The sequence below is a fragment of the Klebsiella sp. CN_Kp075 genome (genome assembly GCF_040065055.2).
GTDB lineage: Bacteria > Pseudomonadota > Gammaproteobacteria > Enterobacterales > Enterobacteriaceae > Klebsiella > Klebsiella aerogenes.
Genome location: NZ_CM198050.1, coordinates 2,705,560 through 2,760,894, shown reverse-complemented (window position 1 = coordinate 2,760,894; position 55,335 = coordinate 2,705,560). Strand labels below are relative to the sequence as shown.

58 protein-coding genes (1 of these 58 only partly in view) are annotated in these 55,335 nt (G+C 55.8%); 25 read left to right on the top strand and 33 right to left on the bottom strand.

Features of this window, described 5'->3' with window-relative positions; genetic code table 11:
• The first annotated feature begins 78 nt into the window (after positions 1–78).
• Positions 79–1,182: a cobalamin-independent methionine synthase II family protein gene (locus ABLV78_RS13220; protein WP_015366738.1), complete on the top strand. Its 1,104-nt coding sequence runs from the start codon at positions 79–81 to the stop codon at positions 1,180–1,182.
• 29 nt (positions 1,183–1,211) lie between these two features.
• On the opposite strand, the gene relB is transcribed toward ABLV78_RS13220, so the two are convergent.
• Both relB and ydeE read right to left on the bottom strand, forming a co-directional pair.
• Entirely contained in the window at positions 1,212–1,682 is a 471-nt protein-coding gene (relB, locus tag ABLV78_RS13215; protein ID WP_047048101.1) for a type II toxin-antitoxin system RelB family anti-toxin, read from the bottom strand.
• A 116-nt stretch (positions 1,683–1,798) separates the two neighbouring features.
• Positions 1,799–2,983 carry an efflux MFS transporter YdeE gene (gene ydeE, locus ABLV78_RS13210; RefSeq protein WP_047048104.1) on the bottom strand — a complete coding sequence of 395 codons (1,185 nt, stop codon included), beginning with the start codon at positions 2,981–2,983 and terminating at the stop codon, positions 1,799–1,801.
• 193 nt (positions 2,984–3,176) lie between these two features.
• Here ydeE and eamA point away from each other — a divergent pair, with 193 nt between their 5' ends.
• On the top strand, positions 3,177–4,073 hold the full coding sequence (gene eamA / locus ABLV78_RS13205) for an O-acetylserine/cysteine exporter (protein ID WP_045394567.1): 897 nt from the start codon (positions 3,177–3,179) through the stop codon (positions 4,071–4,073).
• Positions 4,074–4,147: 74 nt separating this feature from the next.
• On the opposite strand, the gene marB is transcribed toward eamA, so the two are convergent.
• The 3 genes from marB to marR are packed head-to-tail and all read right to left on the bottom strand — an operon-like array spanning position 4,148 to position 5,220.
• Positions 4,148–4,354 (bottom strand): multiple antibiotic resistance protein MarB, encoded by a 207-nt coding sequence (gene marB / locus ABLV78_RS13200; RefSeq protein WP_047048107.1) that lies wholly within the window; start codon positions 4,352–4,354, stop codon positions 4,148–4,150.
• A gap of 30 nt (positions 4,355–4,384) precedes the next feature.
• Entirely contained in the window at positions 4,385–4,768 is a 384-nt protein-coding gene (gene marA, locus ABLV78_RS13195) for an MDR efflux pump AcrAB transcriptional activator MarA (protein WP_015366733.1), read from the bottom strand.
• A 17-nt stretch (positions 4,769–4,785) separates the two neighbouring features.
• The gene (marR, locus tag ABLV78_RS13190) at positions 4,786–5,220 is read right to left on the bottom strand and encodes a multiple antibiotic resistance transcriptional regulator MarR (protein ID WP_045394564.1); all 435 of its coding nucleotides are present in this window, start codon (positions 5,218–5,220) and stop codon (positions 4,786–4,788) included.
• A 262-nt stretch (positions 5,221–5,482) separates the two neighbouring features.
• On the opposite strand from marR, the gene ABLV78_RS13185 reads away from it, so the two are divergent.
• Positions 5,483–6,151 carry a MarC family NAAT transporter gene (locus ABLV78_RS13185; protein ID WP_047048110.1) on the top strand — a complete coding sequence of 223 codons (669 nt, stop codon included), beginning with the start codon at positions 5,483–5,485 and terminating at the stop codon, positions 6,149–6,151.
• A gap of 54 nt (positions 6,152–6,205) precedes the next feature.
• Here ABLV78_RS13185 and ABLV78_RS13180 read toward each other — a convergent pair whose 3' ends face one another.
• Positions 6,206–7,408: a sugar transporter gene (locus ABLV78_RS13180; protein ID WP_047048113.1), complete on the bottom strand. Its 1,203-nt coding sequence runs from the start codon at positions 7,406–7,408 to the stop codon at positions 6,206–6,208.
• Between the two features lie 194 nt (positions 7,409–7,602).
• On the opposite strand from ABLV78_RS13180, the gene ABLV78_RS13175 reads away from it, so the two are divergent.
• Complete coding sequence (locus tag ABLV78_RS13175; protein ID WP_047048115.1) at positions 7,603–8,400, top strand: PhzF family protein; 798 nt, start codon at positions 7,603–7,605, stop codon at positions 8,398–8,400.
• Positions 8,401–8,442: 42 nt separating this feature from the next.
• Here the strand turns inward: ABLV78_RS13175 and ABLV78_RS13170 are convergent, their stop codons facing one another.
• The 6 genes from ABLV78_RS13170 to ABLV78_RS13145 form a co-directional block, all read right to left on the bottom strand.
• Positions 8,443–9,120, bottom strand: a complete 678-nt coding sequence (locus ABLV78_RS13170) for an SDR family NAD(P)-dependent oxidoreductase (RefSeq protein WP_047048117.1) — start codon at positions 9,118–9,120, stop codon at positions 8,443–8,445.
• Entirely contained in the window at positions 9,117–9,590 is a 474-nt protein-coding gene (locus ABLV78_RS13165) for a NanQ anomerase/TabA/YiaL family protein (RefSeq protein ID WP_047048120.1), read from the bottom strand. Before ABLV78_RS13165 ends, ABLV78_RS13170 begins: the two co-directional genes overlap by 4 nt.
• On the bottom strand, positions 9,587–10,753 hold the full coding sequence (locus tag ABLV78_RS13160) for a sialidase family protein (protein WP_047048123.1): 1,167 nt from the start codon (positions 10,751–10,753) through the stop codon (positions 9,587–9,589). The genes ABLV78_RS13165 and ABLV78_RS13160 overlap by 4 nt, the downstream gene beginning before the upstream one ends.
• A gap of 2 nt (positions 10,754–10,755) precedes the next feature.
• The gene (locus ABLV78_RS13155; protein WP_047048126.1) at positions 10,756–12,168 is read right to left on the bottom strand and encodes a sodium:solute symporter family protein; all 1,413 of its coding nucleotides are present in this window, start codon (positions 12,166–12,168) and stop codon (positions 10,756–10,758) included.
• 73 nt (positions 12,169–12,241) lie between these two features.
• Entirely contained in the window at positions 12,242–13,126 is an 885-nt protein-coding gene (locus tag ABLV78_RS13150; protein WP_047048128.1) for a dihydrodipicolinate synthase family protein, read from the bottom strand.
• Positions 13,127–14,293, bottom strand: coding sequence for an iron-containing alcohol dehydrogenase (locus tag ABLV78_RS13145; RefSeq protein WP_047048131.1), 1,167 nt, complete (start codon positions 14,291–14,293; stop codon positions 13,127–13,129).
• 175 nt (positions 14,294–14,468) lie between these two features.
• On the opposite strand from ABLV78_RS13145, the gene dtnK reads away from it, so the two are divergent.
• The 3 genes from dtnK to ABLV78_RS13130 are packed head-to-tail and all read left to right on the top strand — an operon-like array spanning position 14,469 to position 17,446.
• The gene (dtnK, locus tag ABLV78_RS13140; RefSeq protein ID WP_047048136.1) at positions 14,469–15,704 is read left to right on the top strand and encodes a D-threonate kinase; all 1,236 of its coding nucleotides are present in this window, start codon (positions 14,469–14,471) and stop codon (positions 15,702–15,704) included.
• Positions 15,697–16,683, top strand: a complete 987-nt coding sequence (locus ABLV78_RS13135) for a D-threonate 4-phosphate dehydrogenase (RefSeq protein WP_047048139.1) — start codon at positions 15,697–15,699, stop codon at positions 16,681–16,683. Before dtnK ends, ABLV78_RS13135 begins: the two co-directional genes overlap by 8 nt.
• A 1-nt stretch (position 16,684) precedes the next feature.
• Entirely contained in the window at positions 16,685–17,446 is a 762-nt protein-coding gene (locus tag ABLV78_RS13130; protein ID WP_047048141.1) for a DeoR/GlpR family DNA-binding transcription regulator, read from the top strand.
• A gap of 9 nt (positions 17,447–17,455) precedes the next feature.
• On the opposite strand, the gene ptrR is transcribed toward ABLV78_RS13130, so the two are convergent.
• Positions 17,456–18,334, bottom strand: a complete 879-nt coding sequence (gene ptrR, locus ABLV78_RS13125) for a putrescine utilization regulator PtrR (RefSeq protein WP_047048144.1) — start codon at positions 18,332–18,334, stop codon at positions 17,456–17,458.
• A 105-nt stretch (positions 18,335–18,439) separates the two neighbouring features.
• Here ptrR and sad point away from each other — a divergent pair, with 105 nt between their 5' ends.
• The 7 genes from sad to ABLV78_RS13090 all read left to right on the top strand — a co-directional run bounded on the left by sad (position 18,440) and on the right by ABLV78_RS13090 (position 25,570).
• Positions 18,440–19,825: a succinate-semialdehyde dehydrogenase gene (gene sad / locus ABLV78_RS13120; RefSeq protein ID WP_047048148.1), complete on the top strand. Its 1,386-nt coding sequence runs from the start codon at positions 18,440–18,442 to the stop codon at positions 19,823–19,825.
• 80 nt (positions 19,826–19,905) lie between these two features.
• Positions 19,906–20,832 (top strand): glutaminase B, encoded by a 927-nt coding sequence (gene glsB / locus ABLV78_RS13115; protein WP_015366717.1) that lies wholly within the window; start codon positions 19,906–19,908, stop codon positions 20,830–20,832.
• The gene (locus ABLV78_RS13110; RefSeq protein ID WP_047048151.1) at positions 20,832–21,200 is read left to right on the top strand and encodes a DUF4186 domain-containing protein; all 369 of its coding nucleotides are present in this window, start codon (positions 20,832–20,834) and stop codon (positions 21,198–21,200) included. The genes glsB and ABLV78_RS13110 overlap by 1 nt, the downstream gene beginning before the upstream one ends.
• Before the next feature lie 115 nt (positions 21,201–21,315).
• Positions 21,316–22,737, top strand: a complete 1,422-nt coding sequence (locus ABLV78_RS13105) for a GGDEF domain-containing protein (RefSeq protein WP_045394513.1) — start codon at positions 21,316–21,318, stop codon at positions 22,735–22,737.
• Between the two features lie 81 nt (positions 22,738–22,818).
• Positions 22,819–23,358, top strand: coding sequence for a GNAT family N-acetyltransferase (locus ABLV78_RS13100; RefSeq protein ID WP_047048155.1), 540 nt, complete (start codon positions 22,819–22,821; stop codon positions 23,356–23,358).
• A 103-nt stretch (positions 23,359–23,461) separates the two neighbouring features.
• Positions 23,462–24,913, top strand: coding sequence for a tagaturonate reductase (locus tag ABLV78_RS13095; protein WP_348865357.1), 1,452 nt, complete (start codon positions 23,462–23,464; stop codon positions 24,911–24,913).
• Positions 24,914–25,129: 216 nt separating this feature from the next.
• The gene (locus tag ABLV78_RS13090; RefSeq protein ID WP_047048162.1) at positions 25,130–25,570 is read left to right on the top strand and encodes a GNAT family N-acetyltransferase; all 441 of its coding nucleotides are present in this window, start codon (positions 25,130–25,132) and stop codon (positions 25,568–25,570) included.
• Between the two features lie 159 nt (positions 25,571–25,729).
• On the opposite strand, the gene denD is transcribed toward ABLV78_RS13090, so the two are convergent.
• The 5 genes from denD to otnK form a co-directional block, all read right to left on the bottom strand.
• Positions 25,730–26,713, bottom strand: coding sequence for a D-erythronate dehydrogenase (gene denD, locus ABLV78_RS13085; protein WP_047048165.1), 984 nt, complete (start codon positions 26,711–26,713; stop codon positions 25,730–25,732).
• 19 nt (positions 26,714–26,732) lie between these two features.
• On the bottom strand, positions 26,733–28,049 hold the full coding sequence (locus tag ABLV78_RS13080) for an MFS transporter (RefSeq protein ID WP_045394499.1): 1,317 nt from the start codon (positions 28,047–28,049) through the stop codon (positions 26,733–26,735).
• A gap of 63 nt (positions 28,050–28,112) precedes the next feature.
• Complete coding sequence (otnI, locus tag ABLV78_RS13075) at positions 28,113–28,892, bottom strand: 2-oxo-tetronate isomerase (RefSeq protein WP_047048168.1); 780 nt, start codon at positions 28,890–28,892, stop codon at positions 28,113–28,115.
• The gene (gene otnC / locus ABLV78_RS13070; protein ID WP_045394494.1) at positions 28,892–29,521 is read right to left on the bottom strand and encodes a 3-oxo-tetronate 4-phosphate decarboxylase; all 630 of its coding nucleotides are present in this window, start codon (positions 29,519–29,521) and stop codon (positions 28,892–28,894) included. Before otnC ends, otnI begins: the two co-directional genes overlap by 1 nt.
• Positions 29,518–30,786 (bottom strand): 3-oxo-tetronate kinase, encoded by a 1,269-nt coding sequence (gene otnK, locus ABLV78_RS13065; protein ID WP_047048170.1) that lies wholly within the window; start codon positions 30,784–30,786, stop codon positions 29,518–29,520. The genes otnC and otnK overlap by 4 nt, the downstream gene beginning before the upstream one ends.
• 221 nt (positions 30,787–31,007) lie before the next feature.
• Here otnK and ABLV78_RS13060 point away from each other — a divergent pair, with 221 nt between their 5' ends.
• Positions 31,008–31,781: a DeoR/GlpR family DNA-binding transcription regulator gene (locus ABLV78_RS13060; RefSeq protein ID WP_045394489.1), complete on the top strand. Its 774-nt coding sequence runs from the start codon at positions 31,008–31,010 to the stop codon at positions 31,779–31,781.
• On the opposite strand, the gene tam is transcribed toward ABLV78_RS13060, so the two are convergent.
• A complete protein-coding gene (gene tam / locus ABLV78_RS13055) occupies positions 31,747–32,535 on the bottom strand; it encodes a trans-aconitate 2-methyltransferase (RefSeq protein ID WP_047048173.1) in 789 nt (262 codons plus the stop codon). The genes ABLV78_RS13060 and tam overlap by 35 nt on opposite strands.
• A 178-nt stretch (positions 32,536–32,713) precedes the next feature.
• Between tam and ABLV78_RS13050 the strand changes: the two genes are divergently transcribed.
• Positions 32,714–33,514 carry an MBL fold metallo-hydrolase gene (locus ABLV78_RS13050; RefSeq protein ID WP_047048174.1) on the top strand — a complete coding sequence of 267 codons (801 nt, stop codon included), beginning with the start codon at positions 32,714–32,716 and terminating at the stop codon, positions 33,512–33,514.
• 6 nt (positions 33,515–33,520) lie between these two features.
• Here the strand turns inward: ABLV78_RS13050 and ABLV78_RS13045 are convergent, their stop codons facing one another.
• From ABLV78_RS13045 to ABLV78_RS13030, 4 genes are all read right to left on the bottom strand, one after another.
• Positions 33,521–33,811 carry a hypothetical protein gene (locus ABLV78_RS13045; protein ID WP_015366702.1) on the bottom strand — a complete coding sequence of 97 codons (291 nt, stop codon included), beginning with the start codon at positions 33,809–33,811 and terminating at the stop codon, positions 33,521–33,523.
• A 247-nt stretch (positions 33,812–34,058) separates the two neighbouring features.
• Positions 34,059–36,509 carry a Tle1 family T6SS lipase effector gene (locus ABLV78_RS13040; protein WP_047048177.1) on the bottom strand — a complete coding sequence of 817 codons (2,451 nt, stop codon included), beginning with the start codon at positions 36,507–36,509 and terminating at the stop codon, positions 34,059–34,061.
• A complete protein-coding gene (tli1a, locus tag ABLV78_RS13035) occupies positions 36,497–37,069 on the bottom strand; it encodes a Tli1a family immunity protein (RefSeq protein WP_047048182.1) in 573 nt (190 codons plus the stop codon). Before tli1a ends, ABLV78_RS13040 begins: the two co-directional genes overlap by 13 nt.
• Before the next feature lie 121 nt (positions 37,070–37,190).
• On the bottom strand, positions 37,191–38,360 hold the full coding sequence (locus tag ABLV78_RS13030; RefSeq protein ID WP_047048186.1) for an MFS transporter: 1,170 nt from the start codon (positions 38,358–38,360) through the stop codon (positions 37,191–37,193).
• A 250-nt stretch (positions 38,361–38,610) separates the two neighbouring features.
• Between ABLV78_RS13030 and ABLV78_RS13025 the strand changes: the two genes are divergently transcribed.
• Positions 38,611–38,784, top strand: a complete 174-nt coding sequence (locus ABLV78_RS13025) for a hypothetical protein (RefSeq protein WP_162184068.1) — start codon at positions 38,611–38,613, stop codon at positions 38,782–38,784.
• A 51-nt stretch (positions 38,785–38,835) separates the two neighbouring features.
• Here the strand turns inward: ABLV78_RS13025 and ABLV78_RS13020 are convergent, their stop codons facing one another.
• Complete coding sequence (locus ABLV78_RS13020; RefSeq protein ID WP_047048189.1) at positions 38,836–39,714, bottom strand: DMT family transporter; 879 nt, start codon at positions 39,712–39,714, stop codon at positions 38,836–38,838.
• Positions 39,715–39,812: 98 nt separating this feature from the next.
• Here ABLV78_RS13020 and ABLV78_RS13015 point away from each other — a divergent pair, with 98 nt between their 5' ends.
• Both ABLV78_RS13015 and ABLV78_RS13010 read left to right on the top strand, forming a co-directional pair.
• The gene (locus ABLV78_RS13015; protein ID WP_047048193.1) at positions 39,813–41,141 is read left to right on the top strand and encodes an aminotransferase-like domain-containing protein; all 1,329 of its coding nucleotides are present in this window, start codon (positions 39,813–39,815) and stop codon (positions 41,139–41,141) included.
• Positions 41,142–41,321: 180 nt separating this feature from the next.
• Entirely contained in the window at positions 41,322–42,488 is a 1,167-nt protein-coding gene (locus ABLV78_RS13010; protein WP_047048196.1) for a YbfB/YjiJ family MFS transporter, read from the top strand.
• On the opposite strand, the gene ABLV78_RS13005 is transcribed toward ABLV78_RS13010, so the two are convergent.
• Positions 42,420–43,307 (bottom strand): LysR family transcriptional regulator, encoded by an 888-nt coding sequence (locus ABLV78_RS13005; protein WP_047048199.1) that lies wholly within the window; start codon positions 43,305–43,307, stop codon positions 42,420–42,422. The genes ABLV78_RS13010 and ABLV78_RS13005 overlap by 69 nt on opposite strands.
• 91 nt (positions 43,308–43,398) lie before the next feature.
• Here ABLV78_RS13005 and ABLV78_RS13000 point away from each other — a divergent pair, with 91 nt between their 5' ends.
• Positions 43,399–44,454 (top strand): NAD(P)H-dependent flavin oxidoreductase, encoded by a 1,056-nt coding sequence (locus tag ABLV78_RS13000; protein ID WP_047048203.1) that lies wholly within the window; start codon positions 43,399–43,401, stop codon positions 44,452–44,454.
• Positions 44,455–44,475: 21 nt separating this feature from the next.
• Here the strand turns inward: ABLV78_RS13000 and ABLV78_RS12995 are convergent, their stop codons facing one another.
• From ABLV78_RS12995 to ABLV78_RS12980, 4 genes are read right to left on the bottom strand one after another with little or no spacing between them, the layout of a single operon-like run.
• On the bottom strand, positions 44,476–45,135 hold the full coding sequence (locus ABLV78_RS12995) for a methionine ABC transporter permease (protein ID WP_161798788.1): 660 nt from the start codon (positions 45,133–45,135) through the stop codon (positions 44,476–44,478).
• Positions 45,132–45,923, bottom strand: coding sequence for a methionine ABC transporter ATP-binding protein (locus ABLV78_RS12990; RefSeq protein WP_072251602.1), 792 nt, complete (start codon positions 45,921–45,923; stop codon positions 45,132–45,134). Before ABLV78_RS12990 ends, ABLV78_RS12995 begins: the two co-directional genes overlap by 4 nt.
• Complete coding sequence (locus tag ABLV78_RS12985) at positions 45,920–46,726, bottom strand: MetQ/NlpA family ABC transporter substrate-binding protein (RefSeq protein WP_047048206.1); 807 nt, start codon at positions 46,724–46,726, stop codon at positions 45,920–45,922. The genes ABLV78_RS12990 and ABLV78_RS12985 overlap by 4 nt, the downstream gene beginning before the upstream one ends.
• Before the next feature lie 18 nt (positions 46,727–46,744).
• Positions 46,745–47,773 (bottom strand): isopenicillin N synthase family dioxygenase, encoded by a 1,029-nt coding sequence (locus tag ABLV78_RS12980; RefSeq protein ID WP_047048210.1) that lies wholly within the window; start codon positions 47,771–47,773, stop codon positions 46,745–46,747.
• A gap of 296 nt (positions 47,774–48,069) precedes the next feature.
• Here ABLV78_RS12980 and ABLV78_RS12975 point away from each other — a divergent pair, with 296 nt between their 5' ends.
• Positions 48,070–48,345, top strand: a complete 276-nt coding sequence (locus ABLV78_RS12975) for a VF530 family protein (protein WP_047048980.1) — start codon at positions 48,070–48,072, stop codon at positions 48,343–48,345.
• Positions 48,346–48,351: 6 nt separating this feature from the next.
• On the opposite strand, the gene ABLV78_RS12970 is transcribed toward ABLV78_RS12975, so the two are convergent.
• Positions 48,352–49,311: an AraC family transcriptional regulator gene (locus tag ABLV78_RS12970; RefSeq protein WP_047048213.1), complete on the bottom strand. Its 960-nt coding sequence runs from the start codon at positions 49,309–49,311 to the stop codon at positions 48,352–48,354.
• 105 nt (positions 49,312–49,416) lie between these two features.
• Between ABLV78_RS12970 and ABLV78_RS12965 the strand changes: the two genes are divergently transcribed.
• Entirely contained in the window at positions 49,417–50,616 is a 1,200-nt protein-coding gene (locus ABLV78_RS12965) for an MFS transporter (protein WP_047048216.1), read from the top strand.
• A 193-nt stretch (positions 50,617–50,809) separates the two neighbouring features.
• On the opposite strand, the gene ABLV78_RS12960 is transcribed toward ABLV78_RS12965, so the two are convergent.
• Positions 50,810–51,058, bottom strand: coding sequence for a hypothetical protein (locus ABLV78_RS12960; RefSeq protein ID WP_015366686.1), 249 nt, complete (start codon positions 51,056–51,058; stop codon positions 50,810–50,812).
• A gap of 275 nt (positions 51,059–51,333) precedes the next feature.
• Positions 51,334–52,317 (bottom strand): zinc-binding dehydrogenase, encoded by a 984-nt coding sequence (locus tag ABLV78_RS12955; RefSeq protein ID WP_052668029.1) that lies wholly within the window; start codon positions 52,315–52,317, stop codon positions 51,334–51,336.
• 174 nt (positions 52,318–52,491) lie between these two features.
• Here ABLV78_RS12955 and ABLV78_RS12950 point away from each other — a divergent pair, with 174 nt between their 5' ends.
• Positions 52,492–53,406 (top strand): TIGR03571 family LLM class oxidoreductase, encoded by a 915-nt coding sequence (locus ABLV78_RS12950; RefSeq protein WP_047048220.1) that lies wholly within the window; start codon positions 52,492–52,494, stop codon positions 53,404–53,406.
• On the opposite strand, the gene ABLV78_RS12945 is transcribed toward ABLV78_RS12950, so the two are convergent.
• Positions 53,403–54,287, bottom strand: coding sequence for an SDR family oxidoreductase (locus tag ABLV78_RS12945; protein WP_015366683.1), 885 nt, complete (start codon positions 54,285–54,287; stop codon positions 53,403–53,405). The genes ABLV78_RS12950 and ABLV78_RS12945 overlap by 4 nt on opposite strands.
• Before the next feature lie 460 nt (positions 54,288–54,747).
• On the opposite strand from ABLV78_RS12945, the gene ABLV78_RS12940 reads away from it, so the two are divergent.
• Together ABLV78_RS12940 and ABLV78_RS12935 are read left to right on the top strand one after the other, a co-directional pair.
• The gene (locus ABLV78_RS12940) at positions 54,748–54,933 is read left to right on the top strand and encodes a con-10 family general stress protein (RefSeq protein WP_047048223.1); all 186 of its coding nucleotides are present in this window, start codon (positions 54,748–54,750) and stop codon (positions 54,931–54,933) included.
• An 88-nt stretch (positions 54,934–55,021) separates the two neighbouring features.
• On the top strand, positions 55,022–55,335 hold the 5' portion of the coding sequence (locus ABLV78_RS12935; protein WP_047048227.1) for a YciE/YciF ferroxidase family protein. 187 nt of this gene lie beyond the right edge of the window; only the first 314 of its 501 coding nucleotides appear in the window; the start codon lies at positions 55,022–55,024; the stop codon falls past the right edge of the window.

The following is a 55,335-nucleotide window of genomic DNA, read 5'->3' as shown; positions in this document are numbered from 1 at the left end:
TAGACATCCAGAAGTCTAAAAATTCAAATAATGAATTATCACGGCAGGCAACTACCTGCCTGCCGTTAAGGAGAGAACATGCAACGTCACCAGGCCCCGTTTCGCGCAGATATCGTCGGCAGTTTTTTACGTCCTAACGCCATTAAGCAGGCGCGCCTGCAGTTAGCGGAGGGCAATATTGATGCCGGCCATCTGCGTGAAATAGAGAATGAAGCCATCCGCCAATTGGTTCAGCAGCAGTGCGATTGCGGCCTGCACGTGGTGACTGACGGTGAATTTCGGCGCGCATGGTGGCATTTCGACTTCTTCGATGGTCTGGAAGGCGTTGAACGTTACGATTCAGAGAAAGGTATTCAGTTCAACGGCGTACAGACCAAAGCGCACGGCGTGCGCGTGACCGGTAAACTGGGCTTCGGCAACCATCCAATGCTGGAAGATTTCCGCTTTTTGAAAAGCGTCAGCGGCAATGCGCAGCCGAAAATGACCATCCCCAGCCCCAGCGTGCTGCACTTCCGCGGCGGGCGTAAAGATATCGATAGCACGGTATACCCGGACCTGGCTGAATACTTCGACGATCTAGCAACCACCTGGCGTGATGCGATCCGCGCTTTCTATGACGCTGGCTGCCGTTATCTGCAGCTTGATGATACCGTCTGGGCCTATTTATGTTCAGACGAACAACGCCAGCAGGTACGCGAGCGCGGTGACGATCCGGACGAACTGGCGCGTACCTATGCCCGGGTACTGAATAAAGCCCTTGAAGGGAAGCCGCAGGATCTCACCGTCGGCTTGCACGTCTGTCGCGGTAACTTCCGCTCGACCTGGATTTCAGAAGGCGGCTACGAGCCCGTGGCGGAAATTCTCTTCGGCGGTGTCAACATTGACGCGTTTTTCCTTGAATACGACAACGATCGTTCCGGCGATTTTGCCCCGCTGCGCTTTATTCGTCCAGGCCATCAGCAGGTGGTGCTTGGGCTGATCACCACCAAGAACGGCGAACTGGAAAATCCGGAAGGCGTGAAGGCGCGACTGCAGGAGGCGGCGCAGTATGTACCGCTGGAGCAGATTTGCCTGAGCCCGCAGTGCGGCTTTGCCTCCACAGAAGAGGGCAATTCGCTAAGCGAAGCCCAGCAGTGGGATAAAGTGCGGCTGGTCACTGGGATCGCCGCCCAGGTCTGGTAACGAGATAGCCCGCATTAAGCGGGCTTTTTCTATTTACGCAGCAGGCGCTGCAGTCGCGCCTGCCGCCACTGGCGGATCCACCCGGCAAAGACAAACAGACGTAATCCCCGCAGCAGCAATAACGCGCCCCAGATGATTGCCACCCACACTGACCAGTAGACGTCCGGTTGGGTGAAATGATTAATCACCAGCAACAAAACGCAAACCGTGACCGCCACGCTCAGCGAGCGAAAAAAACGGCTCTCCTGATGCAGGCGGCTTTTCGCTTCTTCGATACGTAAATCGAGCGATGCTTCGTGACCGACGGGAGCATCGTCGCTGAGCTCGGCCACATTTATCTCAAACACCGCCGCCAGAGCGCTCAGGGTTTCTAACCCCGGGCGATCGCCGTTTTCGATCCGCTGGATAGTGCGAACGCTGACGCCAGCCAGTTCGGCAAGTTGTTCCTGGGACCAGGCGCGCTGCAGACGTAATTGCTTTACTCGGGTACTGCTGTTCATGGTGTTAATCTCCGGATGGGAACCTGAGACCAGTGTGATTTTTTAACCTGCCGGGCGCCACGACGGGCACCCGACAGAGAGGCGACAGCAACCCGACAGCCGCATGACGCCTGGGTTTACGCCTGTACGGTTTGCCAGGGACGCACATTCATGCCGCGGAAAATCATCAGCCAGGCGGCGACGATCGCCAGCATTAAGATGAAGAATAGCGACCAGTGCGGCAGATGGGTGAGGATTATCCCGGTCAGCATCGGGTTGAACGCCGCGCCTAACCAGCCTAACGACTGGGCGGAAAAATAGCTGGCTTTCATACCGGGTGGGGCAATCTGATCGATCAACATATATTCGCCCGGCGCATAAATAACTTCGCCAAGGGTAAAGATAGCGGCGGAAATGCCCCACATCACCAGATTATTACCGGAGAGGATAAAACCGCCGAGACCCAACACATAGCACAGGGTGCCGAAGGTCATCAGCGGGCGGATGTTTCGCGCCGAAAGCCGTCGCCCGACGGCGTATTGCAACGCGACCACCACCGCGGCGTTGACCGGCAGCACTACCGCGACCACTTTTTCCGCGAAGTCGCTGGTGCCTGCGGCGAGTACATACTGCGAAATACAGGAGGCAAATGAGCCGCCGACAAACGATGCCAGTAAGCCGGAAAAAGTAAACCACAGCAAGGCACGATCGCGCAAAAGCACCGACGGCGTCCACTGCGGCGCGGTACCTTCCACGCTAACGGCAGAGGTACGTTCGACGAAGATCTGGATAAACACCAGCGGGAAGGCGGCACACAGCGCGGCCAGCCAGAAAGGCAGGTTAATGCTCTGCATCACCAGCAGGGTGCCAATTGGCGGCCCAACGGTCCAGCCGATATTGAGGAAGGTATAGTTGAGCGAAAAGATGCGCGCCTTTTTCTCCGGCGTCAGCACATCGGCAAACCAGGCTTTCAGCACGGTAGAAAAAACCGAATAAGCGCAGTTGATCAATGAGAAAAAGAAGACCACCAGCGCCACGCTATTGACCGCGGGGATGGCGATAAAGCCAGCGATAAACGCCACGATGGCGATCAGCATATAGCGTTTTTTGTCGAACTTATCGGCAAGAATACCGAAGCCCATGCTGAAGATAACGCCGACGACCAGCGCGACGGAGAGCGCATAGCCGATGACGTCGACTTCCAGCTGAAAACGGCGGGTGAGATAAATCGTCATAAAAGGAAGCGTTGCGCCGCGGCCGATGGTTAACAGCAACGACGACGCCAGTAGCGCTACCGTTGAGCGCCTGATGGTGGTTGTCATTTTTTCCTTGCCCGATGTTGTGTTTTATTTTTGTTGTGCCCGATCACAAATAGCATGCTAACTGAGCCTTGTATAGCGGGCTCTATGTCGGAAAGTGCCTTCAGCACCTGCTAAAAATAATGATCTGTTCGAGCGGCGGGAATTTGGTTACTTTGACCTTGGTCATCGTTGACCAGAATGACAGAGGCATCGTATGACGCGCAGAGATGGACTGCTGGCAATGCTGGTAGTGGTGGTGTGGGGGCTCAATTTTGTGGTGATTAAGCTCGGGTTGCACAATATGCCGCCGCTGATGCTGGCGGGGTTACGTTTTTTACTGGTGGCGTTTCCGGCGCTACTGTTCGTTGCGCGGCCCAAAATACCGCTGCGCCTGCTGCTGGGCTACGGCCTGACCATCAGTTTCGGCCAGTTCGCCTTTTTATTCTGCGCGATTAACCTCGGTATGCCAGCCGGTTTGGCATCTCTGGTACTGCAGGCTCAGGCCTTTTTCACTATCGTGCTGGGCGCTTTTGTCTTTGGCGAGCGGTTACAGGGAAAGCAGGTCGCCGGTATCGCGCTGGCGATTTTTGGCGTATTGGTACTGGTTGAGGCCAGCCTCGGCGGCCAGCACGTGCCGCTGGTCGGCTTTATGCTGACTCTGGCGGCGGCGTTCAGCTGGGCCTGCGGCAACATTTTCAATAAGAAGATTATGTCTCAGCAACACAAGCCGCCGATTATGTCGCTGGTGGTGTGGAGCGCGTTGATTCCGGTGTTACCGTTCATGCTGGCGTCTGGCATTATTGATGGCCCACAGGCGATGGCGGCAAGCCTGGTTAATATCGACGCCACGACCGTGCTATCGCTGATGTATCTGGCGTTTGTCGCCACCATCGTTGGTTACGGTATCTGGGGGGCGCTGCTTGGGCGTTATGAAACCTGGCGGGTGGCGCCGCTGTCGCTGTTGGTGCCGGTAGTCGGGATGGCGAGCGCGGCTCTGCTGCTTGGCGAACGGCTCAATGGCCTACAGCTGTTGGGGGCGGCGCTGATTATGGGCGGGCTCTATATTAACGTGTTCGGTCTGCGGCTTGCGCGCCGCGGCGCAGCGCGGTAATGACCGTCCCGACGAAGCCGGGATAAAAAAGCCCCGCTTCAGCGGGGCTTGAGTCATTGCAGAATGGGCGGGCGTTAGTTGTAATACGGTACGCCCAGCTCATCCGATTTATCATTGCCGGCAGCCATGTGATTAAAATCAAACGGCGAGTCGTTATGTTCGGAAGGGATAATCATCGCGTCCCGGTTATTGTGGCGAACCGGAGTGGTGGTTTGCTCCGCATAACTCTGGCTTGCAGCCAGCGCCATTAGCATGATGGCGGCGGTAGCGAATAATTTCATGATTTCCTCAATACGTCTTTATGCAGGCGATTAACAACAATAATTATTTAGCGGCATCAGGTAGCGGGATTCACCCGGAACGTTGGTGATGCGATATTTATGCGGCGGCACATCGAAATAGTTTTTAAACGTCCGCGTCAGCGTCTGCTGCGATTCAAAACCGTAGCGCTCGGCCAGATACAAAATCGGCTCATTGCTCTGCTTGAGTTTTTGCGCGATTTCCGTCAGCTTGCGGCTGCGGATGTACTGGCCCAGCGAGTGGCCGGTCTCTTTCTTAAACATTCTTTGCAGGTGCCATTTGGAGTAACCTGAGCGCTCCGAAACTTTCTCCAGCGATAATGGAGATTCCAGGTTCTCTTCGATCCACGACAAAATACTATGGATAGTGATGGCGTCGTTATTGCGTCTGGACATCATCTTACCTCTTCTTATTACGGCAGGACTTTCTTGAGCAGTTGCTCAAGCATGACCACTTCGTCTGCCGTTAGATTTTTTGTTAGTTCCTGGTGCAATTTTTGACCCACAACCTGATGACAGTGCTCACAAAGGGCTGCGCCTTCTGGTGTCAGTTGCACCAGAACGCCGCGCTTGTCATTTGGGTTGGGCAACCGTTCTATCCAGCCTTTGCAGACTAGCCTGTCGAGCATGCGCGTCATTGCGCCTGGATCGACCGACAGGACGGTCTTCAGCTCAACGGGTGTTGTACATACTTCACAGCGAATGGAACAGAGCACCCGGAACTGGGTGGCGGTGATATCCATGGGTGAAAGATAGTCGTTGAGCAGTCGATCTTTTTTCTGGTTAACCATCTGGATCAATCGGCCAAGAGGGATCATCTCGTTGAACAGATTGTTAGTGTTTTCCATGATAGTTGCCCAGGCAATTATTTAGTTGCGATGGATATTATTGCCGCGGCAATCATAAGTCAACATTATGAATTCGCCGATGCCACGATTTGCTAAAGATTGATAATTTGACGGCTGTCACTTTTTCTCATTTTACTAACGCTTGTTATTTTTTATCGGCGTGATTTTTTTCGTGGATGTGGCATCTGAGTCGCTGCTGTCGATATACTCACGGGGTGAAACTGTACTGAAAAAATAATACTTAACGGGATGTTGACTCACTATGCTGGAACTGTTTAAAGCAATAGGGATCGGTCTGGCGGTGATTTTACCGTTGGCGAACCCGCTCACCACCGTGGCATTGTTCCTTGGTCTGGCGGGCAATATGAACAACGCTGAGCGTAATCGACAGTCGCTGATGGCATCGGTGTATGTCTTTGCGATCCTGATGGTGGCGTGGTACGCCGGTCAGGTGGTGATGAATACCTTTGGTATTTCCATTCCCGGTCTGCGTATCGCCGGCGGTCTGATCGTGGCTTTTATCGGTTTTCGGATGCTGTTTCCGCAGCAGAAAGCTCACGATTCGATGGAAGCGAAGATCAAATCGGAAGAACTGCAGGATGAACCCACGGCGAATATCGCCTTCGTGCCGTTGGCGATGCCCAGCACCGCCGGGCCGGGCACCATCGCGATGATTATCAGCTCCGCCTCGACGGTAAAACACGGCGTCGATTTCCCGGAATGGGTCGTGCTGGCCGCGCCGCCGATTATTTTTGCGCTGGTGGGGATCATTCTGTGGGGCTGCCTGCGTAGCTCAGGGGCGATCATGCGGCTGGTGGGGAAAGGCGGTATCGAGGCGATTTCGCGCCTGATGGGTTTCCTGCTGGTCTGCATGGGCGTGCAGTTCATTATTAACGGCGTGCTGGAAATTATCACCAACTACCACGCCTGAGGGCAGCAATACGATACACGTGCCCGGCAGTAAGCGGCCGGGCTTCGCTGAAGGCTAATGGGAGTGGTGCGGCTGCTGCTCATCGCCCGGCGATGGCCAGCGGCGGAAAATCATCACCGACCACACCAGCGCTACCAGCGCCGGTACAGCGCCAACGTAGCCTATCGCCGACATCGACAGTTGCGTACTCACCTGGCTGCCGACCAGCGCGCCGGCGCCAATACCAATATTGAAAATTCCCGAAAACAGCGACATCGCCACATCGGTAGCATCCGAAGCCAGCGCCAGCACTTTCACCTGCATGCCGAGGCCGATGACCATAATCGCGATCCCCCAGAACACGCTGAGCAGCATGAGCTGGTTGGCGTTCCTTGAGGCAGGTAGCAGCAACAGCAGGCATACCAGCAGCAGGCCGATAGCGGTGGTAATCAACCCGGAAGCATGTTGGTTTCCCAGCTTGCCGAATACAATACTACCAATAATACCCGCGCCGCCGAGCACCAACAGCAGCAGAGTGGCGAAATTAGCGCTCAACCCTGCGACGTTCTGCACGAAGGGTTCAATATAGCTGTATGCCGTGTAGTGGGCGGTCACCACGATAACTGTCAGCAGATAAATACCGAGCAGCGCCGGACGGCGGAACAGCACCGGCAGGCTCTTGAGCGAACCGGAATGTTCGCTTGGCAGCGCCGGCAATAGTTTTGCCAGGCACACCAGCGTCGCTAAAGCGCCAAGACCAATGGCCAGGAAGGTTGTGCGCCAGCCAAAATATTGTCCGACGATACGGCCAATAGGAATGCCGAACACCATGGCCAGCGCGGTACCGGTGGCGATAAGGCTAAGCGCCTGGGCGCGCTTGCCGGGAGGGGCCATACGGATAGCCAGCGCGGAGGTGATCGACCAGAACACCGCGTGGGCGAAGGCGATGCCAATGCGGCTCACCACCAGCACCGTGAAGTTCCACGCGAAAAATGACAATACGTGGCTGGCGATAAATAACACGAACAGGCCAATGAGCAGGCGACGGCGCTCCATCTTGCTGGTCAGCAGCATGAACGGCAGCGACATCAATGCCACTACCCAGGCATAAATGGTCAACATGATCCCGACCTGGGCTGTTTCCATACCGAAGCTGTCGGCAATATCAGACAGCAGGCCGACCGGAGCAAATTCAGTGGTATTAAAGATAAAGGCGGCTATTGCCAGCGTGACGACCCGCAGCCACGCGACTTTGCGTGAGACCGTATTTGTAAGCATAAATTCCGGGCTGGTAGTAATGAGAAGAAGAGGAGGCGATCTTAAAACGAATGCTGCTGAAAATACAATCACTTTGTGATCTGTATCTCATTTTTTGCTGACGTCTGTGGCAGCTAACAACTTAATTTTTCGGCTAATAGTGTGCGGGAATGGTTTATGTGTCATGTTGATAGCCGATAAAAAAGGGGAGCACGATGAAAGAAATCAGTTTTTACCTGGTCGATGCCTTCAGCGATCGCAATTTTGGCGGCAACGCGGCGGCAGTATGCCCGCTCAGCGAATGGCTGCCTGATGAAACGCTCTTAAAAATGGCGCAGCAGCATAATCAATCCGAAACGGCGTTTTTTGTCCGCACCGACGCTGGCTATGAGCTGCGCTGGTTCACGACGCTTGATGAGATTAACCTCTGCGGCCACGCCACGCTCGCGGCATCGCACGTGATTTTTGAATATCTCGACCACCCCTCGGCAACTATCGTATTTAGCACCCGTTTTGTCGGTGAACTACGGGTAACGCGCAGCGGCGACTGGCTGACGCTGGATTTCCCCGCCTGGCAAACCACGCCGGTGCATGACGTACCGCCGGCGCTGTTCGCCGGATTGGGCATCGATGACGCGCTGGAGGTGCGGGAAGGGCGTGATTATCTGGTGGTTCTGCGCGACCGAGCGCAGGTTGAAGCGGTGCGCCCGAATATGGCGCTGCTGGAGACGCTGGATAAGATGATTTGCATTAGCGCGGCCGACGAAGAGTACGATTTTGTCAGCCGCTTTTTCTGCCCCGGTGAATCGGTACCGGAAGATCCGGTAACCGGGTCAACCCACAGTATGCTGATCCCCTACTGGGGAGCGAAGCTCAATAAAACCGACCTGCTGGCGCGCCAGGTGTCGGCGCGCAGCGGCGAGCTGCGCTGCCAATGGCGCGATGACCGCGTACTGATTAGCGGCCAGGCGACCACCTATCTGCGCGGCACGGTCTATTTGCGCGAAGGTTAATGATAGTTTCCCCCGGCTGGCGCGACGTTTAGCCGGGTACTCCTAACCAAGCGAGGCGCCGCCACACATCACCAGCTCTTGTCCGGTCATGGCCGCGGCTCCTTCGCTAAGTAGCCAGCTCACCAGCGACGCCACCTCCTGTGGCTTAATCAATCTACCGAGCGGCGGCGCCTTCGGCGGCGAACTCTCGCGCCCTGGCTGGCGCAGCATTGGGGTATCGGTGGCGCCGGGGGCGATAACGTTAACGGTAATGCCCGCAGCGGCAAGTTCCGCCGCCCAGCTTCTTGCCAGTGCCACCAGCGCCGCTTTGGTTGCCGTATACTGAGAACGGCCTGCCGCTCCGCGCGAGGTCCGGCTACCCAAAAGGATAATCCGACCGCCACGGTCCATGACGGGCGCAAAGCGGTTGGCTAGGGTCTGCGCCGCATCTACATGCAGACGCCATAACGTCTCGCCACGCTGTGCGTCAAGTTCTCCTAACGGTGCCGCCGCCATCAAACCGGCGGCATGGATAATCGCCTGCGGCGGCGCCATCGACGACAGAGCATCAACCAGCGCGCGGCGGTCGCTCACATCGACCGCCAGATGGGTGAAGCCTTCATGGATGAACGGCGGCGCGGAGCGGCTCAGACCGAGCACCTGCCAGTCCTCCGCCAGCAGTTGACCGACAATCGCGGCGCCGATCCCCGAGCTCGCGCCCGTCACCAGTGCCTGCTTCATGGCGCCTCCAGCATGCTGCGCGGTACTTTAAACACCGCTTTCCTCACCGGGGCGGGTGACGTAACGGCGCACAGTGCCTGGTGCGGTTCGCCGGGGAGAAAGACCGCGAAGTCCCCGGCGCACAGATGCAGCGTGACGCTTTGCGGCGTCTGCTTGCTGATAAAGAGATCCGGCTTGCGTTCTTCATCATCAGGTTGGCCTGTGTACACCATACCGGCATGCAGCGTCTCCTCGCCGGCTAAAATGACCTGAATATCGGCCCATTGGTGGTGATATTCGGTATGTCGCTGTTCTGCCGCCTGGGTTTGCGCGATGCCGATGGTGCAGTACCATCCGCCATCTGCAGGTTGGAAGCGGCCATCTTCGCGGGCTGTCAGGGCGGCAAGAGAACATTCAGTGCGGCTGAGTATCTGCCGCAACGCCAGCGGCAACCCCGCCTGAGGCAGGGCATTCAGATTACCGATGATCATACGCCTTCTCCTTTAACCCATTGCGGCGAGACGCGGACATACTTAATGGCCTGCCGGTACCAGGTATAGGCAATGTGTAAATTACCGTCTTCACCCTGTTTAATACTTGGATAGGAGAATTCACGGTTTAGTTTTTGCTCTGAATTGTTGGTCATACAGTAGCCGTCGCCCTCATCAAGGTTGCGCATCCACGGCCAGCTTTTGCCGCCATCGGTGGAGATAGCCACGGTCATTGGCGCGCGCGGCGCGCCCCAGAAGGCGGTTTTCCCGGTGCATTCAGGCTCTTTCCGGCCGTCGTCGTCTTCTATCTCATCGTATAGCGATGCCCGACGCTCGCTGGCGCCTGCTGCGCTCATGTTATTGAAGACCAGCGCCAGATCGCCGTTGCTCAACGTGGTCGCCTGAATGGACGAGTTATTGTTTGGCAGCGTGGTGGGGATCGGCGCTGACCAGCTTTCGCCAAAATCTGTCGACTGGCTGTACCAGATATGATCGGCCCAGCGGCTGCGGAAGAAGGCGGCCAGCGAGCCATCGGCCAGCGGGATGATATTCATATGCACGCAGCCGAGGCTTTGCGGTACCGCCACGTCGCGCCAGCTTTTGCCGCCATCGGCTGAGATTTTTACCGCGCTGATATCGTCGTTACCGACCCATTTTTCCCCTGGACGGGTACGACAATAGAAAACCGGCAGCAACCAGTTGCCGTTGGGCATTACGGTTATGGGTTGCCGGATAAAGGTGCCGGGTTCATCGAGTAGGGTGGCAATCGCTCCCCAGTGCTTTCCTCCATCGTGCGACTGGCGATAACGCACAATAGCGGTGTCCTGATTGCCGGCGTGCTGCGCGGTCCATAACAGCCACAGCACGCCATCAGGAGCCTGGAACAGCACCGGATTTTGTTCTGAACGTTCCGGGTCGTCGGATAACTTTATCGCTTCGCTCCACGTTGTGGCGCCCGGCGCTAAACGCGATCCCCAGACTGAAATATCCGCTTTCCCTTCCTGCGAACCGCCGAACCACACGCACATCAGCGTGCCATCGGGCAGCGGCAGAAGATTGGCGGCATGGTTTTGCGGGCAGCCGGAGGGCAGCATTGCCGAGGCGAGCTTAGGATCCTGCTGGTGTTGGCGAATCACGCCGTCAAAAGTTGGGGTGGTGGTCATTTTTACACTCCACGTTGTTCAATGGGGGCCGGGGATGATTGTTGCGCTTTATTGGGGATTAGGCGGTCGATCGCCATAATCAGGGCCGGGGTGATCAGCGCGATGTACATGTTATTGATGCCGAACGGATCGCCGAGCAAATACCACGCCGAAGTCACCACGCAGGCGCCGATGAGGCCAGCGTTCGCGCCGCGGGCGCTCTTAAAGAACGGCGCATAGAAGGCGATGACCGCGACCACGGTGATAGAGAGTCTGATGGCGCGGGTAAAGAAGGAGAGCTTCAGCACTTCCGGTACCAGCAGCACAAAAATAAGCGGCAGAAAACCGATGATCAGCGAGGCCCAGCGGGTGGCCTTAAACTCCTGCTCCGGCGTTGGGTTGCGCCACGGCACGTAAAAATCTTTTACCACCAGAGAGGCAATCGCCAGGGCAACGGTGCTGACGCTAACGAAAATAGAAGCCACAAGTGACGTTGTCACTAATCCGGCAAGCCACGGGTTCATATCCTGCAGGAACACCGGTAGAGCGTACAGGCTGTTGATTTCCGGGTGCAGAAACTTCGCCGCCACGCCGATAATGGCGATCGCGAAGGCGATAGGCAGGCAGAAGAAAAAGGCAATCCAGGTAGAGCGTTTCGCCGATTTTACGTTTTTGGTCGAACTGATCGCCTGAATGACAAACTGGGTACAGAAGATGGAGCCGATGGTGCCGATAAGCCAGGCGCAGATGGTGCCGGCGCCAAAATTACCATCCCAGGTCCAGTAGTAATCCGGCATCTTCTCAATCATCGGCGTGAAACCGCCGGTTTTTGCCAGCGCGAAGCCCATAATAATGAGTAGACCGGCATATTTTAATGCGCTGTGCAGCATGGTGACCCAGGCTACGCCTTTCATACCGCCGAAGGCAAAATAGAAAGTACTAACAATGGCGGTAATAAACGCCGCGAGGGGTAAATTGATCTTTAATACCGTGGAAATTGCCGCCGCGCCGCTGACGTAGTTACCGACGTTCACCAGCAACAGGGCGTAAATCATAATGATGGAAATAATATTCTTGGTGCTGGTGCCGTATCGCTCGGCAATCGCCCCGGAAATAGTAATTTTGCCGGTATTATAAATCCGCTTAACCAGTATCAGGCCAAACAACGGAAAGCCAATGGCGGCACCCAGCACCGACCAGGAAGCGGCAATCCCGCTCTCGAATGCGGCCTGTGCGGTACCGATAGTCGACTTGGCACCGATATATTCTGACATCAGCAGGATACCGACGATAAAGGCCGGCATCGCGCGCGAGCCCTCCATAAAATCCCCGGAATTTTTACTTCTGATACGGAACGTCAGCCAGGTGGTAAATAAGATATAGGCGATGACAATGCCGACAATAATAAAGGTATCTTCAGTGGTAAAATGATTCATCTTAGCCTCTCTTTGGGCGTACGAATCCTGGGTACACAGGTACCCGGTCTATTTTGTTGAAGAAGCGCAGCGCTTAATTAAGATACTGCGCGATGATCCCGCGTATTTGCTGCAGTTGAGATGCGCTAAACTGCACAGCGTAGCGGCTATCGCCGACTTCATGGCCCATCAGCTGCAAGGCTTTTTTCACCGCGGCAGGGGAAAAGGCGACTTTATAGAGATCGGTACGCAGGCCGGTGACGTTTTCCTGCGCCAGCCTTGAGGCCGTAATATCGCCAGCCTGGAAGGTTGACCAAATCGCGTTAATCTCCCGTGGCGCCACGTTAGCCAGCCCGGAAATGCACGCTGAACAACCATCCACGAAACCCTGATGAATCAGCGAATCCGGCCCGTTCAGGACATTAAAACCATCGATGTCGCGCACCGCATCAAGAAAGCCCTTCAGGCTGTCATAGCTACCTGCGCTATCTTTTATGCCAATAATGTTGCCATGCGCAGCCAGCCGACGAGCGGTTTGCGGTTCAATGGTGTTCCCGGTACGCGCCGGGATGTTATAGAGAAATACCGGTACGCTGAGCGCATCGGCGATCGCCATGTAGTGGCTTACCAGCTCATCTTGTTTAAGCGGCACGAACCACGGGGTGATGACGGACACCGCGTCGACGCCTGATCTTGCTATCTGCTGGCCAAGACGAATGGTTTCCCGCGTCGACACTTCGCCAATATGGGCCACCACCGGCGCGCGTCCGGCAACCACCTCGACGCAGGTTTCGGCAACCGCAATTTTTTCCGCCTCATTAAGGACGAAAAACTCTCCGTTGGTTCCGCCGCAAAAAATGCCGTTACCGGCGGCCAGCTGTCGCTCTACCTGCTGGCGTAGCGCCGTCAGGTTCAGTTCACCACTAGCGGTAAAGGGGGTAACAATGGCGGTTAACACGCCGCGAATGGAATGATGCATTTATCTCTCTTCTCCCTGATGATATGACTGTGGAAACAGCGTCTGGTAAATCGCCTGGACTTGAGCCTGGCTTACGCTGCATGGGGCATTGTTCATTAATCGTTTTACTTCCAGCGCCGCGGCGCTTAGCGTTTCAATGCTCTCTGGTGGTACGCCCAGCGCGGCGAGGTTGTCCGGCAGCGCCAGCCGTTTCACCAGCTGTGCCAGCCAGCGGACCAGCGCATGAGATTTCTGTTCGTTATTCAAGGTCAGATCGGCGTCCGGGATCAGATCCCAGACCTGAGCGAATTTATCCACCGCGTACGGGCGCACGACCTGCATACAGGGGGCCAGCAGAATGGCGTTCGCGACGCCGTGCGGCAGATGCCAGGTGCCGCCAAGCGGGTAGGAGAGCGCGTGCACCAGATGCGTGCCGGCATGATTGATAGCCACGCCGCCATAGTACGAGGCCCACAGCATCTCCAGTTTCGCCGTGAGATCCTGCGGGTCGGTCACGGAACGCTCAATATTCCGTACCAGCTTATACAGGCCGATTAAGGCGGCGTTATCGCTTACCGGGTTCGCGACGGTTGAAGTAAAGCACTCCAGAAGATGACACAGCGCATCGATGCCGGTGGAGGCGGCAATGGCCGCAGGCATGCTGGTGGTCAGTTCCGGCAACAGGGCCACGAAATCCGGCAGCAGTACCGGGGAGATAATCCCCACTTTGGTATTACGTTCGGGAATAGCCAGGATGGCGTTTGGCGTCGCTTCCGAGCCGGTGCCGGCGGTGGCGGGTATCAACAGCGATGCCAGACGCAGGCGCGGTTTCTCGCCGTCGATCAGCGCGTTCAGCGCAGGGGAGGCGGGATGAAGTAGTACCGAGAGCAGCTTAGCCACGTCGAGAACGCTGCCGCCGCCGATACCGACGACCATCTCCGGCTGCGCCCCCGCGAGTTGGGCAACAATCTGCGCCACATCATGTTGGCTGGGCTCTGCCGGGACGGAATCCACGATCCTCACATCAACGGTATTCCCGCCCAGCAGATGTTGGATCCGTTTGGTCGCTTCGAGCTTACCGACGTTCGCATCGGTGACCAGCAAAATGCTTTTTTTACCTGCCAGCACTGGCTTCAGGGCTGAGATGGCGCCCGCGCCGCTGATAATCGTGCTGTTAATCGTCGCCACGTCTTACTCCTCTTTTGTAATGATTAAATTCAATCAATCCACTTAGTGTTAACTCATTTCGATGAGCAAAAGTTATAATTTATACGGAGGTTTAATAACTTGAGCTTGCTCACATTTAATCAAATATGATTGAATATAATCATTAACGATTCGGATAAGCGATGAAGGAAAGAGAATGAGCTGCGGCGATAATCCTGTTCTGGTGCTGGCAGATGACTTTACCGGGGCCAATGATGCCGGTGTCAGTCTGGCGGAAGCGGGTTTAGCGGTTGAGGTGGCGTTTAACGCCGGTCATCAGCCGACCACCCGGGCGTTGGTTCTCAATAGCGATAGTCGGGCGCTTTCCGCGGCGCAGGCAGCAGAGAAAGTAAACGCGATACTCCGTGATGCGGAAAATTTCGCCGCCGTCTGGCAGGTGAAGAAAATCGACTCCACCCTGCGCGGCAATCCCGGCGCGGAACTGGAGGCAATGATGCGTGCGCGGAGCTGTTCTGTCGCAGTTGTCGCGCCGGCCTTTCCGGCGGCAGGGCGCATAACCCGCGGCGGACGATGTTATGTCCACGGCGTGGCGCTCGATAAAACCGAATTCGCCAGCGATCCCAAAACGCCGGTCAGTAGCGCCGATATTGGGCAATTGCTCGCCATGCAGAGCCGCCTGCCGTGCCGTTCGCTGGATGTGCAGCAACTGGCAGCCGCCCTCGCGGAAGAGAGCGACCAACCGCGTGTGTTGATTATTGATGCTGAAGAAGACGCGCAACTGGATGAGGTTATCGCCGCGGTAGCCAGCCGCGCGCGGCAAACGCTGCTGGTGGGATCTGCGGGGATCTGCGAGGCGCTGGCGCGCTACCTGCGCCGGGCCACGACCGGACCGTTGCTGGCGGTGGTCGGTTCCATGAGCGAAATAGCGCAGGCTCAGGTCGCCGCTTTGGCCGGCCATCCGCGAGTCGCGCGGATCGGGATTGATGCCGTCCGCGCCTTTAACGGCGACGCCCTGGCCGATGCCCGGCGAATCGCCGCGGCGCTGGCGGCAAATCATCATTGCGTGGTCACCACCTGCGCGGACAGCGCTGTCCGGCACGGCATTGAGGCGCTGTGCCGTGAACGCGGCTTGAGCCGCGCTGCGCTGGGAGAACGGATCTGCGCTTATCTCGCGCAGGTCACTCAACTTGCCGTTGAGCTCCATGCGCCCGGGGCGCTCTATCTGTCCGGTGGCGATGTCGCGATCGCCGTCGCTCAGGCGCTCGGCGCGCAGGGGTTTCATATAACCGGCCGGGTGGCGCAATGCGTGCCGTACGGCCATTTTCTCGGAAGTCGCTGGCCGCGTCCGGTGATGACCAAAGCAGGGGGATTCGGTACGGAGACCACGCTGCGGGATGTCGTGAATTTTATTGAGGAGAAACTGAGTGTCTAACATGATTGCGGTAACGATGGGCGACCCGGCGGGCATTGGTCCGGAAATTATTATTAAATCGCTGAGCGAAGGCGAACTGAGCGGCGCGCCGGTGGTGGTGGTGGGCTGCGCGCAGACGCTGCGGCGAATCCTGGCGCTGAACATTACCCCGCGCGCGGAGTTGCGGATTATTGAACACCCGAGAGAAGCGCAGTTTTCACCCGCGACGATTAACGTGATTGATGAACCGTTAAGCGACCCTCAGGCCCTGCGGCCCGGTGAAGTTCAGGCCCAGGCCGGGGATTTGGCGTATCGCTGCATCAAGCGCGCCACCGCGCTGGCGCTGGTGGGCGAAGTTAAAGCTATCGCCACCGCGCCGTTAAATAAGGAAGCGCTACATTTGGCCGGGCACCATTTCCCGGGACACACCGAACTGCTGGCCCACCTGACCCAGACTAAAGATTATGCCATGGTGCTGTACACCGATAAGCTTAAGGTGATCCACGTCACCACCCATATCGCGCTGCGACGTTTCCTCGATACCCTAAGCCAGTCACGGGTAGAGACGGTTATCCGCGTCGCCGATGATTTTTTACGCCGCGTGGGTTACCAGCAGCCGCGTATCGCGGTCGCTGGGGTGAATCCCCATGCCGGTGAAAACGGTCTGTTTGGCGATGAGGAAATTCGTATCGTCGCCCCGGCCGTCGCGGCGATGAAGGCACAGGGCGTTCATGTCTTCGGACCGTGCCCGCCGGACACCGTTTTTATGCAGTGCCATGAAGGCATGTACGATATGGTGGTGGCGATGTATCACGATCAGGGGCATATTCCGCTCAAGCTGCTCGGGTTCTATGATGGGGTGAATATCACCGCCGGGCTGCCGTTTATCCGCACCTCCGCGGACCACGGCACCGCTTTTGATATTGCCTGGACAGGTAAAGCGAAGTCTGAGAGCATGGCAACCTCCATTGAGCTCGCCATGCAAATCGCACAGGAATAACATGAAGGGATATAATCGGTTAGAGCAGATTATGGACTTCCTGAAAAGCCATAATCTGGTAACGGTCGACCAACTGGTTGCGGTAACCAACGCCTCGCCGGCGACCATTCGTCGCGATCTGATTAAACTCGATCAGGAAGGGGTAATTAGCCGTACCCACGGCGGCGTGACGCTCAACCGATTTATTCCCACACAGCCGACGACGCTGGAAAAAGCGCAGCGTAGTCCGCAGGAGAAGTACGCCATCGCGAAAGCGGCGGCGTCGCTTATCAAGGCCGGCGATGCCATTGTGCTGGACGCCGGTACCACCATGATTGAACTGGCGCGACAGATTACGCATCTGCCGCTGCGGGTCATCACCAGCGATCTGCATATCGCGCTGTTTCTGGCCGAATTCAAACAGATTGAAGTGACGATTATCGGCGGGCGCATTGATGACAGCAGCCAGTCGTGTATTGGCGAACATGGGCGACGCCTGCTGCAGAATGTGTGGCCGGATCTGGCGTTCGTCAGCTGTAACGGTTGGGATTTGCAAAAGGGCATTACCGCGCCGACGGAAGAGAAGGCGGCGCTGAAACGCGATCTGATTGCCAACGCCAGGCGGCGGATCCTGCTGGCCGACAGTTCGAAATACGGCGCCTGGTCACTGTTCAATATCGCGCACCTCGACTCGCTCACGGACATTATCACCGACGCGCATTTGCCGACGGAAACCCGCGAGGCGCTCCAGGAGCTCTCGCCGCGGCTGATTATCGCCGATTAACGTCCGCCATCATGTCGCGGTTGCCGCCTGACGATCCTCGTTCAGCAATTCAATAAATGCCTCCAGCTGGCGCGTTTTCGCGCCGCGCCGCCATACAAGCCAGGTCGTCAGCCAGCGCCACTCTTCGGCGAGCGGCCAGGCGGAAACCTGCTGATGGCCGGGCATACTCTCCAGCATACTGCGCGGGATCAGCGCCAGCCCGGCGCCGGCGATTACGCAGGCTAGCATACCGTGGTAGGACTCCATCTCATGGATCCTTCCGGGCGTCGCGCGGTCGGCGTGAAACCAGCTCTCAAAATGGCGGCGGTAAGAACAGTTGGCGCGAAATGCGTAAACGTTCGCGCCGTTAACCTCGCTGGCGCGGGTTACCGGCGCATGGCCATAGGGGGCGACGATCATCATCTCTTCCGGGAACACCGGCAGCCCCTCCAGACCGGGGTGAACCAGCGGGCCGTCAACGAACGCCGCGCTCAGCGCGCCTTCCAGCACGCCGTCAATCATGGTGCCGGACGGGCCGGTGGATAACGCCAGGTGGATCTTCGGGTAGCGCTGGTTGAAAAGGGCTAACGTGGTTGGGATGCGCACCGCAGCGGTGCTTTCCAATGATCCGAGGGAAAACAGCCCTTGCGGCTCATCGCCGGCGACCACCATCCGCGCTTCGTCGACTAACGCCAGGATATGCTGGCTGTAGCGTAAAAAACTGTGCCCGGCCGGCGACAGACGCAGCCGCTGGTTCTCGCGAATAAATAGCTCGACGCCGAGGTCGGCCTCCAGTTGGCGAATGCGGGTGGTCAGATTCGACGGGACGCGGTGCACCTTCTGCGCGGCCTGGGTAATACTGCCGGTGCTGGCGACGGCGTTAAACATCTCAAGCTGGGTTAAGTCCATACTGTTCTTCTTTTGTGAATACGTTGCTTAATATTATTCATTTTCAATGAAAGGAAGGGTAGGCCACACTATCCATACTTCGCAATCCCTACAGAGAGAATAACCATGAATTTATCTGCCACCCATGCGGTTTCCGTTAACCCGACCACTGGTGAAGTCGTGTCGTCTCTGCCGTGGTCAACCGAACAACAAGTGGATTCAGCCATTGCTCTGGCACAACAGGCTTTTCGCCAGTGGCGCCACGTAGCGGTCGCCGACCGCGCCGCCGCGCTGCGTAAAGTCGGTAGCGTAATGCGCGCCCGTGGCGAAGAGCTGGCGCAAATGATCAGCCTTGAAATGGGTAAGCCTATCGCCCAGGCGCGCGGCGAAGTGAGTAAATCGGCCAATCTCTGCGACTGGTATGCCGAGCATGGCCCGGCGATGCTGGCGACCGAAGCCACCCAGGTAGAAGATAATAAGGCGGTGATTGAATATCGTCCGCTGGGGCCGATTCTGGCGGTGATGCCGTGGAATTTCCCGGTCTGGCAGGTTCTGCGCGGCGCGGTACCGATTTTGCTGGCAGGGAATAGTTATCTGCTGAAGCATGCGCCAAATGTGATGGGCAGCGCGCAGCTGCTGGGCGAACTGTTTGCCGAAGCGGGACTGCCGGCTGGCGTTTTTGGCTGGATCAACGCCACGAACGAGGGCGTCTCGCAAATTATCAATGACGACCGTATCGCGGCGGTCACGGTGACCGGTAGCGTACGCGCCGGGCGGGCAATCGGCGCTCAGGCCGGCGCAGCGTTGAAAAAATGCGTGCTGGAGCTTGGTGGTTCCGATCCCTTTATCGTGCTCAACGATGCCGATCTGGACGAAGCGGTAAAAGCCGCCGTCATCGGCCGTTATCAGAATAGCGGACAGGTCTGCGCGGCGTCGAAACGCTTTATTGTGGAAGCGGGTATTGCCGACGCTTTTAGCAAAAAATTTGTGGCCGCGGTGGCGGCGTTGAAAATGGGCGACCCGCGCGACGAGCAAAATTATATCGGTCCGATGGCGCGTTTCGATCTGCGCGATGAACTGCATCAACAGGTGGAAGCCACGCTGAAAGAAGGGGCAACGCTGCTGCTTGGCGGCGAGAAAATCGCCGGCGCCGGTAACTATTACGCGCCAACGGTGCTGGCCAACGTTACCCCCGAGATGACCGGTTTTCGTCAGGAGCTTTTCGGACCGGTGGCTACCATCAGCGAAGCCCGCGACGCGGCGCATGCGCTTGAACTGGCTAACGATAGCGAGTTTGGCCTTTCCGCAACCGTATTTACGTCAAGCAGCGCGGAAGCGGAACGTTTTTCTCGTGGTCTGGAGTGTGGCGGGGTATTTATCAATGGCTATAGCGCCAGCGATGCCCGCGTGGCTTTCGGCGGTGTGAAGAAAAGCGGCTTTGGTCGGGAACTGTCGCATTTTGGCTTGCATGAGTTCTGCAATATTCAAACCGTATGGAAAGACCGTCGCTAATCGACGTTAGCGCCTGACGTCCGTCGTCGCGCTCTGCTATACTCGCCACCCGAATTTCGATGGTGGGCAAGGAGCCGAGTGTGGCGACGGTTATTAATAATGCAATGCTGGATGCCGTTCTGGCAGAAATCAGGCCGCTGATTGGGCGCGGCAAGGTAGCGGACTACATTCCAGCCCTGGCGCGCGTTAGCGGCAATAAACTTGGCGTCGCTATCTGTACGGTCGACGGTCAGCACTATAGCGCCGGCGATGCCCACGAACGCTTCTCAATTCAGTCTATCTCGAAGGTGCTCAGTCTGGTGGTGGCGATGAACCATTATCAGGAAGAGGAGATCTGGCAACGCGTCGGTAAAGATCCCTCCGGACAGCCCTTTAACTCCTTACTGCAGCTGGAGATAGAACAGGGCAAACCGCGTAACCCCTTTATCAACGCCGGAGCGTTGGTGGTTTGCGACATGCTGCAAAGCCGTCTGAGCGCGCCGCGTCAGAGAATGCTGGAGATCGTGCGTCGGCTGAGCGGGGTGGACGATATCGCCTATGATTCGGTGGTCGCGCGATCCGAGTTCGAACACTCTGCACGTAATGCCGCCATCGCCTGGCTGATGAAATCTTTCGGCAATTTCCATAACGATGTCGCCACGGTGCTCCAAAACTATTTCCACTACTGCTCGCTGGAGATGAGCTGCGTCGAGCTGGCGCGGACCTTCCTGTTCCTCGCCGATCGGGGGATTGCCCCGCATCTGGCGGATCCGGTTATCGCGCCGATACAGTCGCGGCAGGTAAACGCGCTGATGATGACCAGCGGTATGTACCAGAACGCCGGCGAGTTCGCCTGGCGCGTCGGGCTGCCGGCAAAATCCGGCGTCGGCGGCGGCATTGTGGCGATTGTGCCGCAGGAGATGGCGATTGCGGTGTGGAGTCCGGAACTTGATGAGGCCGGTAACTCGCTGGCGGGGATCGCTTTACTGGAAAAACTCACCCAACGTTTAGGAAGATCGGTGTTCTGATGTCTGCAATGGAAACTCTGTTCGCCCGGCTTGGGCGTTCAACGTTCCGTTCACGCTTCCACCTTGGGGCGAAAGAGCGGCAGTATTGTTATGATAAAGGGCCGGAGGTTATCGACAGCCATGCGGCGGATTTTATCGCCAAACGGCTGGCTCCGGCGCAGATCGCTAATGATGGTAAGCAGACGCCGATGCGCGGGCACCCGGTGTTTATCGCTCAGCACGCCACGGCCACCTGCTGCCGCGGCTGTCTGGAAAAATGGCATGCGATCCCGCGCGGACGGGAACTGAGCGGCGAGGAGCAGCGTTACGTCGTCCAGGTGATTCACCATTGGCTGGTCATGGAAATGAATGCGATTACCCACCGTTAACCTGTAACGCGAAGGCATGGGCAGTATGCCTAACAAATATTCTCATGCTATGATAATCCGCTAACTAATTATTTACATAATAATTGCCTGAAACAATTAGACGGATAATTACTGAATGTCTTCACTGTCGATTCGGTCATTCACGCTATTTCGCGAGGATCAACCGGTGCGCGATGCGCTGGTGTTATTCACGCTGACGATCCTGCTGCACTTTATGGGCGCCATGCTGCGTCTGGTGCAGGAGCTTTCGTTCTTTTGGCCGCTCAATGCCGTCATGGCAGGTATTTTCGCACGCTACGTCTGGCTAAATCGCAGCTATTTTTACGCTATTTGTTTTGCCGCGATGCTGGTTTATGACGGCCTGACTTCCCGCTGGGGCATGGGTTTTGCGTCGCTGCTGATTAACTTCTCCAATATCGTCTTTATCGTTATTCTGGCGCAACTGGTGCTGTGGGATAAGCGGCGCGCCGATTCGATGCCGGGGCCAATTAACGCTCTGAATCTCTTTTGTTATTGCCTGCTGGCGGCGCTGGTGTGCGCCGCGGTAGGCGCCTTGGGCTCGGTTGATGTTGAACGGGCGACTTTTATTCCGCAACTGGCGGACTGGTTTAGCGAGCAGTTCTCGACAGCGGTACTCATCTTGCCGTTTATTCTGACCCTGACGCTGCCCTCGGTACTTGGGCGCTTTCGTTTTAGCCAACTGTTGCCGGTTATCGCGCTGGTGTTATCGATAGCGCTCGGCGTGGCGGTAGGCGGCGCCGGAAGCCTGACCTTCCCGTTGCCGGCCTTGATCTGGTGCGCGATTCGCTATCCCTTGCCGCTGACCTGCCTGCTGACATTTATGACCGGTATCACGGAAATTCTGCTGGTGGCGAACTCGCTTATTCATCTGTCGCCGGATGCGCGTCCTCAGCCGTGGCAGCTGTTTTCAACCCGTCTTGGTATGGCGGCGATGCTGATTAGTCCGGTGATCGTGGCGACCAGCGTCGAGGCTATCAATAACCTGGTCAAACAGCTGGCGCTCCGCGCTGACTTTGATTTTCAGACCCGCGTTTACTCGCGCTCCGGTTTGGGCGAGGCGCTGAAACGTCAGGCGCCGCAGGCGAATAAACAGCTCTCGGTGATGGTGCTGGATATCGACGGTTTTAAACGGGTGAATGATACCTGGGGTCATGAATGCGGTGACTGCGTGCTGGCCCAGTTTGCCCAGCGCGTACGTGAACTGGCAGGCGAAGAGGGGATGGTGGCGCGTATCGGCGGGGAAGAGTTTGCCGTCGCGGCGCTGCTCGATAATGCTCAACAATCCCATCTGCTGGCGGAAAAAATTCGCCAGGGAATCGAGTCGGAAACCTTCACCTGGGGGCAGCAGCGCATTCGCCTGACGGTGAGTCTTGGCCTGCAGTGCCGTGAAGTGGGTGAAGGACGGATCGCCGAGCTGTTTAATCAGCTGCTAATGGAAGCGGATGACCTGTTAGTCAACGCCAAGCAGGCCGGGCGCAATCGTGTTTGCGTGCAAGCGCTGCCTGACGGCGTGTGATAAGAAAATCCAATGGTCTTTTAGCTTGAGTTAAATATTAGTTAAAAACATAGTGATGTGGTCATTATCAGGGAGCAACCCATGGCCACACCTATTTCACTTCGCACGCTGACGCGTGAATCCATTCTTGAGCATCTTCCGCAATTAAATGAAATCCTCGCCAGCTGCGTTAACGGCGGGGCTTCGGTCAGTTTTATGCAGCCGTTTTCGCCGGATACCGGCGAGCGATTCTGGCAGCGGATGGCGCAAAGCGTCGCCGCCGGTGAGCGGATTGTGCTGGCGGCAGAAAACCAACAACGGCAGATAGTGGGGACCGTCCAGTTGATTATCGACCAACCGGAAAACCAGCCTCACCGTGCCGATATCGCCAAGCTTTTGGTTCACCAAAATGCGCGCCGACAGGGGATCGCCGGGTTACTGATGAGCGAGCTTGAGGCTATTGCACTGGCGCACGGGAAAACGGTACTGGTGCTGGATACCGCTACCGGCAGCGGAGCGGAACGCTTCTATCAGCAGTGCGGCTGGCAAAAAGCGGGGGAAATTCCGCAGTTTGCCTTAATGCCTGACGGGGAAATGACGAGCACCACGCTGTTCTATAAGATCCTCCCGGCGACAGAATAAAGCGAAGAGGTTTGATCAAAACGGGGTTTTGCCAATCATAAAACCTGATAACTTATTGGACCAATTACTCAGGTTGTATGACTACTCTAAGAGGGAACCCATTGTGAAAACCTTAAACCGTCGTGATTTCCCCGGCGCGCAGTACCCTGAACGTATCATCCAGTTTGGCGAAGGTAACTTCCTGCGCGCGTTTGTTGACTGGCAGATTGACCTGCTTAACGAGCATACTGACCTGAATGCTGGCGTGGTCATCGTCCGACCCATCGCCAGCGATTTCCCGCCGTCGCTAAGCACTCAGGATGGCCTCTACACCACGATTATTCGCGGATTGAATGAAAAGGGCGAGGCGGTCAGCGATGCGCGTCTTATTCGTTCGGTAAACCGCGAAATTAGCGCCTACCACGATTACGATGAATTTCTGCGCCTGGCGCACAATCCGGACATTCGTTTTGTCTTCTCCAACACCACGGAGGCCGGTATTAGTTACCATGCGGGCGACCGTTTCGACGATGCGCCCGCGGTAAGTTATCCGGCGAAACTGACGCGGCTGCTATATGAGCGCTTCAGCCATTTTGCCGGCGCTGCTGATAAAGGCTGGGTTATCATCCCTTGTGAGCTCATTGATTATAACGGCGAGGCGCTGCGTGAACTGGTGCTGCGCTATGCACGTGAATGGGTGCTGCCGGCAGCTTTCGCCGCCTGGCTTGCAGAGGCGAACACCTTCTGTTCGACGCTGGTGGACCGCATCGTGACCGGCTATCCGCGCGATGAAGCGGAGCAGATTGAAACGCAGCTTGGCTATAACGACGCCTTTCTTGATACCGCCGAACACTTTTACCTGTTCGTGATCCAGGGGCCGAAATCGCTGGCCGCCGAACTGCGCCTCGATAAATTACCGCTCAACGTGCTGATTGTTGACGATATCAAACCGTATAAAGAACGAAAGGTCGCGATTCTCAACGGCGCGCATACCGCACTGGTGCCGGTGGCCTGGCAGGCAGGTCTGGACACCGTTGGTGAAGCGATGAACGACGTGGAAGTCTGCGCATTTGTCGAAAAAGCGATATACCAGGAGATTATCCCGGTTCTCGATCTGCCGCGCGATGAGCTGGAATCATTCGCCAGCGCGGTAACAGGACGCTTCCGCAATCCCTATATCAAGCACCAACTGTTATCTATCGCCCTTAATGGCATGACTAAATTCCGCACTCGTATCCTGCCGCAGCTGCTGGCAGGGCAGAAGCAGAGCGGTAAGCTCCCAGCGCGCCTGACCTTCGCGCTGGCGGCGCTGATCGCCTTCTACCGCGGCGAACGTAACGGTGAAGTCTACCCGGTTCAGGACGACGCGGAGTGGATCGAACGCTTCCAGTCGTTGTGGGCGCAGCATCGCGACGGCCAGCTTGCAACGCGGGATCTGGTAACGTCGGTGTTGTCGGTAGAAACGCACTGGCAGCAGGATCTGACGAAGGTGCCGGGGCTGACGGCGCAGGTGACGGTCGATCTGGAGGCTATTTTACGTGATGGCATGCGCAGTGCCGTAAAACCGCTGTGCTAAACGCTCCACTGTAATGACCCGGCATGCTGCCGGGTTAATTTTTATCATTAGTTACAACATTCTGATTGTTATTAACAATAAACCGTTGCAGTAACGCCATACCCGCATCGCTTAGTAGGGAGGAAAAAGATGAAATGTGCACTCGGCGCTTGAAGTCATTTTCAGAAAGCAAAATAATGACTTAACGATGACGTTTAGCGTGCGGAGATCCCATCAATGAATATCGACATTCGTGAACCTGCCGACCGGGATTACAGCGCCTGGCGAGCGTTATGGGTGGGGTACACGCAGTTCTATAATAGCCCGCAGCCGGATAGCGTTACCGAACATACCTGGCGGCGTTTGCTGGATCCGCATTCACCGGTAATCGGCCGGGTGGCCGTGGTTGATGGCGAGGTGCTGGGGTTTGCTATCTGCGTACTGCACGAAGGCACCTGGGTGATGACGCCAATTTGTTATCTGGAAGACCTGTTTGTTGCGCCAAAAGCCCGCGGACGGGGAGTCGCGAGAACGCTGATTCAAACCCTGCAGGCTGAAGGTAAAATTCAGGGATGGTCGCGGCTGTACTGGCACACCCGTCACGATAATCCTGCACGCCGACTGTATGATGAATTCACTCCTGCGGACGATTATGTTCGGTATCTGATGAAGCTCTAGCTGTGCGACACAGGAGAAGCAACATGGAAAAACGAATCGAAACTACCGTTAATCTGATTATGTTTCTGTCGTTACTGGCCACCGCCTGGGATCTTTCGCTGGTTCACGACTTCCCCTGGTAACATGCCGCGGCGCCGTCGGGCGCCGCTGGTACCGAACCTATTTGAGGTAATCCGCCATATACTCTTCGATCATTTCGCTGAAGCTGTGGTTGGCGCTAAACCCAAGACGCTGAGCGTAACGCGTGTCGAAATCGCCGGGCCATGAATTGACAATGCGTTCAATGGCGGCATCGGGGATGAAGGTAATGCGCTGCGCGACCTCACTGCCGGCAACCTGGCGTAACGCCGCGATCATCTGTTCGACGCTGACCGACAGCCCGCAGAGATTAATCACCCGACCGTCCGTCAACTGTGCTTCAGCCAGTTCATGCCCGTGAATTAAAGCTTTAATTGCGTTACGGGGCGACAACAGCCATAAACGAGTATCCGCCGGGACCGGGCAAACGGCGGGTTCTCCATTAAGAGGCTCGCGGATAATACCGCTGGCAAAACTCGATGCCGCCTGATTGGGCCTTCCCGGACGCACGACGATGGTGGGCATGCGCAGACTTCTGCCATTAAGCCAACCGCGTCGGCTGTAATCCGCCAGTAACAGATCGCAAATCGCTTTTTGTGTGCCGTAAGAACTCTGCGGCAACCATACCTGTGAATCGCTCACTTTTTCCGGCAAGTCGCCGCCGAACACCGCCACCGAACTGGTGGTCACCAGTTTGACGCTCTGCGGCAGCTGACGCAGGTGCTCCAGCAGTTGGCGGAAGGCATCAACGTTGATTTTCATCCCCAGCTCGAAGTCTTGTTCCGCCTGGCTTGAAACGATGGCGGCTAAATGAAAGACGCTATCGACCTGAGCGGGAATCGCGCTACGTAACCATTCGCTATCGCTGATGTCGCCGGTTAATACTTGTAAACGGCTATCGTCGATCCCCTGTAATGCCACGCGGTCGATAGCGATCAGTCTACCGATTTCTTGCGTTTCGCCCTGCGGGCCGCTTAGCGAACCACGTTGAAGCAGGGCCTTGACCAGTTGGGAGCCAAGAAATCCGGCGGCGCCGGTAACGGCAATCGTTAATGTATTATTCATGGTGATGTTCTCAATATTATTAATGGTTAACCATACGAGCAGGAATGCGGAATATCGCAGCGGCGCCGATAAACAGCGTCGCGGAGATGATTAAGGTGCCAGTTAGCGTCGAATGGGTCATATCGGTGAGCAGGCCCATGATCCACGGCGCGACAAAGCCGGCGAGATTGCCAAAGGAGTTGATTACCGCGATACCAACCGCCGCTGAAGCGCCGCCAAGGAAGGCCGTCGGTAGGCTCCAGAAGAGTGGTAGGGTGCTCAATCCGCCCGCGGCGCCAATTGTTAAGCCGATCATCGCAATCACCAAATCGTGGCTGAACAACGCCGCAATAATCATGCCCAGGCCGCTCATGACGGCGATGGCGGCGAGATGCCAGCGACGTTCTCTGTGTTTATCGGCGCTACGCGAAGCGGCAATCATGGTGACTATCGCTGCGGCATAAGGAATAGCGGTTAACAATCCGACTTTCAGCACATCGCCTTCACCGGCGTTGTGAATCAGCGTTGGCATCCAGAAACTAACGGTATAGAACCCGGCAATCAGGCAGAAATAGATAAAAGTCAGTAACCAGACCTTCGGATTCTTCAGGACGGCCAGCATTGAACCATGCTGCTCGGTTTTATGGCTGCCATCGCTGTGCAGTCGCGCCTCGAGCAACGCTTTTTCGTCATCTGAAAGCCATTTCGCCTGAGAAATGCGGTCGGTAAGCAGAAATATCACCAGTACGCCAATCAGCAGTGATGGCGCGCCTTCAATAATGTACAACCACTTCCAGCCAGCGAGACCGCCATACTCATGAAAATGGCCCATAATCCAGCCAGAAAGCGGAGCGCCGAGGATCCCCGAAAGCGGCACGGCGGTAGCAAAGAGGGCAAACATCCGTCCGCGGCGATAGCTGGGGAACCAGAACGAAAGATACAGAATTACGCCGGGATAAAAGCCTGATTCCGCCACGCCTAAAAAGAAGCGCACGGTATAAAACTCCAGCGGCGTGCGCACGAATGCCGTCAGCGGCGCGATGAGCGCCCAGGAAATAAGTAAACCGCCAAGTAAACGTCTGGCGCCGAAGCGATGAAGGATCATATTGCTGGGAATTTCAAAAAAGAAAAAGCCGATAAAAAATATTCCCGCGCCGATACCGTAAACAGTATCGGAAAAGGCCAGATCGCTCGACATTTGCAATTTAGCGATACTGACGTTGATTCGATCAAGATAGGCCAGAATATAGCAAATCATTAATAAGGGCAGCGTGCGGCGGACGACTTTCTTCCACACTAACTCTTCATTTACGGCAGGCGCAACCGCCTCCAGGCTCAACGCAGAGTGGTTTGACATAGTTCTATCTCCAGAAAATGAGCGCGCATCGGCGCTCACTGAGGCATTGATATTATGTGATTTTTAGTTATTTAACCAAGGTTGCGCCCAGCGCAGTCCGGCTTGTGTCCCGGCGCGTGGACTATATTCTGCGGCGACGTAACCCTCATATTTTTCCTGCTCGAGTACGGCGAATATCCATTGATAATCCACTTCGCCGTCAATCGGTTCCTGGCGCGCCGGTACAGATGCGATCTGGATATGGCCGATATACTCTTTAAAGTTTTTCAATAAATAAGTTAGATTGCCATCGACTTGCTGGGCGTGGAAAATATCAAGCTGCAGTCGAATATTATCGCGGTCCGCCTGGTGAATATATTCCATCGCCTGATATTGGCTGGAAAATAAATATCCCGGACGGGTGGCGGGCGATAAACCTTCAAGCAGAATGGTGATGTTATGCGGTTTGGCTCGATCCGCCGCGTAGCGTACGTTGTCAATAAACGTGTTAGCACATTGCTGCCGGTCGAACCCTTCGGTGACGCCCGCCATAACGTGTATCGCCGGGCACTGCAGAGCTGCAGCATAATGAATAGCTAAATCAATGGCTTTGCGGGCTTCCTGTTCACGGCCGGGTAAAGCCGATAACCCCCATTCGCCGCGTGCGGTATCGCCTGCCGGAGTATTGATGCCGATAAGCTTGAGGTGATGTTTCTCTAATTCGTGGGCGACGGTCGCTACGGGATATTCATAGGGGAACCACATCTCCACGGCGTTAAAACCGGCACTAGCCGCCAGGGAGAAGCGCTCCAGAAGCGGATTTTCGCCGAATAACATCGATAAATTGGCAGCAAGTTTCAACATTATTGCATTCCTCGAAGCACAGTCATTTGTTGATGATCGAGATAGTTCACCGGGCTGTTTTTCAACGTGAAGAACAGGCGGGCGGACGCTTCCATCTCTTCCAGATTGTCGGCGGCATCGCGAAGCGATTTACCCACCACCACCGGACCATGATTAGCCAGCAAAAAAGCCTTATGCTGCGCGGCGCGTTCGCCGAGCCATTGGCCAATCTGCGGATCGCCTGGGCGGAAATAGGGGACAAGCGGTATTTCACCTACCCGCATGACCACATACGGCGTGCAGGCCGGCAGGGTATTAGCCGGATCCAGATCCTGCAGGCAGGATAAAGCCGTCAGGTAGTGGCAATGCAGATGGACGACGGCGCGACACTGAGGATTGTTGCGGTACAGCGCGAGATGAAAACTCACCTCTTTTGAGGGTTTTAACCCCGAGAGCAATTCACCGCTCAGGGTCACGTGCGACAATTCTTCGGCGTTAAGCTCGCCAAGACAGGAGCCTGTCGGGGTGGCCAGAATCGTGCCGTCAGCAAGCTGGACGGAAAGATTGCCCGCCGAACCGGTTGCGTAGCCGCGTTGAAAGAAAGAGCGTGCGATAGCCACCATCTGTTGGCGTAAGGATGACTCGTTCATGCGCAAACCTCCGCGGACTGCGCGCGAGCAAAGAAATTGTCATCGCCAAAATTACCCGATTTGAGCAGCAGGAAAAGCGGTCGGGAATCTGCCTTAATCCACGGCACGCCGGGTGAGACCGCGGCGCCAATAGCGAAATGGCGAAGCTCCAGCGCTTGCGTTACCGCGCCGGAGGTTTCTCCACCAGCGACGATGAACCGGCTCACGCCTTGCTGCACAAGTTGTTTTGCCAACAGAGAAAACAGCGCCTCAACGATCAACCGGCTTGGCTCGGCGCCATAGCGCTGCTGGATATTGTGCAGTTCGGCGACCGAAGTGGTGGCATAAATCATAGGCGCCATGTCCGCGTTGGACTGCTTTTTCAGCCATTCAACGATCTGGACGCAGTACTCATCAAGCGTCCAACGTTTATCCAGCAAACCTGCCACGTCCACGGCCAGCGATGGCGCCAGTTGGCGGTATTTTTCCACCTGCGCCTGAGTTCTCATAGAACAGGAGCCGGATAATACTACCGTGCTGGCCGCTGGCGTGGTGACGCTAAAGGGAAGGGAAGGCGCCGTGGCGTTGGCCCAGCAGCGCGCGAGACCGGCGGCTAAGCCGGATCCCCCGGTAACCAGCTTCATATCGTGCAGCGCTTGTCCCTGAATTTGCAGATGTTTATCGTTTAATGCGTCCAGTGCGATATAGCGATAGCCCGCGGCGGATAGGGTTTGGATGCCGTCGCGCACGGCCGCCTCGCCGGACTCCAGCATCTGAGCATTGATAACGGCGCATGTTCCGCGTGACTGACGTTCCATTAAACGTCGCAGATCGCTGTCATCCATGGGATTGACCGGATGATTGCGCATACCGGATTCCTGGAGCAGGCGATCTTCAACGAATAAATGTCCCTGATACACCGTACGACCGTTAATGGGCAAGGCCGGAGAGATCACCGTGGTTGCGACGCCCAGCGCATCCATTAAGGCATCGGTGACCGGACCGATATTCCCCGCGATCGTGCTATCGAAGGTGGAGCAGTACTTAAAATAAAAACGATCGCACCCCTGTTGTTGCAACCAGTGCAGCGCATTCAGTGACAGTGTCACAGATTCTTTGGCTGGAACAGAACGTGATTTCAGACTCACGACTAATGCGCGAGCATCACCCAGGTAATCTTCTCCTGGGACGCCGCTAAACAGGCTGGTCGCTATTCCGTTATTGGCCAGAAAACTGGCGATATCCGTCGCGCCGGTAAAATCATCGGCAATTATGCCTGCTCTCATATCCAGTCCTCTTCATACAGCGAGTGTTAATTTACGGTACTATCTGTTGTTAAATGTTAATATCAATGATTCAGATGATGAATACAGCGACGGTGATCACATTAAATAACATTTATTATCTATTTTTCACATGGTGTGGCGCTGTCAATCCGATGTACAGCCCATCTGAATGTGATAAAATGTGAAAATATGAGATGACGAGACACCATCAGGAGAAATCGATGCTGCCGTTGGAAAGACAAGAGAAGATACTGGAAATCATTAAAGACAAAGGGGTGGTCAGCGTCGTCGAACTGGTCGAGGCGCTGGGCGTGTCGCATATGACGATCCGCCGCGATATTCAGCGCCTGGAGCAGCTTAACGTGCTGGCCAGCGTATCAGGGGGCGTGGCCCTGCCGCAACGAACCCGCTTGCTGAATGAACCTTCGCATCGCGATAAGACTCTGATGTTCCCACAGGAAAAGGAAGCTATTGGCCTGGCGGCGCTTAAGCATATTCCGGCGAATAGCACCGTCTATCTGGATGCCGGGACCACGACGCTGGCGTTGGCTGAAAACCTGGTTGAGCGCAAGGATTTGCTGATCGTCACCAATGATTTTGCCATTGCCAATTTGATGATTGAACGCGGGCAGTGTGAATTGATTCATACCGGCGGGCGTCTATGTCGTGAAAATCAGTCAGCCGTTGGCCACCTGACGGCGAAAATGTTAGAGAATCTGTTTATCGATGTCGCGTTTATTTCAGCGTCATCGTGGAATTTACGCGGTCTGTCGACGCCTAACGAAAATAAAGCCATCGTGAAACAGACCGTCGCGAAGGTGAGTGAAAAATGTATCCTGCTCAGCGATTCATCAAAATACGGAAAAATGGCGAATTACCTGATCCTGCCGCTGAGCGAACTTGATGTCATCATCAGCGATGACGGGCTGAGTAGCAGCGTGGTAAATCAACTGAATGCGCTTAACGTTGAGGTCGAACTGGCGACGAGGCGTTAACCAGGCGTCGCGCGACAATAAACAGCCGCGGGAACAATAACAGCACCTTTCCGTTACACTGTAACGGATAGTGTTGCTGTAACAGCGTCAGATAACGCTCTAAAAACACCTTCTTTTCTGCTTCATCAAGATTTTGCAGATACGGGCGCAGACCGGTCGCCTGCAGCCAGTCAACGATCGCCTGGTGCGACTCCAGAGGGTGATAATAGGTGGTGCGCCAGATGTCTACCTCGCAGCCGCTGTGGGTCAGCAAGTCGTAATACTGCTGGACGCTGGGGAGCGGCTGTCGGCCGCTTTCCGGAAATCCCAGTTCTTCAGCAACCTGACGCATCAGAGTATGAGAGGGCTCTTGCCAGTTATCCGGCATCTGAACCGCCAGAACGCCGCCATCGCTTAACTGACCGGCCAGCCGTGGTAACAGCGTTTGATGGTCTGTGAGCCATTGCAAAGAGGCATTGGCATAAATCAGGTCAACCCGCTCTGCGGAATACCAGTCTTCGATATTCGCCGTAACGAATTCGCAATCGGGAAGCGCTTGCGTCGCCTGTTCCAGCATGGCGACGGAATTATCAACGCCGATAATTCGTGCTTCAGGCCAGGTAGCACGCAGCAAGGCAGTGCTGTTACCGGGGCCGCAGCCCAGATCGACTGCCAGCTTTACCGGCTGTTGCGCAATACGCGCCGTGAGCTCAGCCGCCGGTCGGGTACGCTCATCAGCAAATTTCAGATACAACGAGGGATTCCAGTCTGCCATAGTCGACCTCAGATTAATGTTCCGCGTTCATCAGCATAGAGGACGTAGCGCGGTTGTGAAGCTGTTTTTTAGTGACGGTGTCACTTTTTTGGGGGTGAAGGGTGCGGCGTTCATCACACAGATTGCAGGGTTTCTTCGTTACACTGGTCGTGCATATATAACAGGGATGAATGATATAATGGCCTTAACCATCAGGGTATTACTGGAAAATCGCCTTGCGGCGCACGCCGACCCGGCGTTGATAGCCAAAGCCGGGCTCAGCCTGCTCATTGAAGATGAAACCAGTAAAGTGCTGTTTGATACCGGCCCGGACGGCAGTTTTCTTGAGAATGCGCAGTGGATGGGGATTAAACTGGAGAATTTGACCGCGACGGTATTATCACACGGCCACTACGATCATTGCGGCGGCGTCCCCTGGCTGCCGGATGAGAGTCGAATTATCTGTCATCCACGGCTTGCCCAACCGCGCTATGCCGCTATCAGCCTTGGCCGGCACGTACGCAAAATCAAAAAACTCTCGCTTGAGCTCGACTATTCCCGCTTTCGCATGGAATGCTACCGGCAGCCGTTTGCCATCAGCGAACGTCTGTTGTGGTCCGGAGAGATCGTGGTAAACCGTCCGCAATCCTTTGGCGTTTTAGCCAGTACGCCGTTGACGCCTGATTATATCGTCGATGAAGGCGTCCTTATTTATCTCTCCGACCACGGTCTGGTCATCATCTGCGGCTGCGGACATCGCGGAGTAGAGAACATCGTGCGGCATTGTCAGAATATCACCGGCATTGAGCGGGTCCACGCGTTGATCGGTGGGCTACACCTACGCGCCACATCTGTCGCCAGGGTCTGGCAGGTCAGGAGTTACTTACAGCAGCTGCAGGTGGAGAAAATTATGGCCTGTCACTGTACCGGCGCTTGGGGAAAACTGTGGCTCGCCGGCGCACAGGCACCGGCCACCGGCGATATTTTGCAACTAGCTTAATAAGGGTTAGTCGGCATCTTTGAGCATTTCGGCGCGCCGGGCGGTGGCATAGACGAATTCCAGCATCGGCTCAAGGTCAGTATCGTGTCCCGCCTGGATGATTTTGCCACGCAGCCATTCGATTTCGCTGGTGATATCCGGATGAAAAATGTTGTTGTCCTGCGCCTTGCGTAACCATTTGAGAAGAAAATTATTTTTCCCTCTCGCTCCGCCCGATTTCTTCGTTTTTACGTGGATTTTCAGCGCGACCAGAATGCAGTAGTAAAAATGGACGCGCTGGTTGAAACTTTGATGCATGTCGGTATTTCCCGCCAGGGTAAGCCGCTCGCCGCATCAGGCGACGAGTCGAATGGAGCCAGGTCACGGGGGGATCGTTTTGTTGACGACCTCTATCACTGCACCCGTACCGCCCGGCATCCAGGACTGGATGCTCGCGGAATGGTGGCACGGATATTAAAGCGTCGTCAATTATTGATTAAATTGTTACCAGTATCATGATTAATCGGCATACATCATACGTTCTGCCCGGCCTGTTGTATTTTGATTAATTTATGGTTTCCTGCGCAAGCTCCAGCAAGATGGCGTTAATCGCGTCTTTATGCTGTGCGAGATACTGCTCTGCCATGGCGGCTTTTTGCTGTGCGATAGCCACCCCCGGTTGCTGTGTGAAGGCTCTCAGCAGTTCTGAGCCAGGTAGCATGGGGATCGGTTTCCCGGACAGAATATCGATCGCTTCAACTTCCAGACTGATGGCACCGAAGGCACCGGCGACGCCCAGTATTTTCCCCTGAACGCTTTTTTGCCTGATGGCGAGAGCCACGCCACCCGCCAACGTGGCGGCGCCCACCACCCAGCCGGCCACAATAAGGGGGGAAAGTGATTTGTTGCAGTTGTTGCCGAAATAGACCATCCGGTAACGGAAGTAACCGCCCCAGGGTTCACGGGAGCCAAAGGCATTGTGCATGAACCAAGCCCGTGAATCATGGATCTGATCGTCAAACAATGCTCGGACAAGACTGGCGGGCCGGTCTGTATTGACAGCTTCGCCGGTGTCAGGAAACAGCACTTTCAGCCGGGATTCGCCGGCAGTCTTCATGCGCATCCACTCCGCGTATTCATCGTCGGTGTTCAGCAGGTACAGGGTATTTTTAAGGGCGTAAAGGGGTTCGTAATACCATGATTGAGTACTGTCCCGCCGCAGTTCCCGGTAATCCTCCCTGAATTCTTCAGCACCCTGTCGCAGCTGGGTCTGACCGAGCATTGCATCGAAGTCTTTCGGTCCCTGAGGTAGAAGGATAAAACTGTTTTTTGGCGCCTTGATTAACTCGTTTTTGCGGTCATCTTCCACGGCCTTCTGTTTGTCTTCCCGCTCCTGTTCATGGGCTTTGCGGACTTCCGGGTCACTGTCGGCATCCAGGCCGCTGGCGGCGGCATCGAGGTAAAAGCGCTGTGTTTTATAGGTTCCTGTGGCGTAACGCCCGATGCGCCAGGTGGTAAGCCAGGCGACCTGGGTTTCCATAGCCTTTTCCAGGGGAATTGGTGCTAGCGCAGGTGTGAACTGAGAGGCCTGCTCCGGGCTGATATCCTCTTCTAATGAGGCGAGGTTCAGGGTCAGGGTACGCCAGGCATTAAAGCGACGCACCATTAGAGACTCAATGATAAACTCATCCTGTACATCCGGCGGCAATGCCCGCCACTGGTCTTTTTTCAGCGCGTCAGGGATGGCTTCAAGGGGAACCTTAAGAGGGGCGCCAGCGGCGAAAGCGGCGGCATACATGTCATGTAGGGCAATCTGTGACAGCAGCAGGGCATCATCCGGCCCGTTCGCCTTGCCCTGGTCCCCCGGTGGATAGCCGCCGCCGAGGTCGGAGTGCATGCCCGGATAGAGTACCTCGACGCAGCGGGCCGGATAGGAGCCATCGGTGCGGCGGATGGAGTCCAGCGGAAAGCACAGACGCTGCTCGTGAGCAGAAACCAGATGTACACCGTGCTTTATCAGTCCGCCGTATCTTTTTTCCTCCGGCAGTGCCTGATTGCCGTCAGCCCAGCCCATATGCCCTTCGGCAACCGGGGCGATATGCGGTATTCCGACGGATGCGACAGTATCGAGCAGACCGAGAAACTCAACGCTGAGAGGGATTTTAAGGTCGCCAGACATCAGGCACTGCTCCGGTTTATCCTGGCCTTCCTTCGGGGCGGGAAGCAGTTCGCTGAGCCAGCTGACAAAGGCGCGTGCTGCCGCCGCACCCCGCGAAAAACCGTAAATATACAGCTTAATGCCCAGTAGCTTCATTTGTCCGGGGCCCCCGGGATTAAGCGCCACTTTCAGTCTGCTGTGCAGCGGTGGAGATTTAAGAAGGCGCTGAAACTCGTTATAGCGGTTACTGCCGCCGGTCAGCCCGAAGGACATCATGGTGGTGGACATAGCCTGCACCGATGACCAGCATTCTCCGTCGTCCATTTTACCGAGTCCGGTGGTACGTCGCAGCGCATCAATGATGCGCAGTAGTCCCCAGTTAATCCTGTCTTCCCCGTGAGAGGCAAAGGCCAGCCCGCCCATGGTGAAATCGAGATCCATAATCTCCGGGAACGGGGTGCCGATACCGGGCATATAGTACTTATAATACTTGTTGCCGGCCGTGTCCGGCAGGTCCGTCAGAGCTGAATTATTATTTCCGAGCCCGGCGGCATAGCCTTGTCCTACGGTGGCACGAAAAAGGCGGGCGATATTGGTGGGGTGTTTGGGGTCTGCGATGTTGAGGTCGTGATTGAGGTTGTTGCCGGTACCGTCAAAGAACACGCTGATATGCAGGGTTTTGCAGCAGGGCGGCGCGACCAGGCGGTTTGCGGCGAGACAGAGTTCGTTATGGTAAGCCCGCTCCTGACTGTCCTGCTGGTGACAGTTTTTCCCGGTCAAAGAGGCAACAGAGGGAAGGCGTCCCTGCTCCGGGAAAGATGGTGGATACCAGACCGGCGCACTATTCACTTCGGACATACGGCGGGCTCCTTCATCTGAATGGGGTCTTTAACCGGATAAGCCGGACTGCCGTAATCGGCGCAGCTTGTTGTGACTTTTACCTGGTCACAGGGCTGGAAATGCACGGTGATGCCGCAGGTTTTGTCTGTGGAGGTATAGGGCGGGAGTGGCACGATGCGTGAATGCTGTTTTTTCATCCGCCTGATTTTTGCGAACCATTCCCTATTTTTAGCACTGTACTCATCCCAGGCACGATTTCTGTCTTTTTGAGACATCCCTGTGGTATTAGGTGGGATGGGTTTGGGTTCTGTCATATCAAGAGTGCTACCCAGACCTGTTTCCCAATCCACTCTGACTGTCAGGCCGGGTTTCCATGACGGCGGCGCGCGGTAACAGCACCCGCCGCCTCCCCCCTGAAAGGGGCCTATGGCATCCAGACCGGACTGTCCGTTAACGCTGAAATGATTAATCGCCCATTTGGTATGGTTGATGGCTTCGATAGTGCCTGCAAATGCGACGGGAGAGCCGGTAAGCAGCAGAACGACACCGGTCAGCAAAGTCCTGTAACAGGGATTCATCCATAATTCCTTTTATTCTGGGATGGGGTATGGTCATAATACCTACTATTTGTAAGGATTCCCCGCTGTTTTTTCTGAAAATCAAAAACAGGCTTAACGCGAGTTGTAGTTACACTGAGCTTCAGATCCCTCGACGAACCCGAAGTAGCAGGATAAATGCCATGGCGACCACTACCGCGGCCAGCAGATATAGCGTATCGAGCGCATAATAACCCGCCACCCAACCGGCAACCGGGCCGGTCAAACCCAGCGCCAAATCGAGAAAGGCTGAATAGGTGCCTAGCGCCGTACCCTGGTTTTGTTCTTCTACCTGTTTCACCGCCTCGACGCCCAGCGCCGGGAAGACCAGCGAGAAACCAGAACCGGTGAGGAATGCGCCAATACCGGCGACCCACGCCGACGGCGCCTGCCAGATAATCAATAATCCAAGACACTCCACTACGAAGCAGACAAGCGACACCGGCACGCCGCCGTAGCGGGTAATGGTGTTGCCAAGGATCAGGCGTATACAAATAAAACCGATGCTGAAGAGAGAGAGCGTGAATGCAGCGCCTTGCCAGTGGTGAGCCGAAAAATAGAGGGTGATAAAGGTGGCGATGACGCCAAAGCCGACGGTACCCAGCGCCAGCCCCAGCCCGTAGGGCCAGATCCTGCGCACTACCACATGGAATGGCGCTCTCACTCCGGCGGTTACGCTGACATCCTGTCGCGTGCGGGCAAACAGCAGGCCAATTAGCGCAACCAGCACTACCACTACGGCAAAACCGCTGATGCCAAAATAGCTATTGAGCATCACCCCCAGCGGCGCGCCGACGGCCATTGCCACGTAGGTCGCGACGCCATTCCATGAAATCACCCGCGAGGTGTGAATCGCGCCAACGGTTTTAATGCCCCATAACGTCGCCCCGGTGGCGGTAAAGCTTTCTCCCACGCCGAGGAAAATCCGGCCAATCAACAGGGCGCTGACGGCGAGAAGCGGTATAGCTTGCAACATCACCGCCGCGAGGGTGAAGAGTCCGCTTAACATGCAGCAGATGATGCCGAGGCTAACGACCTTTTTCGGCCCCCAGATATCGGTATAGCGGCCAGCGTGAGGTCGACTTACGAGCGTTGAAATGTACTGCAGGCTGATAACGACTCCGGCGATTAGCGTACTGTACCCGAGCTGATAGTGGATGTAGCCGGGAAGCACCGCCAGCGGCAGGCCGATGGAGAGATAGCAGATACAGGTGAAAACCACGATGGAAATAATACGCAGGTTAAGCTGAGTGGTGCTAACAGAAGTGGTCATAACGCTAAGTGTTTAAAACGAAAGGGAGGATAAGCATAGCGCAAGCGCGGCGACTCCGGCGAGCGGGCGAGCATTTTATGCCAACGCTCGGTTCATTTATTGGCAAAATGACCGATAATATAGCTATACAGATGATAAATAACGCCCATATTATTTTTTAGAGTGATACCTGAGTTTGAAAGGGAAATGGATGAGTGGCCAGTCTTAGGATGGAGCACGGCAATCTATTTGCTTCCCGGAGGTCATCGCGATGAAAAAATTACTTATATTGCTCATTGTTTTTGCAGCATCCGCCTGTTCAGGAGGTTCCTCATCATCCTCGGGGATGGCGCCGGGTCAGGGCCTTGATTCGCAAACCTGCATGAACGACACCATTGATGCTAACAGCGCCTGCGGCCATTCGGTTGCGCCACAGTTTAATTGATATAAGACAGCCTGAGAGAGGAGCGCGCCTCAAATCAGGCTGCCGACTATTTTAACGGGCAAAGCGCTTCGAACCGATCACGCAGAAAATGATGCCAAGCGTGACGACTACCATCAACGGGCTCACTGCTTCATGAAGGAGCAGCGCCGCCAGCGCCAGGCCGAAAAAGGGCTGCAATAGCTGGAGTTGACCGACCGCCGCAATACCGCCGATTGCCAGTCCCCGATACCAGAAGATAAAGCCTACCAGCATGCTGAATAACGAGACATAGGCCAGCGCCGTCCATGCAGACGCACTGATACCCCTGAGGCTGATGGGAAGCGTTAAGCCGCAGGCTATCAACATCAGGGGTAGGGACAGGAGCAGCGCCCAACAGATGACCGCCAGCCCGCCAAGCTCTCGGGTGAGGCGCCCCCCCTCGGCATAACCCAATCCGCAGACCACTACCGCCGCCAGCATTAGCAGATCGCCCGCGACGGAGATCCCGGCATTACCGGCCAGCGCGAAACTGGCCACCAGAACGCTGCCCAGCAGCGAGAATCCCCAAAAGGCAGGGCGCGGTCTCTCACCACCGCGGATCACCGCGAAAATCGCCGTCGCCAGCGGTAATAACCCAATAAAAACAATTGAGTGTGCGGATGTCACCCGCTGTAGCGCCAGCGCCGTCAGCAGCGGAAAGCCGATGACCACGCCGCCGGCAACCAGCGCCAGTGAACGCCATTGTCCCGCTTGCGGGCGCGGCAGGCGTAAAAGCCAGATCAGGCCCAGCGCAAGCACCCCGGCAATCGCACCACGACAGAAAGTCAGGAAAAAAGGATCGAATTCCTGCACGGCGATGCGGGTGGCGGGTAGCGAGCCGCTAAAAATAGCGACGCCGATAAAGCCGTTTATCCAACCGGATATGGAAGTGGAAGCGCGACGGTTGTGCACGTGTGACCTCTTTGTAGTGATAGTTAAGGTGGTTGACCGGGTCGATAGTAGGTCGCACAATTCATGACAATCAAATAATTGTCATGGATACAATGACGATGAAAAACCGCTATAAATCTCTGGTTGATCGCTATGCGGCAGCAATCCGCAGCGGTGCGCTGGCGGCTGGCAGCCAACTGCCGACCCATCGGCAATTGGTCGTTGAACACGGAATTTCTCTGGCTACCGCGACGCGGGTCTACAGTGAACTGGCGTTAATGGGGCTGGTTAGCGGTGAAACGGGACGCGGCACTTTTGTGCGTGAACTGAGCTTGCCGCCGGGGCTGGGTGTCGATCAGCACGCCATTGCCCCGGATATGATCGATCTTAATTTCAACTCTCCGGCGTTGCCGGAACAAACCGTTCTCCTGCGCGAGGCCTTAAAAAAACTCTCTGGCGCGGGCGATCTGGAGGCGTTGTTACGCTATCAACCGCACGCCGGACGCATGAGCGAACGGGAAATAGTGGCCCGGCATCTTAACAGACAGGGTATTGCGGCCAGCGCCGGGCAGGTCGCTATCGTTAACGGCGCTCAGCATGGGCTGGCGGTCACGCTCGGCGGCCTGCTGCGTCCCGGCGATGTGGTTGCGGCAGATGCATTGACCTATCCGGGATTTCGCGCCCTCGCCAGGCTCTATCAACTTGAACTGGTTGCTATCCCGCACACAACACAAGGGCCGGATCTCGACATGCTTCGCAGCCTGTGTGAAAAACGGCGGGTAAAAGCGATTTACACCATGCCGACGCTGCATAACCCTCTCGGCTGGGTAATGAATCTGGCGCAGCGTAGTCAACTGGTTGATATTGCCCGCCAGTTCGATTTGTTCCTCATTGAGGATGCCGCCTATGCATGGTTGATTGACAACGCGCCGCCGCCGCTGATGTCTCTGGCGCCTGAGCGTACGGTCTATGTGTGCGGTTTTTCAAAAAACATCGCCACCGGTTTACGGGTTGGCATGGTGGTATGCCGCGAGGCGTTAATGCCGGCGATAGAGCGGACGATCCGCGCCACCAGCTGGAATACGCCGGCCTTAACGACGGCGCTGGTCTGCGGCTGGATCCAGGATGGGACGCTGGCCCGGCTCGAAACTATAATGCGCGCAGATGCGCGGAGGCGGCAGGCCATCGCCCGTCAGGCGTTGGCTGGCTTACCAATGATTGGCAATGAAAATGCCTGGTTCCTTTGGCTGCCGTTGGGCGAGGAGATCCGCGCCGATCGCGTCGTGAAACAGCTGCTAACCATGAATATCGCTATTTCCACCGCCGAACCGTACAGCGTCGGCCGTGATGTGCCGCATGCTTTACGTCTGGCGCTGGCGTCACCGAGTCTCGATAAACTGAGCGCCGCGCTGAAGATAATGCGGCCCATTATCGAGTACGGCGTTTAACGACCATTTGCTCCTGACAACCATCCTTCGTCTCTAATCGAAGTATCTTGCGGTAGGTGCTTTTACTCTTTGCCTTAGCGCGACGACTTGCTCGGCGCATTATGCTATTACATAATAAAAAGAGAATTAAAGTTAAATGATATTCTCTTTTTGAGATTAATTGTGCAAGGGGTAACGGAGATGCGACAAATCAGGCCGCAGATAAACGCTTTCTTATTAGCGCTGGCAGGGGCGACGGTATTAATGATTGGTATGGGTTACGGCCGCTTCGCCTTCACCGGGATCCTGCCGGTGATGTTAAGCGATCAGATCCTGACGCTGCGTCAGGGTAATCTGGCCGCCTCCGCTAATTATGCCGGATACCTGCTGGGAGCATTGTTGCTGGCGAAGGCAAAGCCGGAGCAGGCGACCAGAATGAATATTGTCTCGGTCATTCTGACGCTAATTTGTCTGGCGCTACTGGCCTGGCTGCGTTCGCCGCTGGCTATCATTATCCTGCGCGGGTTGGCCGGGGTACTCAGTGCGGTAACGCTTATCTCCGCCTCGTTATGGCTACTGCAGCATATGAAACATCATAACGGCGCGCCGGTACTGTTTGCCGGTGTCGGGATGGGGATCTTTTTGTCGGCGGAGTTTATTGCCGCCGGTAAAGCGCTGGCGTTTAGCAGTCAGCAAATCTGGCTACTGTGCGCCATCACGGCGACGGTGCTGTTTTTATGCGCCTTACGCGGATTATTAAGCCCGGCGGATTCGCTGCTGGCGTTACACAGCGGGCCCGCAACAGCGATGCCGAGCGACAATGGGCGCACGAGCGATGCGGTAAAATTGCTGCTGATATATGGCCTCGCGGGTTTTGGCTACATCATCACCGCGACCTATTTGCCGCTGTTTTTGCACGGCGCGCTATCGGGTATCGACCCGGTGCACCTGTGGGCGGTATTTGGTCTCGCGGCGGTACCTTCCTGTTTTATCTGGCACCAACTTGTACTAAAAATTGGCTATCAGCGGGCATTTTGTAGCAATCTCGTTATTCAGGCCTTCGGCGTGGCCTTACCGGCATGGAGCCACTCATTCACCTTTTGTCTGTTGAGCGCGCTGCTGGTTGGGGCGACCTTCCTTGGGACGGTAACCATTGCCTTGTCAGAGGGCAAGCGGCTAAATCAGGCGGTAAAATTTAATATGATTGCCGCGCTCACGGCGACTTACGGCGTCGGGCAGATAATCGGGCCGCTGGTCGCCGATAGGTTATACAGCCTGACGGGATCGTTTAATCCTTCACTATTGACGGCCAGCGGCGTGTTGCTGGGAGCCGCCGGGCTGGTTGCCTGTGGCCGGCGTCAGCAATAACTGGCGCAGGGCGTCGAGAATAGGCGACACATACCCGCGGCGCCAGATAAGCTGGGTGGCGGCCTGGGTCACGTATTGCGTCTGGCAGCCTGCGGGCAGCGTGAGCAGGGCCAGGACGCTTTCCGGGAGCAAACAGGCGTAGCGACCGGTGGCGACGTTGGCCATCATCGCGTGATAGGAGCTGACATCGACGATGTCCACGTGCGTTCCCGTCTGCTGCAGATATTCGATGCCGCGCTGGCGGTAGGAACATCCTGCCGGGAAGGCGGCAAAGCGGTAGTCGCGCCCATCAACAGGGGCGATCAGGACCAGCTGTTCGATGAAAAGCGGTAGATATTCAAGCGTTTGTGGGCATTGAAGGCTGCCGTCAGGACCGGCCGGCAGTGAAACCAGCGCGCAGTCCAGCGTTGCGTTTTCGACCAGTTCAGTCAGCTGACGGGTGGGCATGGTACGCAATGTCAGGTCGGCGTCCGGACAGCGTTGCTGAAACAAAGGCAATATGGCCGGCAGGCGGCTGGCGGCGCAGGCTTCCATCGCGCCGAGTTTTAACGTCCCCGCGGGCCGTGCCGGGTGCAGCGCCAGTTTGGCCTCTTCGGCAAGGCTTAAAATTCGCCGCGCGTAGCTGAGAAAGTTTTGTCCGGCGGGTGAAAGCAGCATCTTCTTGTTTCCGCGCACGAAAAGCTCGACTTCCAGCTCCTCTTCAAGCTGCTGAATGCGCGTGGTGATATTGGATTGCGCGCGACCAAGTTGTTTCGCCGCCTGAGTGACGCTTTGCGTTTCGGCCACCAGTTTAAAGATCAGTAATGTGGTGTGGTTCATATTTTTCTTCTCAATATGACAATGCAGTTGATCTTATCATCTTAAAAAGAGATGGTTAATGTCTCACATCGCAAATTGCGCAGGATCGTCAATGAATCAACATTTAATGCAATTGCTTAATATTCGTTACCCGATTATTCAGGCGCCGATGGCGGGCGTGTCGACGCCGGCCCTGGCTGCGGCGGTAAGCAATGCCGGGGGATTGGGATCGCTTGGGCTCGGCGCGTCGACGGTTACGCAGGCGCAGGCGCTTATTGAACAAACCCGGCAGCTCACCGAACGTCCCTTTAACGTCAACCTTTTCTGTCATACGCCGTCGCGCCGCGATGCTGTTCAGGAAGCGCAGTGGCTGGCGCGGTTGGCTCCGGCGTTTGCCCGCTATCACGGCACGCCGCCGAAACAGCTTAACGAGATTTATCAGAGCTTCCATCAACATCAATCCATGCTCGATATGCTGCTTGAAGAGAAGCCGGCGGTGGTGAGTTTTCATTTTGGCGTGCCGTCTTCAGAGGTTATTCGCCGCTTCCAGCAACAGGGAACGGTGACGATGGCGTCCGCCACCTGCGTCGCGGAAGCGCGATTAATTGCGCAAGCGGGTATTGATGTCGTTATTGCGCAAGGGTATGAGGCCGGTGGCCATCGGGGGATTTTTGACCCGCACGGCGACGATCGTCAAATGAGCACCTTCACTCTGCTTCAGGCACTACTGCGGGCCGTCGATTTACCCATTATCGCCGCCGGCGGCATTATGCATGGAACGGCTATAGCCAGTCTGATGCAGCTCGGCGCGTCGGGCGTTCAGCTGGGAACCGCGTTTTTATTATGCCCGGAAGCGGGTATAGATAGTGGATATCGACAGGCGCTCACGCAAAATAGTGACGTTGTCACCTTTTTGACGGCGGCCATTTCGGGCCGGCCAGCACGCTGCGTTAAAAATAGCTGGAGCGAAATGGTGGCTTCATTCAATGAACGGGACATTCCCGCCTATCCGCTCGCTTATGACGCCGGAAAAGCGCTGGCGACGGCGGCAAAGGCGCAGGGTGATCATGGTTTCGGCGCGCACTGGGCGGGACAAGGGGTGGCGATGATCCGCGAAATGCCGGCGGCAGACCTGGTCAGGGTTCTGGTGGTAGAAGGCGGCCTGTAGTAGCCGCCTGCGAATGAGAGCTTAGCGGCGATGGGCAAGCTGTCGTACCAGCCTGTCGCCGATCATTTGTACGCCCTGAACCATCACCACCAGAATCAGTACCGTACCGACCATCACCTGATCGTTAAAACGCTGATAACCATAGCGAATCGCCAGGTCCCCAAGACCGCCGCCGCCAATGACGCCCGCCATCGATGAAAAGCCAATCAGCATCACGATAGTCAGGGTGATCCCGGCAAGCAGGGTCGGTAGCGCCTCCGGCAGCAGCGATTTAAAGATAACGTGCCACAGATTACCGCCCATCGACAGAATGGCTTCAATGCGCCCGTAATCCACTTCATCCAGCGCGTTTTCGGTCAGCCGCGCGAAGAACGGAAATGCGCCGATGGTAATCGGCACGACGGCCGCGGTGCTGCCCAAGGTGGTGCCGATAATCAAACGGGTGAAGGGGATCAGCGCAATGAGCAGTACAATAAACGGCAGCGATCGGCCAAAATTTATAATCGCCCCCAGCAGCGCATTCAGTTTCGGCATCGGCGCCAGGCCGTTGCGCCGGGAGACAAACAGTAACACGCCGACCGGCAGGCCGATTAAGATGGTAAACAGCGCCGCCAGCCCCACCATATAGAGGGTTTCAAGGCTGCCTTCCCATAATAAGGGCCATAAATCTTCCCAGCTCATGCGACTACGCATAAAGGCCTCCCGTGAAAGCCGTGGCGGGCAAGGAAATCTTGCTCCGCCTGCGGATTATGCAGTAACGACTGACGTAATATGGACCACGGCGCCACCAGCAGATCGGCGATTTTCCCGCTCTCGATGACTTCGCCATGCTCCAGCAGCGCCGCGTGATCGCACAGCGTTTTGACGACTTCCAGCTCATGGGTAATAAGCACGATAGTCAGATTGAGCCGCTGATTGATATCGGCCAGTAACGCCAGCACCGAGGCGGTGGTTTCCGGATCGAGGGCGCTGGTTGCTTCATCGCATAGCAGCACATCCGGGCCGGCCGCCAGCGCGCGGGCGATGCCGACGCGCTGCTTTTGACCGCCGGAAAGCTGGGATGGAAAGGCGGTTGCTTTATCCGCCAGTCCAACCAACTCCAGCAACTCGAGCACGCGTTCGCGGCGCGCACGTTTGTCGACACCGGCGATTTCCAGCGGTACCGCGACGTTGTCAGCCACGTTGCGGGCATGCAGCAGGTTGAAGTGCTGGAAGATCATTCCGGTGCGCAGACGGTGCTGACGTAAACCGGCTTTGTCTAACTGAGTGATATCCTGTCCGTTCACCACAATCCGGCCCGTAGAGGGCCGTTCGAGTAAATTGAGACAGCGGATCAGCGTGCTTTTGCCTGCGCCGCTGCGCCCGAGAATGCCATAAATCGCGCCTTTCGGGATCTGCAGCGACACGTCGTTCAACGCCGGTCGGCCTGTTCCGGCATAGGTTTTACTCAGCCCGACGACCTCAATCATGATTGCGGCGCTACCGGGATAACCGAGCCGTTATAGTTTTTGTGAATAAACTCGGCAACCTGCGGTGAGGTGAGATCTTTGGCCAGCGCTTTAATGCGTGGGTCATTAGCCAACTGCGGCGTCGTCACCAGGATATTGGCGTAGGGGTTGTTGTTCGCGCTCTCCAGTCCTAACGCATCTTTCGCCGGTACCAGTCCCGCCTCCAGCGCGTAGTTGCCGTTAATAACCGCTAAATCGACATCGTCTAATGAACGCGGGATCTGCGGTGATTCAATTTCGAGGATCTTCAGATGTTTGGGGTTTTCCACGATGTCTTTCGGGGTGGCTAACGTGGTCGCCGGGTTGGTGAATTTAGCGCCGAGTTTGATTAATCCCTGGCTTTGCAGCAGGAACAAGGCGCGACTGAGATTGGTGGTGTTGTTCGGCACCGCGACGGTCCCGTTTTCCGGAACGGAATTAAAGTCTTTGTGCTTACGGGAATAAATACCCAGCGGTTCAATATGCACTGTGGCAGCGACGGCAAAAGTCTTACCCAGCGCTTTTTCCTGGTCCTTCAAATAGGGAACGTGCTGGAAGTAGTTGGCATCAACATCGCCATTCGCCAGCAGTTCGTTGGCGTTGACGCCGCTGGTGAGTTCGACCACTTTGATATCGAGGCTGGGATCGATTTTTTTGATGTAATTGAGAATCTCAGCGTGCGGCACCGGGTCAGCGGCAACGCGCAGCGCGGCGGCCTGGGCGGATGTCCATGCCAGAGAAAGAGATAAAGCGACCCCTGCCAGTTTGAATGCGGCATATTTCATGTTGTTATCCTTATTAAATTAAACGATCAGTTGCTCAGTACGTTCGCGAAAAACATCCTGGTAATAACGTTCGGCGACGTCCGGGTGGGAACGCAGCCGCCCTTTGAGGTAATTCCAGCCAACATCCCGCAGCAGCGGATTTTGCGGATCGCTATCCGGGCCGAGCGCTTCCTGCGCCAGATGGGCGGGCAGGCGGTACACCGGCACCACGGCATCGAGCTGCGCGCCAAGAAAGAAGGCGATAGAGAGACGTTCCTGTTCTGCCGGCGGCGAGACCACGCGATGAACGGTGGCGCGCAGATAACCATTAGTCGCCAGCTCAAGCAGCTCGCCGATATTTACCACAAAGCTGCCCGCCAGCGGCGTGGCATCGATCCAGCGGTCCGGCGCGACTTCCACCTGCAGTCCTTTTTGCTCGTCCTGTAACAGGAAGCTTAAGAATCCGGAATCTTTATGCGCGCCGACGCCCTGGGCGCTTTTCGTTTCACGCTGTCCGGGGTAACGAATCAGTTTGATATGTTCATTCGGTTTATCGCCATACAGCGCGTCAAAGGCGTCGGCAGGCAACTGTAGCGCTTCGGCAAACGCGCGCAGCAAGGTCATCCCGACACCGGTCATCGCCTGCTGCCAGCCCAGTAGAGTGGGTTTCAGTGACGGTAGCGCGGCGGGCCATAAATTCGGTCCCTGCAGGCGCTGCCAACGTGGCGCGTTTTCGGCGAGAGTTAAAGCCGGGCGTTCAGCGCCGATATCAAACTGTTCGCGCCAGTCCGGCTGGCCGCGAGTGAGCTCGGAAGCCGCGCGGTTATAGCCGCGAAAATGGGGGGAGTGAATCATCGCCACCTGCTGCTTTTCGCTATCATCAAGGGCAAAAAAGCGTCGCGCCTGGCGTTGAACTTCAGTTTGCAATCCGGCGTCCACGCCGTGATTAATAAGATAAAAGAAACCAATATCGCGAGCGGCCTGGCGGAGGTCGGCAAGAAAACCGGCCTTTTCAGCAGGATTGGTATAGCGGGCCAGATCGAGAATCGGCAAAGTCGTGGCGTTCATTGTGTTCTCCGAAAACGGGGTACGGGTCATTGGCTATTGAGTGATTCTGGGTTCGGCAACAACAACGGCGCATGATGATTTCCTCTGTCGGGTAGATGCGCTCAGCTTGCCTTAGCGCAATTTTTTCGACCAATAACGTTCTTTTCTAATTTATGACCGCGGTGGGTTCAGTGCTTTTGCGAAAAACGGATAAGGAGAGAGGAAACCGCGTGGACGTGATGTAAAAAAGTAGCGGGATGTTGCATGATGCCGCCGCGGTCCGTATGGTGAGCGAAATTTTTCATGCAGGAAAGACAATGCACACGTCAAAAGATCCGCTTCACGGCGTGACGCTCGAAGCGTTACTCACTGACCTTGTGGCCAGATATGGTTGGGATGAACTGGCCCGACATATCAAAATCAACTGTTTCAAAAGCGATCCGAGCATTAAGTCGAGCCTGAAATTTCTGCGCCGCACGCCGTGGGCGCGTAAAGAAGTCGAAAACTTTTATCTCGATTCGCTGGAAGGGCTTATCGACAAATCTACCGCCTCTGCCGACGCTGGCCCGTGGGCCAACTGGCAGAAGAAGTAACGCTTATCAGGTTACCGCTTGTTCATTGACCCCATTGCGCAGCGCTCCCGGCGCTTTGCCGGTAATGCGTTTAAAAGCGCGGCTAAACGCGGCGAGCGAGTTGTAGCCGAGGCGGAAGGCGACTTTTTCCAGCGCTTCGCCTTCGTGGCTGATGTACTGCACCGCCAGGCGCATGCGTAATTCCGTCAGGTAGCGGGCCGGCGTGGTACCGGTGGCGGTGAGAAAACGTTCGGCGAATACCGAACGCGACAGGCCGGATTCGCGGGCTAAGTCTTCTACCTTCCAGTTGACGCCGGGCTGCTGATGCATAGCGTATATCGCGCGCGATAGCTTCGGGTCGCGCAGTACCTGTACCCAGCCGGTGGCGTTACCGCAGCCGCATTCCACCCAGGCGCGGACGATCAGCGCCGCGACGACGTCGGCGAGACGTGCCAGAATGCCGGCATAGCCCACCTGACGCGTCAGGGATTCACGCTCCATTGCCGCCAGCAGCGGCTGGATTTCCGGGCGGGCGTTTAACAGGCTACTGACCAGCATCACCTCCGGCATGGCCCGAACCAGCGGCTGCATTCCGCCTAATTCAAAATCCATACAGGCGCTGAAGATCACCGCATTTTCTTCAGTATTAACGCAGCCCGCGTTTTTGACGCAGGAAACCGTCCCGCAGACCGGTTTGCTGTCGAGCTCCATCACGTTCACCCGCGCGGCTTTGCTATCTGAGAGCAGAGCATGCGCATCGCTATTGGGAATAAACACCGCATCGCCGCTCTCAAGCGAGAACTGTTTACCGTTGCTCATTTGTAGCAGCAGCGGGCCGCGGCTGACGAAATGAAACTGCGCTTTGCCAGGAACCGAATTAAACTCCACGCCAAAAGGACGAGAGGTTTCAATCCGTCGGTATTTCACTCCCGACAGCCGCATGCCCTGTAACAGCTCGCTGGTCAGATCTAACGTTTGCAGGCTCATCTTTTTTTCCGGACGAATAATCAATAATTGCAGAGTATGTATCATATATCGTCTTAACGGAAGCCACTAAGCTTGGCGAATGTTAATGATTCTGGAGAGATGTATATGAGTTCTTGCATTGTCGCTGAAGAGAGCGCGATTAACGCCCGTCCGGCGTGGCGCGCCGTGTATGCGCTGGCGCTGGGGGTCTTCGGCCTGATCGTCGCTGAATTTCTACCGGCCAGTTTACTGACGCCAATAGCCAGCAGCCTGGGCGTGAGTGAGGGGATGGCCGGACAGGCGGTGACCGCCACGGCGTTAATCGCTCTGGTGACGGGGTTGTTGATTACCTCTGCAACCCGCAATATCGACCGGCGTTGGGTGCTGATGTTCTTTTCCGTATTGCAAATCATCTCCAGTCTGATCGTAGCCTTTGCCGGTTCACTGGAGTTCCTGCTGCTGGGACGCCTGCTGCTTGGCATCGCTATCGGCGGCTTCTGGGCGATGTCGACGGCGACGGCGATGCGGCTGGTACCGGCGGCGATGGTGCCGAAAGCGCTGGCGATTATCTTCTCGGCGGTGTCGATTGCCACCGTAGTGGCGGCGCCGTTGGGTAGCTATCTGGGCGCGCTCATTGGCTGGCGTAACGTCTTTATCATCTGCGCCGTACCGAGCCTGGTCGCGCTACTGTGGCAGCTATGGGTACTGCCGTCGATGCGCCCGGAGAGTGCTGGCAGCTTTAGTACGCTCTTTAAGGTACTGCGGCGGCCGGGAATGGTTGGCGGTCTGCTGGCTTCGATTTTGATTTTTGGCGGCCACTTCGCTTTCTTTACCTATCTGCGGCCATTTCTCGAAACCGTGGCGCTGGCAAGCGTAGAAGGGGTATCGTTGATTTTGCTGGGGTTCGGCGTGGCCAACTTTATTGGCACCTCGCTTGCCGGGCATCTGCTGGCGCGCAGTTTGCGGATGACGCTGGCGCTGGTTCCACTGGCGATGAGCGTGCTGGCGCTGATGATGGTGCTGTATGGTCATATTGCGCTACTCGATGGTCTGTTGGTCGCCCTGTGGGGATTTGCATTCGGCCTGGTGCCGGTGGCCTGGTCAACCTGGCTTGCCACCACGGTACCGGATGAAGCGGAAAGCGCAGGGGGATTATTAGTCGCGGCGATCCAACTGGCCATTAGCGCCGGGGCTGCCGGCGGTGGGGCAATATTTGATATCAGCGGCGCCAGCGGCGTATTTACCGGCAGCGGGCTGTTATTATTAAGTGCCATGCTGATTGTCTTTATTGGCGTCAGGGTGACGCCGCCGGTCAGTAACAATTAATGATTAAACGCGCCGACTGGCGCGTTTATTTTTCTTCAGGCGCAGCGAGTACTCATTTTATTATTATAAAACGAGCGGGTAATTGATGAGTTGAAAACTATGTATGCTTTCCCGCATGAATGCGGTTGCTGGCCTCAGCGTTTTGTCAGGTGGCTTCCATCACAGATTGGGCGCTATGTTATTAATTATTCTGTTAAATAGCATCTGTCAGTTGGTCAACGATAACTTTACCGCTGTTATCAAACTGGGTAATACGAAAATTAACGTTCCACGAGCGACGAGTATTAAATTTATCAAACAGGGAGACGCGGCCTTTTTTCTTACCCTCTTTATTGAGGATCACCCACTCAGTCACTTCGGTATACTGCTGGCTAGGTTGATGACCGCTTTGTTGTTCAACTAATTGGTCTTCAGAATCCAGTTTTAAATAATCGCGTAACATTTTGCACCTCTTTGTTAATGTTTTTTTAACGTTACTCCTTTTTTTGATTCTTTCAATCTGAGTTTTTAATCGATGTGTGTGACTATTAGTCGGCGATCTAGCTGGTATATTTTTGCTAATCACTCTGCTGAATATCAGTTCATTGTGACCATCCTGCACCAGACCAATCTAAGGACGCGAAGCGATGGATGCCTCATCCAGCGGAAAGGGCCCGTTGGATTTGGCATCGATTACCCGGTTTTTGGGATTGAGGTTATTCATCGTGCTGATGGATATTACAGCACCGCTACGTACTTAATACCGTTATTGTTCTGTTTTAGCCTTTCCAGCGCCTGCGGGATCTCGTCGAAGCTGACGCTTTCTATCGGCGGCATCACCAGTTCGCCGCGGCCGATCTGCTGCAGCATGCTTTCCCCGGCCTGACGTAATCGACTCCACTGTCTCTGGGTACCGTAAGGATGGATTGCCGCCAGCGCAACCTCATGTAAAGAGATACTGGTAGTAAACGCCGGTAGCGGCGCGTGCTCGAGCCGGTCCTGTATACAGACCAGATGGCCGTAGTAGCCGAGCAACCCGGCAAGCGAAAGGGCATTTTGCTGGTTTACGGTATCGAAAGCGGCGTACAGCGATTTACCCGCCAGCGCGCGTTTTAACTCCTGCGGCCACGAGGTATGGTGATAATCAAAGGCCTGAATCACCCCGCGAGCCAACAGTTTCGCGTGATGCGTGGCGCTGGCCGTGACGTAGACGTTAGCGCCGCTCTCAATCAGTAACTGGCTTAAGAAACTGCCGGCAGCGCCGCCGGCGCCGCTGACCAGTACATTCTCGCCAGCCGGAAGGGGGATCTTTTGCGCTGCCTGCCACGCCGTCAGACCGGGGCACGGCAGCGCCGCAGCGGTGAGGTCGCTGATGTGGTCGGGAACCGCAATCACCGCCTGGGCGCTGACTAACGTATGGCGGGCAAAGCTACCGTCAAAACGCAGGTCGGTGTGATACATCACACGCGTGCCGGGACGAAGGTGGCGGGCGTTGCGGCCAACGGCGGTAATCACCCCCATACCGTCGACGCCGGGGATCTGATCCTCCTGCCAGGCGTCGGAGAGACCGGCCATCAGCTTCCAGTCGACCGGATTAAGGCCAATGGCGCGGTTCTCGATCAGCACCTGATCGTCAGCGGGTGTGACTAACGTTTTCTCATGGCGTTCGAGCAGAAGCGGGGAGGCGTGCTTTTTCCACAGCCAGGCGTCGGTTTTTATCATTGATTCTTCCTCTGGTGTTGGTGAGCTATCCATTTAAACAAAATCAGAACTCAAGATAATTCCATAAATAGCAATTATCTATTGCGATTAGTGCTGTTTATTGCAATAGCATTCCATGAAACACTTTGCTCATATTTTCAACGTGATACCGCCAGGCGGTTGACGGAGTGACCTATGAGCATCGAAAAATTAACCCAGCAGCCGCTAACGATTGGCGTTGAACTGCCGCTGGACAATGACTGGTCAACAAGCGGACAGCTAAAACGGCAGCGCGACGGGCGACCGTTTGGCGTGCCGGATATGAGCGAGCACGCGGAGCGCATTAAACTGGCGGATACGCTCGGTTTTCGCGCCGCCTGGATCCGCGATGTTCCGCTGTACGATCCGCAGTTTGGCGACGCGGCTAACGTCTTTGAAGCCTTTACCTACCTCGGCTATTTATCGAGCCTGACGCAAAATATTTTACTGGGCACGGCGGCGGTTGTGTTGCCGCTACGTCAACCCTGGCTGGTACGTAAAGCCGCCGCCACGGTGCAGGCGCTCAGCGGCGACCGGCTGCTATTGGGCATCGCCAGCGGCGACAGGCCGGTCGAATACCCGCTATTTGGTGAAGACTACGCCAGCCGTGGCGAGCGTTTCCGTCACGGCGTGAGCGTGCTGAAGGGGGAGACCGATCGTCAACTGGAGCCGGGCCTGCAGTTATTGCCAGCCAAACCGACTCCGCCGCTGCTGGTTGCTGGTTTGGCGCAACAAACGGCGCAATGGGTAGGCAGTAACATGGATGGCTGGCTTGCCTATCCAGGTCAGCCTGACGAGCACGTTAACCGCGTCAGGCTATGGCGCCGGGTAGCGGGCGAGAAACCCTATATCAGCTTCATCCATCTGGATCTGCAAGATGACCCCAATGCGGCTATTCAGCGCCATCGTTTTGGCATCAGCAGCGGCCGCCATGGTCTCATTCAGGAATTGAATGCGATGCGCGATGCCGGCGTGAACCATATCGGCCTGCATTTCCGCCGTAACCAGCGTCCGCTGGCCGAGACGATGCAGGAGATTGGCGAACTGGTGCTGCCGGCATTCCATCATTAAAGTACGCCGTCACCGCCGTCAGAACACCAGACCTGGCCGGAGGCATACGAGCAGGCATCAGAGGCGAGGGTGACATACAGCGGGGCGATCTCAACGGGTTGCCCTGGCCGCCCCAGCGGCGTATCGCCGCCGAAGTTTTGCACTTTTTCTGCCGGCTGTCCGCCGCTTGACTGCAGCACCGTCCAGTACGGGCCGGGAGCGACTGCATTGACCCGGATCCCACGCGGCCCTAACTGCTTGGCCAGCGATTTGGTGAATGCCACCAGGCAGGCTTTGGTCTGGGCGTAATCCAGCAGAATTGGGCTCGGTTTAAAAGCCTGGACCGAAGAGGTGTTGATAATCACGCTTTGGGCTTTGAGGTGCGGTAGCGCGGCTTTGGTTATCCAGAACGGCGCATAGACGTTGGTTTTGAAAGTAGCATCGAAATCGGCGGTGGTGAGTTGCTCAATTTTTTCACAGTATTGCTGACGTCCTGCATTATTCACAACAATATCCAAACCGCCAAGACCGCTTACCGCTTTTTCCACCAGCGTTTCACAGAAGGATTCCACGCGAATATCGCCCGGTATCGCCACCGCGGTACGGCCTTCCGCTTTGATAAGCGCGATGACGGCGTCCGCATCGCTCTGTTCTTCCGGCAGATAGTTAATGGCAACATCCGCGCCCTCGCGGGCAAAGGCGATGGCCACGGCGCGACCAATCCCGGAATCTCCGCCGGTAATCAGCGCTTTCTTACCCTGTAGCCGTCCTGAACCGCTATAGCTGACTTCACCATGATCCGGTGTGGGTTCCATTTCGGCGGCCAGGCCGGGAGGCGTTTGCGGTTGATCGGGGAAAGGGGGTTGTGGCCAATGGTTGGTACGCAGTTTGTCATTATCCATAGCAATCTCCTTCACAGAAAAGAGTAATGATAGAAGACATGCGGAAGTTTTTAAAAATACAGCTGGAGTCTAAATAGATATATTCCCGGTTTTTACGAGGCAACTGTTTGATATAAGAGGTTTTGCAAACTGATTTCATTGCTGTGGTTTTTAGGATTATTCAATGATGAAATGTTTCGAATTATAATCTTTAACATTTTTTACATTACACTTTTTATCTCGACGGGATAGTTTTTTATTTATCCTGCGGTTGCGTTTATTTCTCTCATAAAATATCACCTTATGCCGCTAAGTTGTTATTTTGCGGCTTCGCCATTTATTGTTTGATTAATTTTGTGGTGGCTTTTAATTAATTATTAGTGAATTGCTTTTTTTAGTGATTACGCCATGCTTAGTTTTCGACGGCGATGATTTAGACCGATAAATCATCATTAACTAACCGAGCTAAAAGGTAACCATTATGGCAGAACATAGAGGCGGTTCAGGTAATTTCGCAGAAGACCGGGATAAAGCATCTGAGGCCGGACGTAAAGGCGGTCAGCACAGCGGCGGGAATTTTAAAAATGACCCGGAACGTGCATCCGAAGCCGGTAAAAAAGGCGGTAAAAACAGCCATGGCGGCGGCCGTAAATCCGGTGGTAGTTAGTTTGTGAATATAAATGATTTGATCTGGAAACTGCTGTTAAAAATACCCTGCGGGTCATCCGACCCGCAGTTTTTAAAAGGTGTGATTTATGAAAATTCAAACCATTGAAGATATTTTTACCCATTTATTATCGGATACCTATAGCGCGGAAAAACAGTTAACCCGCGCGCTGGCTAAACTATCCCGCGCCAGCGCATGTGAAGAGCTACAAACGGCATTCAGCGCTCACCTCGAGGAAACTCAGGGCCATATAGAACGTATCGATAAACTCCTCGAACAAAATGATCAAATTCGCCTGAAACGGATGAAGTGCGTGGCGATGGAAGGGCTTATCGAAGAGGCCAACGAAGTGATCGAAGCGACGGAAAAGAACGAGATCCGCGATGCTGCGCTGATAGCCGC

Excerpts from the sequence above, each read along its gene's own strand:
- ABLV78_RS13220 (WP_015366738.1), top strand. The coding sequence starts at position 79 with ATGCAACGTCACCAGGCCCCGTTTCGCGCAGATATCGTCGGCAGTTTT.
- relB (WP_047048101.1), bottom strand. The coding sequence starts at position 1,682 with ATGAACAGCAGTACCCGAGTAAAGCAATTACGTCTGCAGCGCGCCTGG.
- ydeE (WP_047048104.1), bottom strand. The coding sequence starts at position 2,983 with ATGACAACCACCATCAGGCGCTCAACGGTAGCGCTACTGGCGTCGTCG.
- eamA (WP_045394567.1), top strand. The coding sequence starts at position 3,177 with ATGACGCGCAGAGATGGACTGCTGGCAATGCTGGTAGTGGTGGTGTGG.
- marB (WP_047048107.1), bottom strand. The coding sequence starts at position 4,354 with ATGAAATTATTCGCTACCGCCGCCATCATGCTAATGGCGCTGGCTGCA.
- marA (WP_015366733.1), bottom strand. The coding sequence starts at position 4,768 with ATGTCCAGACGCAATAACGACGCCATCACTATCCATAGTATTTTGTCG.
- marR (WP_045394564.1), bottom strand. The coding sequence starts at position 5,220 with ATGGAAAACACTAACAATCTGTTCAACGAGATGATCCCTCTTGGCCGA.
- ABLV78_RS13185 (WP_047048110.1), top strand. The coding sequence starts at position 5,483 with ATGCTGGAACTGTTTAAAGCAATAGGGATCGGTCTGGCGGTGATTTTA.
- ABLV78_RS13180 (WP_047048113.1), bottom strand. The coding sequence starts at position 7,408 with ATGCTTACAAATACGGTCTCACGCAAAGTCGCGTGGCTGCGGGTCGTC.
- ABLV78_RS13175 (WP_047048115.1), top strand. The coding sequence starts at position 7,603 with ATGAAAGAAATCAGTTTTTACCTGGTCGATGCCTTCAGCGATCGCAAT.
- ABLV78_RS13170 (WP_047048117.1), bottom strand. The coding sequence starts at position 9,120 with ATGAAGCAGGCACTGGTGACGGGCGCGAGCTCGGGGATCGGCGCCGCG.
- ABLV78_RS13165 (WP_047048120.1), bottom strand. The coding sequence starts at position 9,590 with ATGATCATCGGTAATCTGAATGCCCTGCCTCAGGCGGGGTTGCCGCTG.
- ABLV78_RS13160 (WP_047048123.1), bottom strand. The coding sequence starts at position 10,753 with ATGACCACCACCCCAACTTTTGACGGCGTGATTCGCCAACACCAGCAG.
- ABLV78_RS13155 (WP_047048126.1), bottom strand. The coding sequence starts at position 12,168 with ATGAATCATTTTACCACTGAAGATACCTTTATTATTGTCGGCATTGTC.
- ABLV78_RS13150 (WP_047048128.1), bottom strand. The coding sequence starts at position 13,126 with ATGCATCATTCCATTCGCGGCGTGTTAACCGCCATTGTTACCCCCTTT.
- dtnK (WP_047048136.1), top strand. The coding sequence starts at position 14,469 with ATGAGCTGCGGCGATAATCCTGTTCTGGTGCTGGCAGATGACTTTACC.
- ABLV78_RS13130 (WP_047048141.1), top strand. The coding sequence starts at position 16,685 with ATGAAGGGATATAATCGGTTAGAGCAGATTATGGACTTCCTGAAAAGC.
- ptrR (WP_047048144.1), bottom strand. The coding sequence starts at position 18,334 with ATGGACTTAACCCAGCTTGAGATGTTTAACGCCGTCGCCAGCACCGGC.
- sad (WP_047048148.1), top strand. The coding sequence starts at position 18,440 with ATGAATTTATCTGCCACCCATGCGGTTTCCGTTAACCCGACCACTGGT.
- ABLV78_RS13110 (WP_047048151.1), top strand. The coding sequence starts at position 20,832 with ATGTCTGCAATGGAAACTCTGTTCGCCCGGCTTGGGCGTTCAACGTTC.
- ABLV78_RS13105 (WP_045394513.1), top strand. The coding sequence starts at position 21,316 with ATGTCTTCACTGTCGATTCGGTCATTCACGCTATTTCGCGAGGATCAA.
- ABLV78_RS13100 (WP_047048155.1), top strand. The coding sequence starts at position 22,819 with ATGGCCACACCTATTTCACTTCGCACGCTGACGCGTGAATCCATTCTT.
- ABLV78_RS13090 (WP_047048162.1), top strand. The coding sequence starts at position 25,130 with ATGAATATCGACATTCGTGAACCTGCCGACCGGGATTACAGCGCCTGG.
- denD (WP_047048165.1), bottom strand. The coding sequence starts at position 26,713 with ATGAATAATACATTAACGATTGCCGTTACCGGCGCCGCCGGATTTCTT.
- ABLV78_RS13080 (WP_045394499.1), bottom strand. The coding sequence starts at position 28,049 with ATGTCAAACCACTCTGCGTTGAGCCTGGAGGCGGTTGCGCCTGCCGTA.
- otnI (WP_047048168.1), bottom strand. The coding sequence starts at position 28,892 with ATGTTGAAACTTGCTGCCAATTTATCGATGTTATTCGGCGAAAATCCG.
- otnC (WP_045394494.1), bottom strand. The coding sequence starts at position 29,521 with ATGAACGAGTCATCCTTACGCCAACAGATGGTGGCTATCGCACGCTCT.
- otnK (WP_047048170.1), bottom strand. The coding sequence starts at position 30,786 with ATGAGAGCAGGCATAATTGCCGATGATTTTACCGGCGCGACGGATATC.
- ABLV78_RS13060 (WP_045394489.1), top strand. The coding sequence starts at position 31,008 with ATGCTGCCGTTGGAAAGACAAGAGAAGATACTGGAAATCATTAAAGAC.
- tam (WP_047048173.1), bottom strand. The coding sequence starts at position 32,535 with ATGGCAGACTGGAATCCCTCGTTGTATCTGAAATTTGCTGATGAGCGT.
- ABLV78_RS13050 (WP_047048174.1), top strand. The coding sequence starts at position 32,714 with ATGGCCTTAACCATCAGGGTATTACTGGAAAATCGCCTTGCGGCGCAC.
- ABLV78_RS13045 (WP_015366702.1), bottom strand. The coding sequence starts at position 33,811 with ATGCATCAAAGTTTCAACCAGCGCGTCCATTTTTACTACTGCATTCTG.
- ABLV78_RS13040 (WP_047048177.1), bottom strand. The coding sequence starts at position 36,509 with ATGTCCGAAGTGAATAGTGCGCCGGTCTGGTATCCACCATCTTTCCCG.
- tli1a (WP_047048182.1), bottom strand. The coding sequence starts at position 37,069 with ATGAATCCCTGTTACAGGACTTTGCTGACCGGTGTCGTTCTGCTGCTT.
- ABLV78_RS13030 (WP_047048186.1), bottom strand. The coding sequence starts at position 38,360 with ATGACCACTTCTGTTAGCACCACTCAGCTTAACCTGCGTATTATTTCC.
- ABLV78_RS13025 (WP_162184068.1), top strand. The coding sequence starts at position 38,611 with ATGAAAAAATTACTTATATTGCTCATTGTTTTTGCAGCATCCGCCTGT.
- ABLV78_RS13015 (WP_047048193.1), top strand. The coding sequence starts at position 39,813 with ATGAAAAACCGCTATAAATCTCTGGTTGATCGCTATGCGGCAGCAATC.
- ABLV78_RS13010 (WP_047048196.1), top strand. The coding sequence starts at position 41,322 with ATGCGACAAATCAGGCCGCAGATAAACGCTTTCTTATTAGCGCTGGCA.
- ABLV78_RS13005 (WP_047048199.1), bottom strand. The coding sequence starts at position 43,307 with ATGAACCACACCACATTACTGATCTTTAAACTGGTGGCCGAAACGCAA.
- ABLV78_RS13000 (WP_047048203.1), top strand. The coding sequence starts at position 43,399 with ATGAATCAACATTTAATGCAATTGCTTAATATTCGTTACCCGATTATT.
- ABLV78_RS12995 (WP_161798788.1), bottom strand. The coding sequence starts at position 45,135 with ATGAGCTGGGAAGATTTATGGCCCTTATTATGGGAAGGCAGCCTTGAA.
- ABLV78_RS12990 (WP_072251602.1), bottom strand. The coding sequence starts at position 45,923 with ATGATTGAGGTCGTCGGGCTGAGTAAAACCTATGCCGGAACAGGCCGA.
- ABLV78_RS12985 (WP_047048206.1), bottom strand. The coding sequence starts at position 46,726 with ATGAAATATGCCGCATTCAAACTGGCAGGGGTCGCTTTATCTCTTTCT.
- ABLV78_RS12980 (WP_047048210.1), bottom strand. The coding sequence starts at position 47,773 with ATGAACGCCACGACTTTGCCGATTCTCGATCTGGCCCGCTATACCAAT.
- ABLV78_RS12975 (WP_047048980.1), top strand. The coding sequence starts at position 48,070 with ATGCACACGTCAAAAGATCCGCTTCACGGCGTGACGCTCGAAGCGTTA.
- ABLV78_RS12970 (WP_047048213.1), bottom strand. The coding sequence starts at position 49,311 with ATGAGCCTGCAAACGTTAGATCTGACCAGCGAGCTGTTACAGGGCATG.
- ABLV78_RS12965 (WP_047048216.1), top strand. The coding sequence starts at position 49,417 with ATGAGTTCTTGCATTGTCGCTGAAGAGAGCGCGATTAACGCCCGTCCG.
- ABLV78_RS12960 (WP_015366686.1), bottom strand. The coding sequence starts at position 51,058 with ATGTTACGCGATTATTTAAAACTGGATTCTGAAGACCAATTAGTTGAA.
- ABLV78_RS12955 (WP_052668029.1), bottom strand. The coding sequence starts at position 52,317 with ATGATAAAAACCGACGCCTGGCTGTGGAAAAAGCACGCCTCCCCGCTT.
- ABLV78_RS12950 (WP_047048220.1), top strand. The coding sequence starts at position 52,492 with ATGAGCATCGAAAAATTAACCCAGCAGCCGCTAACGATTGGCGTTGAA.
- ABLV78_RS12945 (WP_015366683.1), bottom strand. The coding sequence starts at position 54,287 with ATGGATAATGACAAACTGCGTACCAACCATTGGCCACAACCCCCTTTC.
- ABLV78_RS12940 (WP_047048223.1), top strand. The coding sequence starts at position 54,748 with ATGGCAGAACATAGAGGCGGTTCAGGTAATTTCGCAGAAGACCGGGAT.